We start from the raw sequence: 56277 nt of genomic DNA, 5'->3' as shown, positions 1-56277 counted from the left end.
GACGCCGTGGACACCATCCCGCGCGGACAACCCGACCATCGTGACCCGGACGTCGAACGCCTCGAGCCGCCTGGCCAGCTGGCGGCCGAGGTCGCCGGCGCCGATCACGAGGACTCGCTTGCCCTGCAGGGTTTCGGTGGTTCGACGCTGCCAACGGCCCGCGGCCTGGTCGGCCGCGAACTCTGGAAGCTCACGGTACATCGACAGCAGCACGGCGACGACCCACTCCGCGGCACTGCCTCCGTGGGCACCCCGGCAGGTGGAAAGCAGGATCCCATCGGGGACGGCGTCGATCCAGTTATCCGCGCCTGCCGAAAGCAGCTGGATCAGTTTGAGGTTGGGGAGGTCGGCGAACGAAGTCCCGCTGGCCCGGTTGACCGCCGGGATCAGCACCTCGGCCTTCGCCGCTTCGGGCGGCAGCGGCTCGCCTTGCTCGTAACGGATCGCCCGGACGCCGTCGAGCTCGGACAGCGCGGCGATACCGTCGTCGTCGGGAACCAGCACGGTGACCGTCATGATCACCACGGTAGCGGTCACCTCTTACTTGAGGTTCACCTCGACCCGCATAGGCTTCCCCCTCGTGCGTACCAGGTCCCGTCGGAACCCGTCCTGGCTGGTGGCCCTGGCCGTCGGCGGTAGCTTCCTGCTGGCCGGATGCGCCCAGTTCGACAACAGCGCCGCGGGACAGACCTTCGTGCCCGCGCCGCAGCTGACGCCGCAGGGCGGACCTCAACCGCAGCTCCCCGGAGACGACCCCGCCCCCCGCGCACCCTCCGGTGGCGGCCCGGCGGCGTCCTCGACGTCGATCCCGCCGCCGCAGGGCTGCAAGGACTTCGACCCGGCCGTCATCGCGACCTGCCTGGACACGGTGTCCGCGGTCGCCGCGTTGCCGGGCGACGGCAGCGCGCCCTCGGCGTTCGGCGGCGAGCGCAAGAGCGGGCGGATCATGCAGGCGACCGCGGGCAGGCCGTCGACGGAGTTCGCGACCGTCCCGGTCGTCGCGACCGGCGACGGCGGTCTCACCGGCCTCGCGCTCTCACCCGACTACACCGAGGATCAGCTGCTCTTCGTCTACGTCACCACCGACACCGACAACCGCGTCCTGCGCCTGGCGAAGGGCCAGCCGCCGAAGGCCGTGCTCACGGGCATCCCGAAGGGCGCCACGGGCAACCACGGCACGATCGCCACCGACGGCAAGAGCGCGCTGCTGGTCGCGACGGGCGACGCGGGCAACCCGAACGCCGCGGCGGATCCGAACTCCCTCGCCGGCAAGGTCCTGCGTATCAACACTTCGGGCCAGCCGGCCACCGGCAATCCGGTCGCCGGCTCGGCCGTGGTGGCCTCCGGGCTGCACGCGCCCGGCGGGATCTGTGAGTCGACCGACGGCGCCCGGCTCTGGGTCACCGACCGGCTGGCCGACAAGGACGCGATCTACCGCCTGCAGATCGGCAAGCCGCTCACCGCGCCCGCGTGGACGTGGGCGGACAAGCCCGGGGTCGCGGGCTGCGCGGACTTCACCGGCTACGTCGCCGTGACGACGTCGATCGCGGGAAACATGCAAGACCTCCCGATCGCCCCCGACGGCTCGGTGACCGGCAAGCCGACGGTGACCAACGACGGCAAGAACGGCCGGTCCTACGGCAGGCTCGCCGGGATGAGCCTGATCAACCCGCAGCTCGCCGTCGCCGGCACGGTGAACAAGGACGGCGGGAAGCCCGGCTCCAGCGACGACAGGCTCGTCCTCATCCCCCGCGACCAGTCCCAAGCCACCGGTTCCAAGGACTAGCCGCGGCCTTTCGCGCGATGGTGCGTTGATCTTGCCTCGACCTTGTTGATCTTGTGGTGAGTTGTTTCAGGATACGGGCGTGTCGGTGAACCCCTAGGAGCGCACGTATCCCTTCACTGACGCATAAGCCTCGTCGGCCCGCGCAATCAGCTCAGCGCAGGTATTGCGAGATTTTCAGCCCACGAAGCGGCCGATCGCGACGAAGGCCGCGAGCAGCAGGAGGATCGCGTTGGCGGGCAAAGGTTGCCGCTCGTTGCGGGTCAGGTGCACGCGGAGTGCGCCGACCTGCACGACGACCAGACCGACCGCCGCGATCGGGGCCAGGATGGAGGCGATGCCGGTCAGCCCGGGCAGGATCAGGCCGAGTGCGCCGAGGATCTCGACCGCGCCGATCGCTTTCACGGCCGCATCGGAGTTGTCCTTCATCCAGTCGAGTCGGCCCGATGTCACGAGCTGCTCGCGCGGCCGAACGACCTTGAGTCCGCCTGCGGCGAGATAAACGAAGGCGAGCAGGCCCTGCACGGTCCAAAGTGTGATGTTCACCGTATTCCCCAATCCTTACCATTTGTGCGTAGCCACATCATGTGTGAGCGTTGGGGCGGCGACAAAAGGCACAGTGATGTATGCATCCAGGAAGGAGGCTTCTGTATGACGCAAGTCACAGGGAATGCGATGCGGATACCCGAGGGCGGCGCGGTCCGGGAGGTATTGGATCGCATCGGCGACAAGTGGAGTCTGCTGGTAATCGGCACGCTGCGTGGCGGGCCGCTGCGGTTCGGCAAGCTGGAGGAGGCCGTGGCGGGCATCTCGCAGCGAATGCTCACCCTGACGCTCAAGCACCTGGTCGAGGACGGCCTGGCCGGCCGCAAGGCCTACGCGGAGGTGCCGCCGCGGGTGGAGTACGAGTTGACCGAGCTGGGGCGGACGCTGCTACCGCTGGTGATCTCCCTGGCCGAGTGGGCCATGGCGCACCACGAGGAGATCAACGCCAACCGCACGTCGCACATCTAGGACGAGGAATGTCAGTGCGGCCGGAGGCTGCCAGCTCCATAACGTCTTCGAGCGCGAGGCTGACGTCGGTCGCACTCCATGAAACACCCGGGCTAGAGCACGACCCGGCGGCCTTCGGCCGACGAGGTCAGGCCCGCTTCGGCGAGTTGGATACCGCGTGCGGCGGCGAAGAAGTCGTAGACGTGCGGGCGTCCGGCGACAACGTCACGGAGGTACTGCTCCCACTGCGCCTTGAAACCGTTGTCGAACTCGGCGTTGTCCGGGACCTCGGTCCATTGGTCGCGGAAGGATTCGGTGGCGGGCAGGTCCGGGTTCCAGACGGGTTTCGGCGTCGCGGACCGGTGCTGCACGCGGCATTTGCGGAGTCCCGCGACGGCGCTGCCCTCGGTCCCGTCGACCTGGAACTCGACGAGTTCGTCGCGGTTGACGCGCACGCACCACGAAGAGTTGATCTGCGCGATGATGCCTGATTCGAGTTCGAAGATGCCGTACGCCGAGTCGTCCGCGGTCGCCGGGTACGGCTCGCCCTGCTCGTCCCACCGCTCCGCCACGTGCGTGACAGCCTTGGCCGTGACGGCCTGCACCCGGCCGAAGAGGTTCTCCAGCACGTAGTTCCAGTGGCAGAACATGTCGAGCACGATCCCACCGCCGTCCTCGGCGCGGTAGTTCCAACTCGGGCGTTGGGCGGACTGCCAGTCGCCCTCGAACACCCAGTAGCCGAACTCCCCGCGCACGGACAGGATCCGCCCGAAGAACCCGCCGTCGATGAGCCTGCGCAGCTTCAGCAACCCGGGCAGGAACAGCTTGTCGTGCACGACCCCGTGGACAACCCCGGCGTCGTCCGCCAGCTTGCCCAGCGCGAGCGCGTCGCCCGCGGCTTCCGCGACGGGTTTCTCGGCGTAGATGTGCTTTCCGGCGGCGATCGCCGCCCGCACCGCCTTCTCACGGGCGGAGGTGATCTGGGCGTCGAAGTAGATCGACGTCGTGTCGTCGGACAGCGCGCCGTCGAGGTCGGTCGTCCACCGCGTCACCCCGTGCCGCTCGGCGATCTCCCTCAGCTTGTCGGCGCTGCGCCCGACGAGCAGCGGCTCGACCTGCACACGACGTCCGTCGGCGAGCTCGACGCCGCCCTGGTCGCGGATGGCGAGCACCGAACGGACCAGATGCTGGCGGTAGCCCATCCGGCCGGTGGCGCCGTTCAGGATGACACCCAGGGTGGGCACGCTCATCGTTACCGACCTCTTCTCACGCTTGGCGGAACCGCCCCGACGGTATCCAGAAAGCGCTTTCAGACGCAACCCGAAAACGTCTGTCACCGCGTACCGACACGACACGACCAACCCTCGGATCAGCAAGGGAGTACCCATTCGCCCGGTCCTTGCCGTTAGCGGCGGACGCGGGTGGAACGGGCGTCGAGAAAGGCGACGACGACGGAGACGCCGCCGCACGCGACGCCGATGTAGCGTCCGTAACCCGCGCGGATCACGATGCCGCCGGCGTCGAACAGGCCGCGCTGGTCGCTGTCGAACTGCAGCGCGATCACGAACCAGCTGATCACCATCAGCAGCAGGATCGCGGCCGCGGCGACCAGCCACAGCTGCGGCAGACCGCTCTCGCGAGCCTTGCGGACCTGCCCGAACAGCACCACCGCGATGCTGACGAGCAGCAGCAGAATCGGCGGGACCCACGCCACGAAACTCGACATGAACCCGCTGCGGACGACATCGTCAGCCGGCAACGCCTTCAGCCCCGCCTCGACGTCCGAAGCGCTCGCGCTCAGCGTCGACCACGGCAGAAACAGCGAAACCAGCGCGAGCAGCCCGGCACCGAGGCCGAGCCACTCGCGCCGGCTGACGCGTGCGAAGGAAAAATACTTCAGGACAGACGCTCGATGATCAGCTCGCGAACACGCTTGGCGTCGGCCTGCCCCTTGGTCGCCTTCATCACCGAACCCACGATCGCTCCGGCGGCCTGCACCTTGCCGCCGCGGATCTTCTCCGCGACGTCGGGGTTGGCGGCCAGCGCTTCGTCGATCGCGGCGAGCAGCGCCGAGTCGTCGGACACGACCTTGAGCCCGCGCTTCTCGACGACGTCGGCCGGCTCGCCTTCGCCCTCGAGAACGCCCTGCACGACCTGCTGAGCAAGCTTGTGCGTCAGCTCACCGGAGTTGACCAGCGCGATGACCTCGGCCACCTGCTTCGGCGTGATGGCCAGCTCAGCCAGCTCCACCTCGCGGGTGTTCGCCTCCTGGGACAGGAAGTTCACCCACCACGAGCGGGCTTCGTCCGGGGTCGCTCCATTGTCCACAGTGGACGACACCAGGTCGACCGCGCCGACGTTGAGCAGATCCCGCAGCTCCTCGTCGGAGAGGTTCCACTCGGTCTGGATGCGCTTGCGGCGCTCCGAAGGCATCTCGGGAAGCGTCTTGCGCAGCTCCTCGACCCACTCGCGCGAAGCCGCGATCGGGACCAGGTCTGGCTCCGGGAAGTACCGGTAGTCCTCGGCGGTCTCCTTGGTACGACCGGACGAAGTCGTGCCGTCGCCCTCCTGGAAGTGCCGCGTCTCCTGCTTGACCTTGCCACCGCCCGCGAGCACCGCGGCTTGCCTGGTCATCTCGTACCGGACGGCCCGCTCGACGCTGCGCAGCGAGTTGACGTTCTTGGTCTCGGTCCGCGTGCCGAGCTCGTCGGAACCCTTCGGCATCAACGAAATGTTCGCGTCGCACCGCAGCGAACCCTGGTCCATCCGGACATCGGAGACGTCCAGCGCGCTGAGCAGATCACGCAGCGCGCTGACGTACGCGCGGGCGACCTCGGGAGCGCGCTCGCCGTGCCCCGGGATGATCTTGGTGACGATCTCGATCAGCGGTACACCGGCCCGGTTGTAGTCGAGCAGCGAGTAGTCCGCACCGTGGATACGACCGGTGGCGCCGCCCTTGTGCAGCGACTTCCCGGTGTCCTCCTCCATGTGCGCGCGCTCGATCTCGATGCGCACGACCTCACCGTCGTCGAGGGTGACGTCGAGGTAGCCGTTGAAGGCGATCGGCTCGTCGTACTGCGAGGTCTGGAAGTTCTTCGGCTGGTCCGGGTAGAAGTAGTTCTTCCGCGCGAACCGGCACCACTCGGCTATCTCACAGTTGAGCGCGAGACCGATCCGGATCGCCGACTCGACGCCCTTGCCGTTGACGACCGGCAGCGAACCGGGCAGGCCGAGGCAGGTCGGGCAGACCTGGGTGTTCGGCTCGCCACCGAAGGTGGTCGGGCAGCCGCAGAACATCTTGGTGTTGGTGTTCAGCTCGACGTGTACCTCGAGCCCGAGGACCGGGTCGTAGCGCTCCACGACCTCGGCGTAGTCCATCAGTTCAGCCACGGCCGTCATTTCCCGCCTTCTTTCCGGAGGCTCCGGAGAGCCAGCAGGACACCGGTGGTCGCGGCGAGCGCGCTCGCACCCGCGTTGGCCAGCACCAGCTTGTCCTGTTTGTCCTTCGCCGCGCGGACGTTCGTGATGGCGCCGACGGCGCCGAGGATCGAAATCGCCACGCCCAGGAGTCCTTTGACCTTGATCATTTCGCCGCTCCCAGGTTGGGGACCTGGTGTACGAGCGACCCGCCGGCCGCGTCGTTCCGGGCGACTTCGTACGCCGCGCCGACCCGGTAGAGCCGGTCGTCGGCCAGTGCGGGGGCCATGATCTGCAGGCCGACCGGGAGACCGTCCTCATCGGACAGTCCGCTGGGGACACTCATGGCCGCGTTGCCCGCCAGGTTCGACGGGATGGTGCACAGGTCGGCGAGGTACATCGCCATCGGGTCGTCGACGCGCTCGCCGATCTTGAACGCCGTCGTCGGCGTGGTCGGCGAGACCAGCACGTCGACCTTTTCGAAGGCCGCGTCGAAGTCGCGCGTGATCAGCGTGCGCACCTTCTGCGCGGAGCCGTAGTACGCGTCGTAGTAGCCCGACGACAGCGCATACGTGCCCAGCATGATCCGGCGCTTGACCTCGGCACCGAAGCCCTTTTCGCGGGTGAGCGCCATGACCTCTTCGGCACTGTGCTGACCGTCGTCGGCGACACGCAACCCGTACCGCATGGCGTCGAAGCGGGCGAGGTTGGACGAGCACTCGCTCGGCGCGATCAGGTAGTACGCCGGCAGCGCGTAGACGAAGTTCGGGCAGGAGACCTCGATGACCTCGGCGCCCAGCGCGCGAAGCTGCTCGACGGCCTTCTCGAACGACCTCAGGACACCGCCCTGGTAGCCGTCGCCGTTGAACTCCTTGACGACCCCGACGCGGACGCCCTTCAGATCACCGCGGGCGCCTGCGGCGGCAGCGGCGACGACCGGGGGCACCGGCGCGTCGATCGAGGTCGAGTCGAGCGGGTCGTGCCCGGCGATGACCTCGTGCAGCAGCGCGGCGTCGGTGACCGTCCGGGCACACGGCCCGGCCTGGTCCAGCGACGACGAGAACGCGACGAGCCCGTAGCGGGACACACCGCCGTAGGTGGGCTTCACGCCGACGGTGCCGGTCACCGAGCCCGGCTGGCGGATCGAGCCGCCGGTGTCGGTACCGATGGCCAGCGGAGCCTCGAAGGCCGCCAGCGACGCCGAGGAGCCACCGCCGGAGCCGCCGGGGATGCGCGCGAGGTCCCACGGGTTGTGCGTCGGGCCGTACGCGGAGTTCTCGGTGGAGGAGCCCATCGCGAACTCGTCCATGTTGGTCTTGCCGAGGATGACGACACCCGCCTGGCGCAGCCGGCGGGTGACCGTGGCGTCGTACGGCGGGATCCAGCCCTCGAGGGTCTTCGACCCGACAGTCGTGGGGATGCCCTTGGTGGTCAGCACGTCTTTCAGCGCGAGCGGAACCCCGGCCAGCGCGGAGGCCGGCTGTGTGCCGTCGGCCACGTCGGCGTCGACCGTGCGGGCCGCGGCGAGCGCGCCCTCGGTGTCGACGTGGAGGAACGCGTGAACGTCGCCGTCGACCTCGGCGATCCGGTCCAGGTGCGCCTGCGCGACCTCGACCGCGGACACCTCACGCGACTGGATCTTCGCCGCCAGCTCACTGGCGGTCATCTTGATGAGCTCGGACACGGTCTACTCCTCCCCCAGGATCCGCGGCACCCGGAACCGGCCTTCTTCGGCGGACGGCGCCCCCGACAGCGCCTGCGCCTGGGTCAAACCCGGCGTCACGACGTCGTCACGGAACACGTTGGTCAGCGGAACGGAGTGCGAGGTCGGGGGCACGTCCGCCCCGGCGACCTCGCTCACCTTGGCCACCGCGTCCAGGATCTGGTCGAGCTGGCCGGCGAACATGTCCAGCTCATCGTCGGTTACGGCCAGCCTGGCCAGCTCGGCCAGGTGTGCGACCTCGTCGCGGGAAATGTTGGGCACGCGAATAACTCCGGAGGGTGGTGTGCTGGTCGGACGCTGTTCGAAGGTGCAAGTCTATGGCGAAGGCCCGCGTCGACTCGACTGGGTTATCGCAGGGGTGGCCCGCGCGATCTGCGTTCACCCGACTGATTCGCTACCGTAACGGTGATTCGGCCGGAATGACTTCGTAATCCCGCAGGACGGGCTACGGCTCCCATCATCGTTCCGGGTCTGTCAGAATCGGCGCCCGGCTAGCGCGTCCCACGGCAAGGCTGGGACGCCACAAGTGAGAGGGGCGGACGTTGTCCTTCCTGATCCGGGTGCAACTCCCGGACAGCCCTGGGACTCTCGGCGCGGTGGCCACCGCCCTCGGCACGGTCGGGGCGGACATCCTCAGCGTCGACGTCGTCGAGCGCGGAAACGGCATCGCGATCGACGACCTGGTGGTCGAACTCCCGTCCGGCAGGCTGCCGGACGCGCTGATCACCGCGGCGGAGAGCGTCGAAGGTGTCGAAGTCGACGCCGTACGCCCCTACGCCGGTGTGCTCGACACCCACCGCGAGCTCGAACTCGTCGAGGAGATCGCAGCTCAGCCCGCCTCCGGCCTCGCCATCCTGGCCGAAGGGGTCCCCCGCATCATCCGCGCGGGCTGGTCACTGGTGCTCCAGTACTCCGAGAACGGGGTGCACCGGCTCGCGTCCTCGAGCGCTGCGCCCGAGACCGAGATCACCGATATTCCGTGGCTCCCGCTGGAGCGCGCGACCGTCCTCGACGCCGAGGACTCGTGGGTCCCCGAAACCTGGCAGGAGCTCGGCACCGAACTCGCCGCGACCCCGCTGGGCAAGCCGGACCAAGCACTGCTGGTCGGCCGCCCCGGCGGCCCGATGTTCCGCGCGGCCGAAGTCGCCCGCCTCGCCCATTTCGCCGGCATCGTCTCCGTCGTCCTGGACAGCTGAGTTTCACCGCAACTCGCCGCCGAGGTGCGATGCTCAGCGTCTGCAAGGAGGGCACTTTCGTGGTTCTTCGGTCGTATGTGTGGGTGCTGGTTGCTGTGGACTGGCTGCGTTTTACCGCAGCAAGGGCCGGGTCGGTGTACGGCGAATGCCGGTGTCCGGAGCTGGGTGTGGGACTCGCCGGTCTGACTGTGGAACTCGCCCTCGCTGAACGTGGGACTCGCACAGCACATCGGCGAGTCCCACACTCCGGCCCGGCGAGTCCCACGTTCAGGGCGCCGAGTCCCACGCTCGGCTACCGACAGCCCTTGTGACCCACGTTGTGGCGCGGGATCAGAGTTCGAACGAGTAGGCGACCAGTTGGATGCCGGGGACGGGTTCCCAATCCCGCTCCGGGAGCCGAGTGAAGCCCAGCCGCTCGTACATCCGGTGTGCGGTCTTCATCAGCTCGAGGCTCGACATGACGACGCGCTGGGCAGCGATCCCGCCTGCCCGTTCGAGGACGGCCGCCGTCAGCGCGGCCCCGACGCCGCGGCCCCTGGCGTTCGGGGTGACGCTGAGCATCCGGAACTCGAGCTCGCCGTCGCGGGAGATCTCGGCGAGCTCCGTGCCGGGACGGACAACGGTGACCGAGCCCAGCACCTCGCCCGAGTAGTCCACGGCGACGACCAGCTCGGCCTGTTCGGCGCGGCGTGCGGCGTTACGGAGTTGATCGGCGTAGCCGTCTTCGACGTTGTCGCCGATGTATCCGTCGGCCGCGTAGGCCTCGACTGTCACCGCCCCGACCGCGTCGAACTCCTCGGGCAGGGCTGCCCTGATCTCGAAATCGCTCACTCGGCTTCCCCCGTCGATTCGGTCGCTTCAGCAGAAGCTACCTCCTCCGTCGGTAGCGCCACCCCCGCGGCTGCCTCGGGACCGCGTTCCAGCAACACGGTAAAGCCGTTCTCGTCGAGCACCGGGACCTTCAGCTGGACGGCTTTGTCGTACTTCGAGCCTGGCGCGTCCCCGACAACGACGAAGGCCGTCTTCTTCGACACCGAACCGGCGGCCTTGCCCCCGCGGGACATGATCGACTCCTTGGCCTCGTCCCGCGAATACGTCGCCAGCGAGCCGGTGACCACGATCGACAGCCCTTCGAGGAACCGCGGGATCGAGTCATCACGCGCCTCTTCCATCCGGACGCCGGCCGCGCGCCACTTCTCGACGACTTCGCGGTGCCACTCGACGTCGAACCATTCGAGGACGGCGTGGGCGATGGTCGGCCCGACCCCGTCGACCTCGGCGAGCTCCTCCTCGGAGGCGTTCTCGATGCGCTCCAGCGAGCCGAACTCCCTGGCGAGGGCCTGCGCCGCCGTCGGCCCGACATGCCGGATCGACAGGCCGACGATGACCTTCCACAGTGGACGGTCCTTCGCGGTTTCCAGATTGGTCACCAGCTTGCGCCCGTTCGCGGACAGCTCACCCGCCTTGGTACGGAACAGCTCGACCTGTTCGAGCTTCTCCTCGGTGAGATCAAAGATGTCGCCCTCGTCGACGACAGCACCCGATTCGAGCAGCGCGGCGGCGGCCTCGTAACCGAGGACCTCGATGTCGAACGCACCGCGGCCACCGAGGTGGAACAGCCGCTCGCGCAGCTGTGCGGGGCAGGACCGCGAATTCGGGCAACGGATGTCGATGTCGCCCTCCTTCTGGTACGCCAGCGTGGTGTGGCACTCCGGGCAGCGGGTCGGCATGACGAACTCGCGCTCGTTGCCGGTGCGCGCGTCGACCACCGGGCCGAGCACCTCGGGGATGACGTCGCCCGCCTTGCGGATGACCACGCGGTCCCCGATCAGGACGCCCTTGCGCTTGACCTCCTCCTGGTTGTGGAGGGTGGCCATGGCCACGGTGGACCCGGCGACGGTGACCGGCTCCATCACCGCGAACGGCGTCACGCGCCCGGTGCGGCCGACGTTGACCTGGATGTCGAGCAGGGTGGTGATCGCTTCTTCGGGCGCGTACTTGTACGCGATGGCCCAGCGTGGAGCGCGCGAGGTGGTGCCGAGGCGCCGCTGCAGCGAGACATCGTCGACCTTGATGACGATGCCGTCCATCTCGTGCTCGGCGTCGTGGCGGTGCTCGCCCCAGTACTCGATCCGCTCGGTGAGGCCCTGCGCCGAATCGAGCACCTTGCTGTGGGGGGACACCGGCAGCCCCCAGGCCGCCAGCGCGTCGTACGCCTCGGACTGACGGCTCGGCTCGAACCCCTCCCGTTTGCCGAGGCCGTGGCAGATCAGCCGCAGCCGGCGGGACTTGGTGATCTTCGGGTCCTTCTGCCGCAGCGAACCGGCCGCGGTGTTGCGCGGGTTGGCGTACGGCGGCTTGCCCTGCTCGACCATCTTCGCGTTGAGCTCGAGGAAGTCCTCCACCCGGAAGAACACCTCGCCGCGCACCTCGACCAGCTTCGGCACCGGGAACCGCTCGGTGCCGGTCAGTGTGTCCGGCACCTGCTCCAGGGTGCGTATGTTGAGCGTGACGTCCTCGCCGGTGCGGCCGTCGCCCCGGGTGAGGGCGCGGGTGAGCTTGCCGTCCTCGTAGAGCAGGTTGATGGCGAGACCGTCGATCTTCAGCTCGCACAGGTACCGCGTGGAGCCGATCTCCCGCTCGACGCGCTCCACCCAGGCGAGCAGCTCCTCGGTGTCGAACACGTTGTCCAGGCTGAGCATGCGCTCGAGGTGGTCGTACGCGGTGAAGATCGTGGAGAACGTGCCGCCGACGTTCTGCGTCGGAGAGTCGGGCGTGACGAGGCCGGGATGGGCATCCTCCATCGCCTGCAGCTCCCCCAGGAGCGCGTCGAACTGGCCGTCGGACACGATCGGCGAGTCCAGTACGTAGTACCGGAACTGGTGCCCGCGGACCTCTTCCGCGAGCACGCTGTAGCGCTCGCGGACCTCGGCGGGCACCTCGGCCGGTGCCGTCGCGACTTCGTTCGTTGGAAGGTCTGTGCTGCTCACAGTGAGCAGCTTAACCAGCCTCACCGACAGTTTCGGCAGGCTCTCCGCCGAGCCCCCGTACCAGGTCACGGAACTCCAGCAGGGTGATCGCGCCCGCCGGCTCGACCTCGGCCGTCTCGACCCGGCGGAGCCGTTCGGCGGCCAGCCGCTCACCCAGCGTGGCGTCCAGCGGCAGGAACGTCAGCGTCGACCGAGCGGCCGGCTCCAGCTCGGCGAACAGCGGATGGTGGACGGCGACGTCGACCAGCTCGCCGCTCTCATCGACCTTCGCGGACAGCCGGATCTCGGCCAACGAGATCCGGTGCGCGCCCAGGTTGACGGTGACCTCGGTGGGATCGGGCACCGGCGGCACCGAATCGTGGTACTCCCAGATCGCGTCGTCCTGCGGCCCCGCCTCGCGCCACGCGTCGGTATAAGGCCGCAGCTTCGGGTCCTCCTGGCCGGTGACAACCAGCGCGTAAATCGACCGCTGCCCACGCTCCAGCGAGAAGTGCAGGTCCGGGTGCAGTAGCGCGACGGCCTGGCACAGATCGTGTTCGAACCGCTGGGGCTCCCGGTCCCCCAACGACGCGCTGATCTGCGGGAGCAGCTCGTACCAGCGCTCCCAGAACGCTGCCGCGGCCGCCCTCGCGTCCGCTTGGACAGGTTGCTCCGGCCACGGGGTGCGCGGATCGGGGGCGTTGTCGGGGGTGGCGCGGCGGCGGAAGAAACGCATGGTCTGCTCGGATACCTCGGTTCTGAAACGACGGTTCGAAGCGGTCGATTTCCCGACACGCTACGCGCCGGGTCCGACACTTCGTGGCAACTTGGGTGCATGAAGGTTTTCGGTTCCGACGACTGGTCCTGGTTGAACCCGCCCGCGTCCTGGGAGGCCGGCGACGGGCTGTCCGTCACGACGTCGCCCCGCACGGACTTCTGGCGCACGACGCACTACGGCTTCATCCGGGACACCGGCCACGCGCTCGGCCGCACGCTGACCGGGGAATTCACCCTCACGACGACGTTCTCGGGCGCGTACACCGACCTCTACGACCAGGCCGGGGTGCTGCTGCGGATCGACGAACGTAACTGGGTCAAGACCGGGATCGAATACGTCGGCGGCGAGCAGCTGCTCAGCGTCGTCGTGACAAGGGACGTCTCGGACTGGTCGGTGGTCTCGCTGCCGGGTTCACCCGGGTCGGTGACGATCTCGGTGGATCGCACCGGCGACACCGTCACCGTTCGCTACGGCGTCGAGGGGGCGGAGCCGGTCACCATGGCGCGTCTCGCGTACTTCCCCGCCGAGCCCGACGTGTTCGCCGGAGTCATGTGCGCGTCCCCTGACGGCAACGGTTTCAAGGTCGACTTCGCGAACGTCGACATCACCCAGCGCTGAACCGCAACTCGACGGCGAGTTGCGGTACTTAGCGTGCGCAACTACCGCAACTCGACGGCGAGTTGCCGGCGCTACCAGGTTTCCGGGGGCTCGACGAACGCCCTGGCGAGGTCCCGGCTGAGCTTCAGCGCTTCCTTCGCCCACGTCTCGGTCGCGCCGGCGAGCCCGCAGGTCGGCGTGACCGCGGCTCTGGTGGCGAGGAACTCGCGGTCGAAGCCGAGCCTGTCGACGAGGTCGAGCGCCGGCTTGGCGACGTCGTGCAGCTGGGGGCTTTGCTCCGGGGCGAGCGACGGGACCAGGCCGAGCGCGAACACCGTGCCGTCGTCCCACGCCTCACCCAGCGCGTCGAGGAGCCGGGCGTCGGTGATGTCGGCCAACGTGAGGTCGAGCGAGAGCACATCCGCGCCGGCCGAGCGCAGCAGGGGAATCGGCGGTTCGGCGGCGCAGCAGTGCACGATCACCGGCTGCCCGGTGATGGCCTTCGCGCCCTCGATCACCGTCGCGAGCAGCGCGCGGGCCTCCGCGGCCGGCACCGAGCGGACCGTGCCGTAGCCCGACGGCGTCGACAGCGAGCCCGCCAGGACATCGGGCAGCGTCGGCTCGTCGAACTGGACCATCACGGGCGCGCCGACGCGGGAGGTCAGGTCGGCGACGTGCGCGGCGAGCCCGGAGAGCAGCGACTCGGCGAAGTCGCGCAACGCGCCTTTGTCCGTGAGGACGCGGTGTCCACGGGCCAGCTCGACCCCGGCGGCCAGCGTCCACGGCCCGGCGAGCTGCGTCTTGACGACCGGTAGCGCGAGCCCGGACCGCTGCGACGCCTCCTCGAACGCGTCGAGGTCCCACTGGAGGAAGTCGTGGGCGCGCCGATGGACGCGGCCGGGGTGCGCGGTGACGCGGTAACCGCTGGGGACGACGTCGACGGCTATGTCGACCAGCCGCGCCGCCGTCCGGCCCAGCATGTCGGCCCCGACGCCCCGCGCGGGCAACTCGGGCAGGTACGGGATCTCCGGCAGCTCGCCGAAAACGACGGCCGCCGCCTCGATCGGGCGCTCACCCGGCATCGAACCGATACCGGTGGCGACGCCGACGGGCCAAGCTTGGTCATTCACATCCGGCATCATCCTTGGTCGGCGCGGCCGGACGCGCGCGGCCCCACGCTGGACCGGACATTCGCCGCGTATCAGGGATCCGGGTCCACGGCACGCACGCGGCCACTACGCTTCCCCCGCATGACGAACCCTCCGCCCCCGCCAGGCTGGTACCCGGATCAGCAGGCACCCCAGCTGCTCCGGTGGTGGGACGGGCGCACGTGGACGTCGAGCACGCAGCCCGCGCAGCAGGCTCAGCCCCCGCAGCACGCACCCGCCGCCTATACCAGGCCGACCGGCGGGACGCTGTTCAGCGAACCCGTGCTGCTGGTGAACCAGCGCGCGAAAATGTTCGAGCTGACCAACGAGTACACCGTGAGCAATCAGGCAGGCCAGCGGATCGGCAGCATCATCGAGGTCGGCCAGGGCGGGATGCAGAAAGCGATCCGGTTGTTCACCAAGTACGACCAGTTCCTCACGCACAAGTTCGAGATCCGCGACGCCAGCAACAGCACGATGTTCAAGGTCATGCGGCCGGCGAAGGTGATCAAGTCGAAGTTCCTGGTGACCAGGGCCGACGACTCCCCGATCGGCGAGATCGTGCAGGCGAACGTCTTCGGCAAGATCCGGTTCGACTTCACGGTCAACGGACAGCCCGTCGGCGCGATCACCGCGGAAAACTGGCTGTCCTGGGACTTCGAGGTCACCGACCAGGCAGGCAACCAGATCGCGCGGGTGGACAAGAAGTTTCAGAGCCTGTTCGACAGGAGGTGGTCGACGGCGGACAACTACGCGGTGCACATCCCGCGTCCGCTGCAGGATCCGCTGGCCACGCTGGTCGTCGCCGCCGCGCTGACCATCGACACGGCGTTGAACCAGGACGCCCCGCCCGAAAACCGCTTTTGACAGTGCTGGTGGGGCCCCGGGTGCGGGGACCCCTCAGGGCCACCTTGGTGGCGTTGTGGCCCGCGCGCCAGCGACTCGGGGGACGTTTAGTACAAATCATTTGTATCGGGGGACGTTTCGTACACAACGGCACCGGACCAGCCAGCCCCAGCAGCCACGCTGAACCACGACGCGCCGATGCACGACCGCCGCTTTTGACAGGTGACGTGCGTCTCGCAGGCTCTCAGTAGACACTTGGTCAATAACGGGTCAAGGTGTTTACGGGGAACGATGACGAGGAGGTCTCGCACAGTGGAGCCGTTGAGCGAAGACACCGGGCGCGACTGGACCGAACCAGGGATCTACTCGGCCGCGCCGGGGGTGTACCGGATCCCGCTGCCGCTGCCGAACGACGCGTTGCGCGCGGTCAACGTGTACGCCATCACCGATGGCACCGAACTGGTGATGATCGACTCCGGATGGGCGCTGGACGCCGCCCGTGAGCAGCTCGCGACGGCGTTGAAGGGCATCGGCGCCCAGCTCGGGGACATCAGCCAGTTCCTCGTCACCCATGTCCACCGTGACCACTACACGCAGGCTGTCGCGCTGCGACGGGAGTTCGGCAGCAAAGTCGCGCTGGGTGCGCTCGAGGAGCCGTCGCTCAAAATCTCCGCAAACCCGGACGCTTTTGGCATGTTCGCGCAGATCGAACTGCTTCGCCGCAGTGGCGCCGACCTCGTCGTCGAGGCGCTGGGCAGGATGTTCGACGGGTTCGAGCGCACGGACATGGGCGACTGGGAAGACCCCGACGAGTGGTTGACGCCCGGGCGTCGGACTGTGCTTCCCGGTCGTGAGCTCGACGTCGTCCACACGCCCGGCCACACCACCGGGCACGTCGTGTTCGTCGACGGTGAAGCCGGCCTGCTGTTCTCCGGCGACCACGTCCTGCCACACATCACGCCGTCGATCGGCTTCCAGCCCGCGATAGCCGACCTGCCGCTCAACGACTACCTCGACTCGCTGCGCCTCGTCCGGGCCATGCCCGACACACGCCTGCTGCCCGCGCACGGCCCAGTGTCCGAAAGTGTGCACGAAAGGGTGGACGAACTGCTGGAACATCACCGGCAGCGGCTGGAAACCATGGGTGCGAAGATCCTCGGCGGCGCGACCACGGCGTACGAGACAGCGGCGAGCCTCGGCTGGACAAGGCGGCTACGCAAACTGTCCGAAATGGACGCGTTCAACCAGACGCTCGCCGTGCTCGAAACCGGCGCCCACCTGGACTTGCTGGTCTCGCAAGGAAAACTCGCCGCGGCGGAGGTTGACGGCGTACGGCGATACACCGCGCCCTAGCGCTGGAGCCGGTGCGGGTTTCGGGGCGACTCGGAGCGCCGGACGAACACGGCCCGCTTCTCTTCCCCTTTAAACATATAGCCGATAGGGGGACTTGCGGCAAGACCCCGGTGACGGCCCAGAATCATGGCTCACCTTCGAGTTGCCGTCACCGGGGAGTTTCATGCGTGTCTTGCTGTCCACGATCGGGTCACGTGGCGAAGTCCAGCCGGTGGTGGGGCTGGCGTTGGAGCTGCGGGCACTCGGCCAGGAGATCCGCGTGTGCGTGCCGCCGGACTTCCGCGAGTGGATCGAGGGCCTCGGGATCCCCGTCGTGCCCATCGGCCCCGAAGTGCGCCACACCGCGAAGGCAGGCCAGCAGGTCGTGCCGTCCAAGTTCACCCCGGAACAGCGGCTTCAACTGCTGGAAGCCACCATCGCCAACCAGTTCACCACCATCTCCGCGGCAGCCGAGGGCTGCGACGTCATCGTGGCTGGTGGAGCGATGATGATGGCCGTCCGCTCGATCGCCGAACAGCTCGGGATCCACTACGTCTACACGAGCTTCTGCCCGGTGACACTGCCGTCCCCGCACCACGCGCCGCTCCCGATGTTCGGACCGCTGCCGACGTCCCAGACGCCGGACAACCTCACGCTGTGGGCCGAGGACGCACAGCGCTGGAACGAGAGCTCCGGCGTCGCGCTCAACTCATACCTGGCGTCAGCAGGCCTGCCCGCGGTCGCCGACGTGCGGGACCACATGTTCACCGGCGCGCCCTGGCTGGCCGCCGACCCGACGTTGGGGCCGTGGCCGCGTCCCTCGGACTTGGACGTCGTGCAGACGGGCGCCTGGATTCTGCCGGACGAGAGTCCGCTTTCGCCCGAGCTGGAGGCGTTTCTCGATGCCGGCGAACCACCCGTCTACTTCGGCTTCGGCAGCATGAGCGCGGCGGAAGGCCTCGGCCGGGAGATGCTCAAATCGGCGCGCGAACTGGGCCGGCGGGCCGTCGTGGCGCGCGGCTGGGCCGGCCTGTCGCCGCTGGACGACGAACCCGACTGGCTCTCCGTCGGCGAGGTCAACCACCACGCGCTCTTCACCCGCGTCGCCGCCGCCGTCCACCACGGCGGGGCAGGCACCACCACCGCAGCCGGCCGGGCCGGCGCGCCCCAGGTCATCGTTCCGCAGAAGTACGACCAGCACTACTGGGCCGGCCGAGTCGACCAGCTCGGGATCGGCACCGCACACGCTCCCGGCGTCCCGACCGCCGACTCGCTGGCCACGGCGCTGGAGCGCGCGCTCCGACCCGAGGTGACATCCCGCGCCAACGACGTCGCCGCCAACGTCCGCACCGACGGCACCACCGTCGCCGCGCAGCGCCTGATGGCACTGGGCTCGTAGCGACGGCGCTGCCATAATCAAAGCCGTGACCGAGATCCGGCAGGCCATCCGCGAAGACGTCGAGCCGATCGTGCGGCTGCTCATCGACGACCAGCTCGGCGCGAGCCGGGATTCGGTCGACGACCTCGGCCCGTACCTCAAGGCGTTCGAAGACATCGACGCCGACCCGAACCAGCTCCTGATGGTCGCGGACCTCGATGGTGCCGTCGTGGGCACGTTCCAGCTCACGTTCATCCCCGGGCTGTCCCGCAAGGGCTCGCTACGCGGCCAGATCGAAGGCGTGCGGGTGCACTCCGGCCAGCGCGGCAGCGGCCTCGGCGGGACGCTGATGAAGTGGGCGATCGACGAGTCGCGCCGACGCGGCTGTGTGCTGGTGCAGCTGACCTCGGACATGTCCCGGGTCGACGCTCACCGCTTCTACGAGCGGCTCGGCTTCGTCGCCAGCCACCAGGGCTTCAAGCTCGCTCTGTAGCCGCCCTACGCCGTGGAGGCGATCTTCGCGCTGCCGAGGACGATGTCGCCATCGGCGTGCGGCCGATACAGCACGGCAACCTGGCCGGGGGCGACACCGCGGAGCGGCTCGCGCAGCTGGATGCGGACGGTTCCACCGATCGCCTCGGCGACGGCCTCTACCGTGCCGCCGTGGGCGCGCACCTGCACGACACACTCGGTGGGCCCGTCCAGCGGACGCTCGTTCGGCCAGATCGGCCGGTCGGCCTCGATCACCGCGACGCCGAGATCCTCCGCGGAACCGACCTTCACCGTGCCCGAAACCGGCTCCAGGGACAGCACGTACCGCGGCCGTCCGTCGGCGGCAGGCGCCTCGATGCCGAGTCCCTTGCGCTGCCCGACGGTGAACCCGTGCACGCCGGTGTGCTGCCCCAGCACCGCGCCGGTTTCGGCGTCGACGAGCGCGCCGGGGTGCTGGCCGAGCTTGCCCTCGAGGAACTTCTTCGTGTCGCCGTCCGGGATGAAGCAGATGTCGTAGCTGTCGGGCTTGTTCGCGACGGACAGTCCGCGCGCCTCGGCCTCCGCCCGGACCTCGGTCTTCCACGAGCCGCCGAGCGGGAAAATGGCGTGCCGCAACTGCTCCGGGGTCAGCGACGCGAGCACGTACGACTGGTCCTTGCCGTCGTCGGCGCTGCGCCGCAGCTCGGGCGCACCGTCCACAGTGGCCAGTCGCGCGTAGTGGCCGGTCGCGACGGCGTCGAACCCGAGCGCCATCGCCTTGTCCAGCAACGCTTCGAACTTGATCTTCTCGTTGCAGGTGACACACGGGTTGGGGGTGCGGCCGGCGGCGTACTCCCCGACGAAGGTCTCGATGACCTCTTCGGTGAACCGCTCGGCGAAGTCCCAGATGTAGAACGGAATGCCGAGGATGTCCGCGGCCCGCCGGGCGTCGTGGGAGTCCTCGATCGTGCAGCAGCCCCGCGAACCCGTGCGCAGCGTGCCGGGCTTGGCGGACAGTGCGAGGTGCACACCGACGACCTCGTGTCCGGCGTCCACCGCGCGCGCGGCGGCCACCGCCGAATCCACGCCCCCGCTCATCGCGGCCAGAACTCGCATTCCCCTACACCTCCACCTTTTCTTCGGCACTCTTGACTGTCTTCTGCTTACGCATCCCCGCCAACCCGGCCTGCCTGGCGCGGCCGACCACCCCGCCGATCTCCCCAGCGAGCGCGTCGACGTCGGCCTGCGTCGAGGTGTGGCCGAGGGAGAACCTCAGCGAGCCCCGCGCGGCGGCCGGATCGGCGCCCATCGCGAGGAGGACGTGGCTGGGCTGGGCGACGCCTGCCGTGCAGGCCGACCCCGTCGAGCATTCGATTCCCTTGGCGTCCAACAACATCAGCAGGCTGTCGCCCGCGCAGCCGGGGAACGTGAAGTGGGCGGTGCCGGGCAGCCTTTCGGCCTCGGCGGCGTTGAGCACCGCGTCGGGCACCTCGCGCCGGACAGCAGCGACAAGGTTGTCACGCAACGCGGACAGCCCCTCGGCGTGCTCGCGCTGCCTGCCGACGGTGACCTCGATGGCGGCGGCGAACGCGTGGATCGCCGGGACGTCCAGCGTGCCGGACCGGACATCGCGCTCCTGCCCGCCGCCGTGCATCAGCGGGGTGCACGCGGTGTCCCTGGCCAGCAGGAGCGCGCCGACGCCGTACGGACCGCCGACCTTGTGCCCGGTGAGCGTCAACGCGCTGACGCCGCTGGCCCCGAAGTCGACCGGAACCGCGCCGACGGCCTGGACGGCATCGGTGTGCATCGGGACGTCGTACTCGGCGCAGACGGCGGCCAGTTCGGCGATGGGGTTGATGGTGCCGACCTCGTTGTTCGCCCACATGACGGTGACCAATGCCACAGCATCGGGGTCGCTCTCGATGGCCGCACGCAGGGTTTCCGGCGAAACCCGGCCCTGGTCGTCGACGTCGAGCCAGGTCGGTTCGGCGCCCGCGTGCTCGGCCAGCCACTGGACGGCGTCGAGCACGGCGTGATGTTCGACGGCTCCGACCAGGATGCGGCGGCGCGCGGGCTCGGCGGAGTTTCGCGCCCAGAAGATGCCCTTGACCGCGAGATTGTCGCTTTCCGTGCCGCCGCCCGTGAACAGAACCTCGGACGGGCGAGCGCCCAGCGCGGCTGCTATGACTTCGCGTGCTTCTTCGACTACGCGCCGTGCGCGGCGTCCGGAGGAATGCAGGGCAGAGGCGTTGCCCACAGTGGACATCGCCTCGGTCATCGCCGCTATGGCTTCGGGCAACATGGGAGTCGTCGCCGCGTGGTCGAGATAGGTCATCGCTGCCCCAGGATAGTCCCTCCGGCTCACCCCTTGGCGGGCCACCGACCCGTCAGGAAGACGCCGAGCGCCGCGATGCCCAGCATAGCGACAGTGAGAGCCGCGACAGCGGGCGAAGGATGGCTCGCCGAAGCCAGCGCCGCGAGCAGGACTCCGCCGAGACCGACGGTCAGCGCCGAACCGACCCAATCGCCGAGCTGCATCGCGGACATGGTGAAGCCGCGCTGGTCCTCGGGCGAGAAACGCAGGAGCAGCACCGAAATCGCGGGCATCGCGAGGCCCATCCCGGACCCGCCGATCAGGCAGGCCGCGAACGCCGGCCAGCCGGGGAACCAGGGCTGCGAGACGAAAGCGAAGATCACCAGCCCGGCGGCGACCAGCACGAACCCGAGGCGCAGCGAAGCCTCGCGGGACCAGTCCAGCCGGCGGCCTTGCAGCGCCGAGGCGCCGGACCAGCCCAGCGCGGTGATCGTCAGCGGCAAACCGGCGAGCGCCGGGCTGTAGCCGTGGACCGTGCTCATCGTCAACGGCAGGTAGGCCTCCATGCCGGTGTAGGCGCCGCTGATGAGCGCACGCGACGCGACGACCGTCGGCAGGCCCGGGCGGGAGGTCAGCGTGCCCGCCGGCAGGAGTTTGCGGAGCGACAATCCCAGCGCGACCAGGCCGGCCGCGCCGTAGCCGAGCGCCGGCAGCGACGGATGCTGCGCGGCCCAGCTCAACGCGGCAACGCCGAGCGCGGCCGAGACCGCGGCCGGGACACCGGCTCGCTGCGTCCGCTCGCCCGGCCGGTGCTCCGGGAGCCGCCGGATGACGGGCACCAGCAGCGCGACGGCCAGGACCACCAGCGGCACGAGCCCGAGGAAGATCCATCGCCAGCCGACGGTCACGGTCAGTACCCCGGCCACCGAAGGCCCGATCACCGCGGGCAGGACCCAGGCGGCGGCGTTGGCTGCGTAGATCACCGGGCGTTCGCGGTCGGCGTAGGTCAGCGCGATGAGCAGCGAGACGGACACCAGGAGCAGGCCGGTGCCGAAGCCCTGGAGCACGCGGCCGAGCAGCAACATCGGCATCGCGTTTGCCGTCCCGGCGACCAGCAGGCCCGCCGTGAACAGTGCCGGGCCGGCGAGCAGCGCCGGCGCCGGGCCGCGGCGGTCGCCGATCCGGCCCGAGAGGACGGTCGCGACGACGCTGGCGATCAGCGACGCGGTGAACGGCCAGGAGTAGAGGCTCTGGCCGTGGAGATCGGCAACCATCGTGGGCATCGCGGTGGCCACGCCCATGGTTTCGAACGCGACGAGCGTCACCACCAGAAGCAGGCCGACCGTGGTGGTGCGGTGCTCCGGCGTCCACAGCACGCCGCGTCGGGGTTCGGTGATCGTCACCCTCGAACCCTGCAACCTCCAGCCCACTGGAAGTCAACCCGGCGGGCCATCCGGCATCGCAACTCGACGGCGAGTTGCGATCGTTGCAGGCATCAACTACCGCAACTCGACGGCGAGTTGCGGTCTCTCAGTGTGGGGCGAGAGGGGCGGCTGGGGCGGGTGGGAGTGGGAGTGGCGCCGGGGTGCGGCGGCGGGACTGGGAGGGGATGCGGACGGTGCCGAGTGCGGCGTGCACGGCGGACTCCGCGAGCTCGGCGAGTTCCCGGCGGTCGGCGGCGCGGCCCGGCGCGATCTCCGGGCAGACGTACACCTCGAGCACCAGGCCGCGCAGCGCGGCGACGCGACGCAGCGAGGCGATCAGCGACTCGGGGCCGATGAACGCCGGACGACTGGTCTCCCGGCCGTCGGCGAGCCGGTAGCGCAGCGCGATCGGCCGCACGGGCACGCCGCCGTCGATCGCGGCCTGGAACGTCGCGGTGGTGAACTTCCCGGACGCCAGCCCGCACCAGGTGGTGCCCTCGGGGGTGACGTTCACGAGCGCGCCGCCGCGCAGCGCTTCGGCGAGCTCCGCCATCGTCCCCGGCAGCGTCGAAAGCTTCTCGCGGTCGAGGAAAATGCTGCCGCCGCGCGCCACGAGCCCGCCGAGCACCGGCCAGCTCGCGATCTCGGACTTCGCCAGCGCGCGCATCGGCCGCACGGCGTTGACGGCGACGATGTCGAGCCACGAAATGTGGTTGTTGACGACGAGCGCGCCACGCCCGGCGTCCGGGAAATCCCGGTCGCCGTTGACCACGAGCCGAACCCCGAAAGCCCGCAGCAGCGCGGAAAAGATGAGCCTGACGAACCTGATCCGAGCACGTCCCCGCAGCAGGACGAACGCGGGCGAGACCGGAAGCGTGAGCAGGACGACCCCGACGGCGGAGAACATCCTGAACGCCTGACGCACACGGCCGACGGTCGGCTCTCCGGTCGTCAGGCAGGCGTCGCCGCAGGGTGCCTTCGGCATCCAGGCGTGGCTCACGAGCCTGTCCCGAGGAAGAACTTCAGGTAGCGCTCGTCGACGTTCTGCAGGTCGAGAAGGACGAAGAAGTCGGCGACGCCGAACTCGGGATCGTGCGCCGGCGGTCCGCAGACCTTGGCACCGAGCCGCACGTACCCCTTGATCAACGGCGGGAGCGTCGCGCGGGAAGGCCGCTCGATGCCGTCCGCCGACCACGGGTTCAGCGGGGTGACGAGCTGGGACTCGGGGGCGAAGTGCTTCCTGCGCAAGACATCCCACACGCCTGCGGCATGGCTGCCGCCGTCGGCGAGCGGCACGGAGGCGCAGCCGGCGAGGTAACGGTGTCCGGACAGCAGCATGTAGCGCGCGATCCCGGCCCACACCAGGCTGACGACGCCGCCGCCGCGGTGGTCGGGGTGGACGCACGACCGGCCGGTCTCCACCAGCGAGCCGCGCAGTCCCGCGAGGGCGGTCAGGTCGAATTCACCGTCGGAATAGAGGCGGCCGGATTCACGGGCGCGCTCGGGCGGGAGCATCCGGTAGGTGCCGACGATCTCGCCGCTGTTGTCGTCCCGGACGACCAGGTGGTCGCAGAACGCGTCGAACTCGTCGACGTCGAGTCCTGGCCGCGGCGAATGCAACGTCGCGCCCATCTCCTCGGCGAAGACCTGGTAGCGAAGTCTTTGTGCGGCAACGACTTCATCGTTGTCATGGGCTACGAGGAGGGAGTAGCGGGGCGCGTCGGCCGGGAGGGATACACCCGGCTGATCGGTGCTGACGAGGACCTGTGACGACGTCATGCCCTAGGTGTACTCGCCGTAAAGAAACGTACGCGTGGGCGATCCGATGACCGAATAGTGCACGTTAAGTAAATTGCGGGTTCTCAGGTTCCTCACAGGTACGTGAAGGCCACCTTCACAACGGATTACGCAATGAAGGTGGCCTTCACGTCCAGTCGCCCTCAGCCCTTGCGGGCAGTGACGGCTTCGGTCAGCTGCGGGGCCACGTTGAAGAGGTCGCCCACGACACCGAAGTCGGCGATCTCGAAGATCGGCGCCTCGGCGTCCTTGTTGATCGCGATGATCGTCTTGGACGTCTGCATGCCGGCGCGGTGTTGGATCGCCCCGGAGATGCCGAGCGCGATGTACAGCTGCGGCGAGACCGTCTTACCGGTCTGGCCGACCTGGAACTGCGCCGGGTAGTAACCCGAGTCCACCGCGGCACGCGAAGCGCCGACAGCGGCACCGAGCGAGTCGGCGAGCTTCTCGATGACGTCGAACTTCTCCGACGAGCCGACCCCGCGGCCACCGGAGACGACGATCGACGCCTCGGTCAACTCGGGACGGTCGCCGCCGATGATGGGCTCGACACCGGTGATCCGAGCGGACTTCGCCGGGTCGACGGCGGGCAGCTCGACGGCTTCTTCGGCAGCGGCGCCATCGGACGCCTCCGCCTCGACGCCGCCGGGACGCACCGAGATGATCGGCGTGCCCTTGGCGACCTTCGACTTCACCGAGAACGCGCCACCGAAGATGGACTGCTCCACGGTGCCGTCGGCGTTGATGCCAACGACGTCGATCAGCAGGCCGGAGTCGAGCCGGGCGGCGAGCCTGCCCGACACCTCCTTGCCCTCGGCGGTGGCGGCGACCAGCACGGCGGCCGGGGAAGCCTTCTCCACCAACGCGGCGAGCGCGTCGACCTTCGGGGTCACCAGGTACGCCGTGGCGTCCTCGGACTCAGCGACGTAGACCTTCGCCGCGCCATAGGACGCGAGCGACTCCTTCAGCTTGCCCGCGGTGCCGGGCGCGCCGACGACGACCGCGGACGGCTCGCCGAGCGCACGGGCCGCGGTGAGCAGCTCGAGGGTGACCTTCTTGACCGCACCGTCGACGTGGTCGACGAGAACGAGTACTTCAGACATTCTGCGTCTCCTGTCTCAGATGAGTTTCTGGCCGACGAGGTACTCAGCGACCTTTGTGCCGCCGTCGCCCTCGTCCTCGACGCGCTGACCGGCCGTGCGCGGCGGCTTCGGGGAAGCCTCGACGACGGTCGACCACGCGTTGGCGAGACCGACCTCGCCGGCGTCCAGGCCCAGGTCGGCGACGGTGTACGTCTCGACGGGCTTCTTCTTCGCGGCCATGATGCCCTTGAAGGACGGGTAACGCGGCTCGTTGATCTTCTCGGTGACGCTGATCAGCGCCGGGAGGGTCGCTTCGAGGTGCGTGAGGCCCTCGTCTGCGGTCTCGCGGTCGACCTTGACGGTCGTGCCCTCGACGGACAACTGACGAGCGTGGGTGAGCTGCGGGAAGCCCAGCAGCTCGGCGACGATCGCGGGGACGGCGCCACCGCGGCCGTCGGAGGCCTCGTTCCCGGCGATGACCAGGTCGACGCCCTCGACCTTGCGGATCGCGGCGGCGATGACCTTGGCCGTGGCCAGCAGGTCGGAGCCGTGCAGCGCCTCGTCGGTGACGTGGATCGCCTTGTCGGCGCCCATCGAGAGGGCCTTGCGGATGGCATCGGTGGCGCGCGACGGACCGACCGCGAGCACGGTCACTTCGCCTTCGCCAGCTTCTTTGATCTTCAGCGCCTCTTCGACCGCGCGCTCGTTGATCTCGTCTAGGACGGCGTCGGCGGATTCACGGTCCAGAGTGTGGTCCGTGCCGGAGAGCTTGCGCTCGGAATAGGTGTCGGGCACCTGCTTGACCAGGACAACGATATTCGTCATGGGTCTTCTTCGACCTCCCGCTACTGGAGCGCGTTCACGCCCGGACAGGGCTCTACTGGCCGGTAGATTATGGGCAAACGGCGGCCGTGGCTTGCTGAGGTGACCGCATTCACCTGGATGCACGTTTTATCGGGACGATCGTCCCGATACTTGCCGGGTTGGGCCATTCGAGGATTCCTTAGCCCGGTCGGCTTAACGGTGGGGCTACTGCTGGTAGGTGGTTAAGCGTTAACCTCCCCGACCATGCCCGCCCACGTCACGGTCATCACGGACTCGACCTCCTGTCTGCCCGACCGGTTAGCCGCCCAATGGGGCGTCAAGGTAGTGCAGCTCCAACTGCACATCGATGGTCACGTCGACGACGAACACCGGTTCGCCCGCGCCGATCTGATCCAGGCGATCAGGGACTTCCGGGCGGTCACCACCACCCCGCCCGACATCGGCGCGTTCTTCTGGGCCTACCAGGAGGCCGCCGCCTCCGGCGCCTCGGCGATCGTGAGCATCCACCTGTCCGGCCGGATGTCCCAGACCGCCGACGCGGCCCGCGAAGCGGCCACGCAGGTCTCCATCCCCGTCTACGTACTCGACAGCGCCACGCTGGGCATGAGCATGGGCTACGCCGCCATCTCGGCCGCCCGCGCGGCCGCGGCCGGGGCCGACATCCACCGGGTGCTCGACACCGCCCAGAACCGCTGCCGTACCGCCACCGAACTTCTCTACGTCGACACCCTCGAATACCTCCGGCGCAGCGGCCGCATCGGCTCCGCCCAGGCGATGCTCGGCACGGCGTTGTCGATCAAACCCCTGCTCATCGTCAAGAACGGCGAGGTGTCGCCGCACTCGAAGGTCCGCGGCACGAAGCGCGCGATGGCGAAGATGGTCGAAGTCGCCACGAAAGCGGCCGGGAACCTGACCGTCGACCTCGCCATCACCCGCTTCGGCGCGGAAGACGAACTGGTCGAAGTCGCCAAACAGATCGGCAAGCGGATCCCGAACGTGCGCGACAGCCACCTCGTCGACGCGAGCGCGATAATCGGCGCCCATGTCGGCCCTGGGGCGTTGAGCATCACAGTGTCGCCGGTGAGCTGAGCCCCGCGGCCCTCGGGATAGGGTCGCGGCGTGACGACGCGATCCAGGGCCGAAGCGCTGCACCTGACCGGGGAACGCACCGTGCCGGGCATCGCCGAGGAGAACTATTGGTTCAGGCGGCACGAAGCCGCCTACCTCGAACTGCTGCCGTACTGCGTGGACGCGACGGTCCTCGAAGCGGGCTGTGGCGAAGGTTACGGTGCCGCGTTCATCGCCGCCCGCGCGCGGCGGGTGGTCGCCCTCGACTACGACCGGCCCGCGATCGAGCACGTGGCGGTGCGGTATCCCGAAGTCGAGCCCGTCCGCGCGAACCTGGCGGTGCTGCCGCTGCGTTCGTCCACAGTGGACGTCGTGGCGAACTTCCAGGTCATCGAACACCTCTGGGACCAGGACGGCTTCCTCGCCGAATGCTTCCGTGTGCTGCGGCCCGGCGGACGGCTGCTGGTCACCACGCCGAACCGGATTACCTTCACGCCGGGGCGCGACACCCCGCTGAATCCTTACCACACCAGGGAACTCGCAGCGTCCGAATTGGACTCGCTGCTGCGCGCGGCAGGGTTCTCCGTCGAACGCCTGCACGGCCTGCACCACGGCCCGTCGCTACGCGCTCTCGACGCGGCGTACGGCGGGTCGATCATCGACGCGCAACTCGACGTCGTCATGGGCGAGCTCCCCGGCCAGGCGAAATGGCCCCCGGCGCTGCTCGCCGACGTCGAAGCGATCAGCGCGGCGGACTTCATCGTGCACGGCGAAGACGTCGACACGAGCCTCGACCTCGTCGCGGTGGCGGTGCGGCCGTGAGCGAAATCGAAGGCAGTTTCTGCCTGGTCGTGCACAGCCATCTGCCGTGGCTCGCGCACCACGGATCCTGGCCGGTGGGCGAGGAATGGCTCTACCAGGCCTGGGCACACACCTACTTCCCGATGGTCGACCTGCTGCGGCGGTTCGCCGACGAGGGCAAACGGGACGTGCTGACCCTCGGCGTCACGCCCGTCCTCGCCGCGCAGCTCGACGATCCGTACAGCCTGCGCGAGTTCCACAGCTGGCTCGGGAACTGGCAGCTGCGCGCCCAGCAGGCGTCGACGCTGTGGCGCGGCGACCCGCTGACGCGCGACCTGGCCGCCAGCGAGTACCAGGCCGCGACACGAGCCGTCGAAGAGTTGGAAACCCGCTGGCGGCACGGTTTCTCGCCGATCCTGCGGTCCCTTGTGGACGCCGGGACGATCGAGCTGCTCGGCGGTCCGCTGACACACCCGTTCCAGCCACTTCTTGATCCGCGGGTGCGGTCCTTCGCCCTGCGCGGCGGCCTGGACGACACGGCGTTGCGCATCGGACGACGCCCGGAAGGCATCTGGGCGCCCGAATGCGGGTACGCGCCGGGCATGGAAAACGACTACGCGGCGGCCGGTGTCCAGCGGTTCATGGTGGACGGACCGTCGTTGCGCGGCAACACTTCGGCTGCCCGTCCGGTCGGTTCGTCGGACGTCTACGCGTTCGGTCGCGACCTCGAAGTGACGTACCGTGTGTGGTCGCCGAAGGCCGGGTACCCGGGACACGCGGCATATCGGGACTTCCACACGTGGGATCACGAAGTCGGCCTCAAGCCTTCACGCGTGACGGGGAAGCAGGTCGAGCCACCCGACAAGGAGCCCTACGATCCCGCGCTCGCGGCCGACACACTTCGCTTGCACGTCAAGGACTTCGTCGAGACCGTCGTCGACAGGCTGCGGTCGCTGCGCGCCGAGCACGGCCGCCCGCCGATGGTCGTCGCGGCGTACGACACCGAACTTTTCGGACACTGGTGGCACGAGGGCCCGGCGTGGCTCGAAGGGGTGCTGAGGGCGTTGCCGGAGGCCGGGGTCAACGTCACGACGTTGCGCGGCGCCCTCGACGCCGGCCACGTCGGCGCGCCGATCGACCTGCCGGCGTCGTCGTGGGGCTCGGGCAAGGATTGGCGCGTCTGGGACGGCGAGCAGGTGGCCGACATGGTGACGGCGAACACAGAACTGCAGGGTCGGCTGCTGGCCATCGCCAGCAACGGCACGGCCCGCGACCCCGCCCGCGACCAAGCTGCCGCCGAGGCCATGCTCGCGCTGTCGAGCGACTGGGCGTTCATGGTCACCAAGGATTCCGCCGCTGGTTACGCCCGTGACCGCGCCCGCGTCCACACCGAACGGTTCGACGCGCTGGCGTCGCTCATCCGAGCCGGTTCGCACGAGCGAGCCGCGCAACTCGCCGTCGAGTTGCGGTCGCAGGACGGCCCCTTCGGCCACCTCGACGCGCGTAACCTGTGATCAAGACTTCCTCCGAAGGGCACAAGAACTTGAGCATCAACGACATCCCCGTGACGACCATCACCGACGAACCCACCACCCTCGGCGCACTCGGCGGCAAAGCGCTGCTCGTGGTGAACGTCGCGTCGAAGTGCGGCCTGACGCCGCAGTACACCGGCCTCGAGAAGCTGCAGGAACGCTACGCGGACAAGGGCTTCTCCGTCGTCGGCTTCCCGTGCAACCAGTTCGCCGGGCAGGAGCCGGGCACGGCCGAGGAGATCCAGACGTTCTGCTCGACGACGTACGGCGTGAGCTTCCCGCTGTTCGCCAAGATCGACGTCAACGGCGAAGCCCGGCACCCGCTCTACACCGAGCTGACGCAGACCCAGGACGCCGAGGGCGAGGCCGGCGACGTGAAGTGGAACTTCGAGAAGTTCCTGATCAGCACCCACGGCGAGGTCATCGGCCGGTTCCGTCCGCAGACCGAGCCCGAGGACGAGGCCATCGTCAAGGCCATCGAAGCCGCCCTCCCCGCCTGACACTGGTCCCGCCTCGTGAGTGTTCTGGCCGGTTCTAGACGGCCGGAACACTCACGAGCGTGCCGCACCAGCCGCCCCCGCGACGCCGAGTGAACTCGTGAGTAACCTCCTTCCATGCGCGTGCTGATGTTGTCGTGGGAGTACCCACCGGTCGTGGTCGGCGGCCTGGCCAGGCACGTGCACGCACTGGCCTGCCATCTCGCCCGGTCCGGGCACGAGGTGGTCGTCCTGTGCCGCCACCAGGCCGGGACCGACGCCGAGACCCATCCGACGACCGACCACACGGCCGAGGGCGTGCGGATCATCCGGGTCGCCGAGGATCCGATGCACCTGGTCTTCGAGCGCGACCTCATCGCCTGGACGCTCGCCATGGGCCACGCGATGGTCCGCGCCGCCACCGACCTGCTGCGCGACTGGCGGCCCGACGTCGTCCACGCGCACGACTGGCTGGTCACGCACCCCGCCGTCGCCGTCGCCGACGCCGCCGGCGTGCCTCTGATCGGCACGATCCACGCCACCGAGGCCGGCCGTCATTCCGGCTGGCTGACCCACCCGCTGAACCAGCAGGTCCACTCCGTCGAGTGGTGGCTGGCGAACCGGGCGGACGCGCTGATCACCTGCTCGCAGGCGATGCGCACGGAGGTCTCGCACCTGTTCGAGGTCGAACCCGCCGACATCACCGTGATCCACAACGGCATCGAGGAACGCAGCTGGCAGGTGCCGCGCCGCGAGGTCACCCGCGCCCGCGCGATATACAGCCCGTCCGGGGCGCCGCTGCTCCTTTACTTCGGCAGGCTCGAATGGGAGAAGGGTGTCCAGGACCTGCTGGCCGCGCTGCCGAGGATCCGACGTCGGCACCCGGGCACGCGGGTGGTTGTCGCGGGCAAGGGGCGGCACCACGTCGAGCTCGTCGAGCAGGCGCGCAAGCTGCGGATCCTGCGCGCGGTCGACTTCGCAGGGCACCTGACGGACCGTGAGCTGCGGGCAGCGCTCGCGGCGGCCGACGCCGTCGTCCTGCCAAGCCGGTATGAGCCGTTCGGCATCGTCGCACTCGAAGCCGCCGCCGCGAAGGCGCCGCTGGTGGCGTCGACAGCGGGTGGGCTCGGCGAGGTCGTCGTCGACGGCGAAACCGGGCTGGCCTTCGCGCCCGGCGACGTCACCGGGCTGGCGAACTCGGTCGACGCGGTGCTCAGCGACAAGCCTGCGGCCCTGCGCCGGGCGAAAGCCGCCCAAGCCCGCCTGTGCGTGGACTTCGACTGGGGCAAGATCGCCGACGCGACCGCCGAGGTCTACCGGAAGGCACGGACCCACGAGCCGATCACGCTCGGCAGGCCGAAGATCGCCACCGGCAACGCTTTCGAAGACTAGAGCTTGGGGAAAACACTCGCCGCGACTGTGCGGGCCAGACCGCACACGGAGTTCCCGTTGCCGCCTGTGTCGACCGCTTTGACGTCGGCGGTCTCGACCTTTCCGGCGGCCGCGGGCTGCTCGGTGTGGCCGATGCAGAACCCGCCGGCCACGGTGATGGACGCCTGACGACCGCCGATGGTCTCGTGCGCCGCGTTGGACGGCGTCGAGATGCCGAACGTCAGGTCAACCGTGCCCCGGATGCAGCTGTGGCCGGTGAGCGCCGGTTTCGCCGAGCCCGAGCCGAGCCCGTCGGTCGCGGTCAGCAACGGGCACGGCTCGAGCCCGCCGAAGGAATGCGGAGCGAAGTTCAGCCGCCGGACCTTGTCCTGTGTCGCCGCGGCAAGCACTCCGGCCACCGCGGCATCGGCCTTGTCGCAGCGGACCTGCGGCGCGGCCGCGGCCTGGTCGGCGACGCCGACGGTCAGCCTGACTCCGTCGGCGAAGGTCACGTCGCGGATGCAGGACTGTGCGTCGTTGTACTCGTCCGTCTGGACGCGGACACCGGCAGGCAGCGCGGACGCCTTGTAGTCGTACGGCTTCAGCGACGGGTCCGCGTCCGACGAGATCGGACCGATGACGACGACCAGACGCGCGGTTCCCTCGACCAGCTGCGCGCGGCAGTCCTCGTAAGAGGAAATCGGCGCCTGCTTTCCGGCGCCGGTCACGCCAGGAAGGTCGAGCAGACTGCAGTAGTCGATGGTGCGGTACTCGCCAAGCGCCGCTACGGACGTCAGTGGAGCGGCCGGCGGAGCCGAGCATCCGGCCAGGAGTGACGCGCCGCAGACAACGACGACCAGCCGGGTGATCCGCACCGCCGGATCATCTCAGAAAACCGGGAACGTGACGCCGTATTCGGACTCCGGACGCGTACCAAAGATGCGCCGGTCGGCCTCCGCGATCGCGACGTCGTTGATGCTGGCCTCGCGGCGTCGCATCAGGCCCTCGTCGCTGAACTCCCACAACTCGTTGCCGTAGCTGCGAAACCACTGACCGTCGACGTTGTGGGACTCGTACTGGAACCGCACGGCGATCCGGTTGCCGCGAAAGCCCCACAGCTCCTTGCGGAGCGCGTAGTCCAGCTCACGGTCCCACTTGCCACTGAGGAACTCGACGATCTGCGCCCGCCCGACGACGTGCTGATCGCGGTTGCGCCAGACGGAATCCTCGGTGTACGCCAGCGAGACCTTCTCGGGGTCGCGAGTGTTCCAGGCATTCTCGGCGGCCTGGACCTTCTGCGCGGCGGTCTTCTCGTCGAACGGCGGAAACGGCGGACGCGGTGTCATCAAGGACTCCCTCACTTGCGGAGAACCGGCGTTCTCCCGTGCCGCCAGCTTAGAGAACCACCGTTCTCAGCGCTAGGGGGTGGCGGCGATTCCCTCCGGGCCACGACATGGCGACCCTCGCAGTGCGTTCAACGCACCTACGGTGACCTTGAGGGGGGTCGGGGTGGTCCTGTCCAAAGCAACTAGGGCAGCGACGGCGTGAAGGCCTAGTTGAGTGCGCCTTACGCCCTGAAGGTGGCCTTCACGACACGTCACAACGCCACACCAGCCACATCAGCCCCGCCAGTGACAGCAACACGACGCGACAGGCCTCGGACCCCCTTGCGCGTGCACCCACTCGCACCGGTCCTTGCTGCAGTAGAGCCGAACCCGCCACCTCAACCGGCCAACCACCCGACATCCTCAAGTTCCAGGCATTGGCGTTCAACGCACTCAAAGTTCGCTTCGCCGCAGCCGCAGCCCTACCGCAGCAGTGCGGCAGCGGCGGAACGGCCGATCTGCCGCAGGGCGGCGGGCTCCATGCCGGTCTTGCTCAGGAATTCCACGCCCTGCTGGACGGCGAACAGCAGGCGGCCGAGGTCGCGAGGCACCGTACCCGCGGGCAAGTCACCTTCGGCAACAGCCAGCGCGACAATGTCGACAAGTAGATCTTCGACAGCCTGGTACGTCTTCCTGGCGCAGGCGAGCACCTCGTCGTCCAGCGCGGCCAGCTCAGTGGAGCTGTTCGCGAGGAGGCAGCCCCGCGTCGCCTCCTGCACATCACCCCCGGCCGGCTCAGGCACGTCGAAGGCTGCCCGCAGACGTTCGACCGCGGAACCCTCGCCGGCGAGCGCCTCTTGAATACCGACAACCCGCTCGCCCGCGTAGATGCCGAGGGCCTTGAGGAACAGCTGGTGCTTGTCGCCGAACGCCCCGTACAGGCTCCCTTTGCCCAGGCCGGTGGCCTTCATGAGGTCGTCGAGGGACGTCGCCGTGTAGCCCTTCGCCCAGAACTCGTCCCGGACAGCCTCAAGCACTTGGGCTTCGTCGAACTTCCGAGGTCGTGCCATGCGGCCATGCTAGACCAACTTGACCGATTGGTCCATAACTTGGGTAATGGACCGTATGGTCAACGTCGTCATCCCCGGCTTCGTCTCCGGCTGCTCGGCCTGGATCACCGGCAGCTCCCTCGTCGTCGGCGGCGGCGGCGACCAGATCGCTGCCTGAAGACACGCTGAGTACGTCAAACGCTGAGTACCTCAAACGAAACGGCCCGGCGGAAGCAACCGCCGGGCCTTTCGTTGTGTCGGACGACCTAATCCCGTCAGCCGTCCGACGTGACCGGTTTCCCTTTGTCAGGTAAGGGAACCGGTGTCCGTGAGATAGCGGGCATAGGCGCCCGTGGTCAGGAAGCTGGGCAGCTTTTCGCCGAGCGCGGTCTCCTCGAAAATCGCGCGGGCATCGTCGAGACGGTGGCCGGCACTGAGATCCGCACGCACCCGCTCAGCCTCCTCGTCGAGGTAGCCGTGCACCAGCTCGGCGGTCACCGCGGTGCCGTCGGCCAGCTTGGTGCCGTTGCGGATCCACTGCCACACCTGGCAACGCGCGATCTCCGCGGTGGCCGCGTCCTCCATCAGGTTGCTGATCGCGGCCGCGCCGGTACCGCGCAACCACGCGTCGACGTACCGCAGCGCGACGTTGATGTTGGCCCGCACGCCCGTTTCGGTGACCTCGCCACCGGCGCTGGCCACGTTGAGCAGGTCGTCCGCGCCGACCTCGACGTCGTCACGCAGCCGGCCGAGCTGGTTGGGCCAGCCGCCGAGCACTTCGTCGAAGACCTCGCGGCACACCGGCACCAGCCCGGGGTGCGCCACCCATGAACCGTCGAAGCCGTCGCCTGCCTCGCGTTCCTTGTCCTGGCGGACCTTGTCGAACGCGATCGTGTTGGCGTCCGGGTCCTTGCTCGGGATGAACGCGGCCATGCCGCCGATGGCGTGCGCGCCGCGCTTGTGGCAGGTACTCACCAGCAGCTCGCTGTAGGCCCGCATGAACGGGACCGTCATCGTGACCTGCGACCGGTCCGGCAGCACGAAGTCCGCACCCTGGTCGCCGAAGTTCTTGATCAGGCTGAAGATGTAGTCCCAGCGACCGGCGTTGAGCCCGGCCGCGTGCTCGCGCAGTTCGTACAGGATCTCGTCCATTTCGAACGCCGCGGTGATCGTCTCGATCAGCACGGTCGCCCGGATCGTGCCCTGCGGGATGCCGAGTTCGGCCTGCGCCAGCCGGAAGACGTCGTTCCACAGGCGCGCTTCGCGGTGGCTTTCCAGCTTGGGCAGGTAGAAGTACGGGCCGCTGCCGCGGGCGAGCAGCTGACGCGCGTTGTGGAAGAAGTACAGCCCGAAGTCGACCAGGCTCGCCGACACCGGGCGCCCGTCGATGCGGATGTGCTTCTCCACCAGGTGCCAGCCGCGAGGCCGCGCGACGATGGTCGCGGGGCTGTCGGCTATGGCGTAGCGCTTACCCGCGTCGGTGGTGAAGTCGATGTCGCGCCGGATGGCGTCGAAGAGGTTGAGCTGACCGTCGATCACGTTGTGCCAGGTCGGGGACGTCGCGTCCTCGAAGTCGGCGAGCCAGACCTTCGCGCCGGAGTTCAGCGCGTTGACCGCCATCTTGCGGTCGGTCGGGCCGGCGATCTCGACGCGGCGGTCTTCCAGGCCCGCGGCGGCACCGGCGACCATCCAGTCGTCCTCACGAATCCTGCGGGTCTCGGGGAGGAAGTCAAGCTTCTCCTCGCCGCTGGCGAGCCTCTCGCGGCGGAGCCTGCGGGCATCGAGCACCTCGCAGCGGCGTCCGGCGAACGCGTTGTCCAGCCGTGCGAGGAACGCCAACGCGGCCGGGGTGAGAATCTCGCCGAACCGCTCCTCGGCGGGCCCGGTGACCTCGATGCGATACGGGAACTTGTCAGCCATGATCGGAACCTTCCGAAGTGGGTCACCCCCAGAGCTCGTGAGCATTCTGGCCGCCTAGAACCCGCCTAGAACCAGCCGGAACGCTCACGAGCCCTAGAGGTGAGGCGGGCCTAGAACTGGGCTTCTTCGGTGCTGCCCTTCAGCGCGGTGGTCGAGCTCTCCGGGTTCAGCGCGGTCGCGACCTGGTCGAACCAGCCGGTGCCGACCTCACGCTGGTGCTTCGTGGCGGTGTAGCCCCGCGACTCGGCGGCGAACTCGCGCTCCTGCAGCTCGACGTACGCGGTCATGCCGTCGTTCGCGTAGCCCTGCGCCAGGTCGAACATCGAGTAGTTCAGCGCGTGGAAACCGGCGAGCGTGATGAACTGGAACTTGTAGCCCATGTGGCCGAGTTCGCGCTGGTATTTCGCGATCGTGGCGTCGTCCAGGTGCTTCTTCCAGTTGAACGACGGCGAGCAGTTGTACGCCAGCAGCTGGTCCGGGTTCTTCGCCTTGATGGCCTCGGCGAACTTCCGCGCGACCTCGAGGTCGGGCTCGGAGGTCTCCATCCACAGCAGGTCCGCGTAGTCGGAGTACGCCAGGCCACGCTCGATGCACGGCTCGATGCCGTTCCGCACGTGGTAAAAGCCCTCCGCGGTGCGCTCGCCGGTGACGAACTGCTTGTCGCGGTCGTCGACGTCGCTGGTGATCAGCGTCGCGGCCTGCGCGTCGGTGCGGGCGATGACCACGGTCGGGACGCCGGCGACGTCCGCGGCGAGACGGGCGGCGTTCAGCGTGCGCTCGTGCTGCTTGGTCGGGATCAGCACCTTGCCGCCGAGGTGGCCGCACTTCTTTTCCGAGGCGAGCTGGTCCTCCCAGTGCACGCCCGCGGCACCGGCGTTGATCATGCCCTTCATCAGCTCGAACGCGTTGAGCGGACCGCCGAAGCCTGCCTCGGCGTCGGCGACGATCGGGGCGAACCAGTCGGTGTCGGTATTGCCTTCAGCCCAGTTGATCTGGTCGGCGCGGCTCAGCGCGTTGTTGATGCGGCGGACGACCGCGGGCACCGAGTTGGCCGGGTAGAGACTCTGGTCCGGGTAGGTCTGGCCGGAAAGGTTCGCGTCGGCGGCGACCTGCCACCCGGACAGGTAGATGGCCTTGAGGCCGGCGCGCACCTGCTGCACGGCCTGGTTGCCGGTCAGCGCGCCGAGCGCGTGGATGTAGTCCTCGGTGTGCAGGAGGCTCCACAGCTTCTCCGCGCCACGGCGGGCGAGGGTGTTCTCTTCGACGACACTGCCGCGAAGCTTCACGACGTCGGCCGCGCTGTACGAGCGCTTGATGCCAGCCCACCGGGGGTCGGACTCCCACTGCTGGGCCAGCTCAGCTGCCGCCTGCGCCATTTGCTTGGCCTGCTCAGTCATCGTGAACGCTCCTTCTTGCCAACACTGCATCAACCTGGCGAATCATCTTGCGAACTTTGCGACGTCCGCTTGCTTGGTCGAACCATGACATGTCCAGGGAAAACAGATCCAGGTAGCCAACTTGCCAATTTCTGCGAAGGCTACGTATGTTAAGTGCGAAGGTTGCGAAGGACGACTTCGCGGCAGCGGGAAAAGGCGCGGACTTGATCGGTCTCTGAATCGGTCATGGCCGCAAACCTTGCGGACAGAGAGGCCGATGTGGACAAAACCTTCGCCGGCGCGAGACTGCGGCATCTGCGCGAAAGCCGGTCGATGAGCCAGGCCGACCTCGCTCGTGTGCTGGAGATCTCACCGAGCTACCTCAACCAGATCGAGCACAATTCACGCCCGCTGACCGTTCCCGTACTGCTTCGCATCACGGAGGCTTTCGGTGTCGACACGGAGTTCTTCGCCAACAACGACACGTCCCGCCTGGTCGCCGACGTCAAGGAAGCGCTGCTCGACGAGGCAATCGGCGTCGAGGCGTCGATGAGCGAGCTGAACGAGCTCGCGACCAACCTGCCGGCGATCGCGCAGGCGCTGGTCAAGCTGCACCGGAGCTATCGCAACTCGGTGGAGAACACCGCCGCGCTGACCATGGAAAACGGTACCGGCTTGCACGGCAGCGCCGCGGGCTCGCTGCCGCACGAGGAGGTTCGCGACTTCTTCTACGAGCGAGAGAACTACGTCGCCGAACTGGACGAACGCGCCGAGCGGATGGCCGCGGAGATCCCGCTGGAGCGGGGCACCGTCCTCAGCGCGTTGCAACGACGGCTGACCGAGCACTACGGCGTCACCGTCACCGCGGAGGGAATCGACGAAGCCGGCGGTGAGCTCCACCGGTACCAGCCCGCGTCCCGCACGCTGAGCCTTGCGCCGAGCCTGCGGATCGGGCAGCGGGCGTTTCGGATGGCTTCGCAGATCGCGCTGCTCGAATACGACGGCCTGATCACCGAACTGGCCGACTCGTGGGCGTTTTCCGGCCCCGCCGCACGTTCGCTCGCCCGGGTGGGGCTGGCGAACTACTTCGCGGGCGCGCTGATCCTTCCCTACGGCCCGTTCCACACCACGGCCGAGAACTTCCGCTACGACATCGAGCGGCTGTGCGACCATTTCGGGGTCGGCTTCGAGACGGTGTGCCACCGGCTTTCGACGTTGCAGCGGCCGAAACTGCGCGGGATCCCGTTCTCGTTCGTACGGGTCGACCGCGCGGGGAACATGTCGAAACGCCAGTCCGCGGCCGGTTTCCACTTCTCGCGGGTCGGCGGCGCGTGTCCACTGTGGAATATCTACGAGGCGTTCGCGTCTCCCGGCAAGATCCTCACCCAGATCGCGACCGTCCCGGACGGCAAGAGCTACTTCTGGGTCGCGCGGACGATCTCCCGCAATATCGGCGGGTACGGCAGCCCCGGCAAGACGTTCACAGTCGGGCTCGGCTGCGAACTCCGGCACGCAAAGCGGCTGGTCTACTCCACCGGCCTCGACCTCGACGACCGTGCCGCGGCGACCCCGATCGGGATGGGCTGCAAAGTCTGCGAACGCCCCGCCTGCACCCAGCGCGCGTTCCCGACGATCGGCAAGCAGCTGACCGTCGACGAGAACACCAGCACCTTCGTCCCCTACCCCGCCGTCCCGAAGCCGGGTTAAAGCGGTTCCACTGGAGGGGGCCGGCTGGCAGGCTGAGCGGATGAACGAATCAAGATTGGGGGTCGACTTCGGAAAAGTCATCAACGCCGGCAGGTCCGCGCCTGGCAAGGGCGACACCGTCTTCCTGTCCGGCGGTTACGACCAAGCCATGGCCACCCCAGCAAGCGCAGGCTGTTTCGACGCCCTCGCCCGTCTGACGGCACAGTTCGAAGGCCGCGTGTGGGTGGTCTCCAAATGCGGCGAACGCATCCAGCAGCGCACCGAACAGTGGCTCGATCACCACGACTTCTGGGCCCGCACCGGTATCGACAGCGACCAGCTCCGGTTCTGCCGACGGCGGCCGGACAAAGCGGTGCACTGCGCCGAGCTGGGAATCACCCACTTCGTCGACGACCGCGCCGACGTACTCGGCCATCTCCGCGACCTGGTCCCGCACCTCTACCTGTTCGGCCACCAGGGCACCCCGCCCCCGCCCTGGGTACGCCACACCCTCGACTGGGCCGACGTCGAACGCGAAATCGGCTTGGACACGCCCGCCTTGTCCAGCCGAGAAGGACGCACGAATGCGTAACCACCGAACATCACCAGCTGACGCCGTCCCCGGTCACGGCGCGCCACCGAAGCTGATCTCGTTAGCCTCGGCGTCGCGGTAGGTGACCTTTCGCACGCCGTTGCCGTACGTCTCCTGCTGAACGGGTTCGATGCCGCGCGCGGACATCGCGGCCATCCGCGCGTCGAGATCGTCGACGAACGCGGTGAGGACGGCATTCCCGGCTCGCTCGGGCCGCTGCACGATGTACAGGTACCGGTGTTCGGCGAGCTCCCACCCGGCATCGGCACCGCCCCACCCGGTCGTGGCAGGGCGCGGGAAGTAGATTCAGCATTCGTGCAAGGGATCGAAACCGTGAACGCAGCTATGGTCGAAGAAGCCGCACACCGCCTGGCCGGGGTGGTGACGCGGACGCCGCTCGAACCCAACGCGCGGTTGTCCTCGCAAGTAGACGCTCGTGTGTGGCTCAAACGCGAAGACCTGCAGACAGTGCGGTCCTACAAGGTCCGCGGCGCCTACAACTTCATCGTCCAGCTCGACGAAGGCACCCGCGACCGCGGCGTCGTGTGTGCCAGCGCGGGGAACCACGCGCAGGGCGTCGCGTACGCGTGTCGACGGCTCGGTGCCAACGGACGGGTGTTCGTGCCCGGTACGACGCCGCGTCAGAAGCGTCAGCGCATCGCCACGCTCGGCGGCGCACACATCGAGGTCATCGTGGTCGGCGAGACCTACGAGGACGCGTTCGCCGCGGCGAACGCGGAGGCCGAACGCACCGGCGCGACGCTGGTGCCGGCGTTCGACGACGTCCGCACGGTGGCCGGCCAGGGTACGGTCGCGCTGGAGGTCATCGACCAGCTCGGGTTCACCCCCGACCTCATGATCGTGCCGGTCGGCGGCGGCGGACTGATCGCCGGTGTCGCCAGCTGGGCAGCCGAACGCCATCCCGGGATGCGGATCGTGGGCGTGGAACCGGCGGGCGCGGCCAGCATGGCCGCCGCGCTCTCCGCCGGGCGCTCCGTGCCCGTCGACGACCTCGATTCGTTCGTCGACGGCGCGGCCGTCCGCCAGGCAGGCTTCGTCACCTATCCCCTGGTCCGCGACAGCGGCGCCGAGCTGACGTCGGTCACCGAAGGCGCGATCTGCACCGAGATGCTCACGATGTACCAGTCCGACGGCATCATCGCGGAACCCGCGGGCGCGCTGGCCACGGCCGCCTTGCGCGACGCGGTGAAGATCGAGCCAGGGCAGAGCGTCGTCTGCATCGTGTCCGGCGGGAACAACGACGTCAGCCGGTACGGCGAGATCCTGGAACGCTCCCTGGTCCACGAAGGGCTGAAGCACTATTTCCTCGTCGGCTTCCCACAGGAGCCCGGAGCGTTGCGTCGCTTCCTCGACGAGGTGCTCGGCCCGGACGACGACATCACGCGCTTCGAGTACATCAAGCGCAACAGCCGCGAGACCGGCCCGGCGCTGATCGGGATCGAGGTCGCGCGGGCTTCGGACCTCGGCGGCCTCCTGGAGCGGCTGGACCACAGCCCGCTGCAGGTCGAGCGGGTCGAACCGGGCAGTCCGCTGTTCCACTTTTTGTTGTAGGGACCGCCTGCTTTAGGTTGAAGGCATGTCAAGCAAGGTAACCGGCGTCCGCAGCCTGTACGAACTCAAAGAGCTCATCCATGGCGGTGTGCAGCCCGAATACCTGCTGTTCTTCGGCCACCGCCCACCGTACGGCGGAATCATCAACCAGACCTGCCTCAGCCAGTGGTGGCAGGCCGACTTCACCCTCGACGACGAGACGTACCGCTCGGCCGAGCATTTCATGATGGCGAGCAAGGCGATGCTGTTCGGTGACGACGAGACCGCGGAGAAGATCAGGCAGGACCCGAACCCCAAGAACGCCAAGATCCTCGGCCGCGAGGTCGCCGGGTTCGACAAGGACGAGTGGGAGGCGCACCGTTTCGACATCGTCGTCGACGGCAACCTCGCGAAGTTCTCGCAGCACCGCAAGCTGCTGAAGTACCTGCTCGGCACCGGTGACAGCGTCCTCGTCGAGGCGTCCCCGCACGACACGGTGTGGGGCATCGGCCTCGACCGCGACAACAAGGACGCCATCCGCCCCGACTACTGGCGCGGTCTCAACCTCCTGGGCTTCGCCCTGATGGAAGTCCGCGAGCAGCTCCGCGCCCACCCCGCCTGACCCACACATACGACACAAGAGCCACTTTTGCGCAAAGTGCCCTCGTGTGTCGTGTCCGGTGGGTGGCCGAGTGAACCGTTTCGTCGCAACTCGCCGTCGAGTTGCGGTACTTAGCGTCCGCAACCATCGCAACTCGCCGTCGAGTTGCGATGGTTGCGGAACCCGGTGTGGGACTCGGCTCCGTCAACGTGGCAGCGCTACTGGTCACCGAGGGTTTTCTGCAGGGCCTTGTTCGCCTTGCGGGCCATGTCGGCGATGGCTTCACGACGTGCGGCGTCGGCGGCGTAGTCGTCCTCGCGGTTGCGGACGACGCGCGCCGGCGTGCCGACGGCGATCGAGTAGTCCGGGATCTCGCCCCGGACCACCGAGTGCGCGCCGAGCACGCAACCGCGCCCGATCCGGGTGCCCTTGAGCACCGACACCTTGGTGCCGAGCCAGGTGTCCGGGCCGATCCGGACGGGCGCCTTGACGATGCCCTGGTCCTTGATCGGCACCGTGATGTCCGCGATGACATGGTCGAAGTCGCAGATGTACACCCAGTCGGCCACCAGCGTCGCGGCGCCGAGCTCGATATCGAGGTAGGCGTTGATCACGTTCTGCCTGCCGAAGACGGCCTTGTCCCCGATCCGCAGTGAGCCCTCGTGGCAGCGGATCGCGTTGCCGTCACCGATGTGCACCCAGCGGCCGATCTCCAGCCGTCCATAACCGGGACGGCAGTGGATCTCGACGTTCTTGCCGAGGAACAGCATCCCGCGCAGGATGATGTGCGGATTGGCGACCCGGAACTTCAGCAGCCGGTAGTACCGCACGAGGTACCACGGCGTGTACGCCCGGTTGCGCAGGATCCAGCGCAGCGAGTCGCCGGTCAGGAACTTGGCCTGCCTCGGGTCCCGCCGGGCTTGGCGCCAGGCACCCAGCCTGGACAAAACCGGCGCACCCCACATCGACGTCATGCCGCTGACCGTAACCTGTCGAGGGGACCGAACGGCACACAAGGGGACATCTATGGACACGAAGCTGATCATCGACACCGACCCGGGCATCGACGACGCCTTCGCGATCGCGCTGGCGGCGCTGAGCGCCGAGGTCGACCTGATCGGCGTGACCACGGTGTTCGGCAACGTCCCGCTCGCCTCGACCACGGTCAACGCGCGGCGGCTGTTGCAGCTGTGCGGGAGGCCGGACGTCCCGGTCGCGGCCGGCGCGGAACGTCCGCTCGTGCACCCGCAGCCGTTCACCGCCGCGTACGTCCACGGCTCCGACGGGCTGTCCGGCAAGTCCGGCACCCTGCCCGAGCCGACCCGTGAGCTCGAGCCCGTCGACGCGGTGTCGTTGCTGGTCCAGCTGCTGGAAGCGGCCGACGAGCCGGTCACCATCGCGCCGATCGGCCCGCTGACGAACATCGCGCTGCTGCTCGCCGCGCACCCGCACGTGCGCTCCAAGATCGGCCGCATCGTGATCATGGGCGGCGGCGTGACGTTCGGGAACACCACCCCGGTCGCCGAGTTCAACATCTGGAGCGACCCGGAAGCCGCCCGGCGGGTGCTCGTCGAGGAAACCGTCCCGTGTGTGCTCGTGCCGGTGGATCTGACCCACCGGTGCGCCGTGGACGCCGACTGGATCGCCAAACTCTCCGCGACCGGCCCGATCGGCGCCACGCTCGTCGGCCTGACCGGCAGCTACCAGAAGCACTATCCGAAGGCACTCGGCCGCCAGGCGATGGTGCTGCACGACACGGTCGCCGTCGCGGAGGCGATGAGCCAGGGCATCCTGCGCACCGAGACCTTCCCGATCGACGTCGACTGCGGCCTCGGCCCGAGCCGCGGGCAGACGCTGGTCGACCGGCGTCCGGCCACGGCCCACGAAGAGTCGCCGGAGGTCCGGTCGCCGGGCACGGTCGAGGTCGCGGTGGACACCGACCTGGACGGCCTGCGCGGGTTCGTGCTCGACGGCCTGTCCGGGAGCCGTCGATGACCGAACCAGCCGAACCAGCGCCCGCAGACGAGACAACACCCCGCCCGAGCAGGCGGAAGCTCGTCGTGACGCTGGCAGCCGTGGTCGTGGTGGCCGCCGCGCTGGTCGCGGCGATCCAGCTCGCGCCGGACACCCAGCCGAAGCCCGTCGCCGCGACCACGCCCGCGCCGACCCCGTCCGTAGCTCCGGTGGTCGTCACCGAGCCGACGAAGGTGCCGGCGAACACCGGCCAGGAGTTCGACGACTTCGCCCGCACCATGGGACAGCGCCTCGACATCCCCGAGCGGGCGATGATCGCGTACGCCAAGGCCACCAACCAGCTCACCAAGAACCAGCCGGGCTGCCACCTGTCGTGGGTCACGCTCGCCGCCGTCGGCAAGACGACGACCGACCACGGCCGCGCGGCCGGCGCCACGTTCGGCACCGATGGTGCCGCGTCGAAGGCGATCGGCGAAGTCGAGCTCCGGGACTTCTCCGGCAACAACGTGTCGACGCTGAACGCCGGCGGGCCGATGCAGCTTTCCTCGGCGCTGTGGACGAAATGGCAGCAAAGCGCGTCCGGCGCGAAGCCCAATCCACAGAACATCGACGACGCCGCGCTCACCACCGGACGCGCGCTCTGCGCCGACGGCCGCGACCTCTCGAACGGCGGCGCCTGGTGGACGGCGGTGTCCACGCTGCAGCCCGCACCGCTCTACCTGCACCGGACGCTGGCCACCCTCAACGTCTACGGCACGGCGGGCAACGCGAAAACGCCCCCAAAGCCGGCCGTGCTGGCGGCGGTGAACTTCGCGATCAGCAAGATCGGGCTGCCCTATGTCTGGGGCGGCAACGGCACCGGCGGCAACGACCCCGGGTTCGACTGCTCGGGCCTGACCACCGCCGCCTACGCGAGCGCGGGGATCACGCTGAGCCGGACGGCCGACTCGCAGTTCCGCAGCGTGCCGCACGTGACCGAACCCGCGCTCGGCGATCTCATCTTCTACGGCGTCCCGGCGACGAAGATCCACCACGTCGGGCTGTACATCGGCAACCAGCAGATGATCGACGCCCCGACCGAAGGACAGGCCGTCCAGGTGCACACCTACCGCAAACCCGGTGACGACTTCGCCGGCGCGGGCGACCCGGTCACCTAGCTGTAGCTTCCGCGGAATGCCCTGTCATGACTGCGATGGCGCGAGAAAAGGCAGTAGCAGGTCCAGCAGTTCCTTGGGCCGGTCGAGCGGGATGATATGGCCGCAATCCGGAATGAGGTGTCCAGTGAGGTCACTGGCCACGGGGCGCAGCTGTCGTTCCAGGGTCGCGCCGACCGGATGGGCGCCGATCGCCAGGGTGGGCATGGCAAGTCCGCCGTGCGCCACGGCGTCGCTGATCTGGCGGGCGCTGGTGGGCAGGGCGCGGTAGTAGGAAAAAGCGCAGCGCAGCGCGTCGGATCCGGTGTAGGCATCGATGAATGCGTTGCGGATCTCCAGTGGCACACCGCGGCTGCGGGTGCCCGCGTGCAGGAACCAGTCGATGTACTGCGCCTCGTGGCCGATCAGGACCGTTTCGGCGAGACCGGGGACAGCGTGGAATCCGAACCACCAGGGTGGGCCGGCGGCTAGGAAGTTCTCAGCGCCGGGCAGCGACCCCAGCAGTGATTCCATGACCACGAGTCGTCGTACCCGGTCCGGTCGTCGTAGCGCGAGCAGGGTGGCGGCGGAGACGCCGGCGTCGATGGCGACCACGGCTGCGGTGGGTTCGCCCAGGGCGTCGAGGATCCCGTCGATGTCGGCGGCCAGGGTGCCCGCGTCGTAGCCGTCGACGGCACGGGTGCTGGCCCCGAATCCGCGCAGGTCCGGGGCGATCACCCGGTGGCGCGTGGCCAGCGGGCCGATGACCTCATGCCAGAGCTGCCAGGTGTGCGGAAAACCGTGCAGCAGCACGACCGGCGGGCCCGTGCCGGCCGTCGCCACATTGGCGTGGATGCCGTTGGTCGCGATCCGCCTCAGCGTGATGGGAGAAGTGGGTATACCGGGCAAGGAGTCCTCCAAGTGGTCACCAGTGGTTACCAGTGGTTACCATGAAACGATAGGTAACCCCGATGGTGCTGCCAAGACGGCACCTTGCTGACAGGTGGTGAGGTCCAGGTGACCACTCGGACGGAGCGTGCGACCGGCGCCGCGCGTGGTGATCTGTTCTCGCCGGCGTGCCCGACCCGCCAGCTGCTGGACCGCATCGGCACGAAATGGACGTCGATGGCCATCAAGGTGCTCGCCGACGCCGCCCCGCAAGAGGTGCGGTTCGCCGAGTTGCGGCGGCGGATGCCCGGTGTCTCGCAGAAAATGCTGTCGGTGACCCTGCACAGCCTGGTCCGTGATGGTCTGGTCACGCGCAGAGTGGAGCCGACCGTGCCGCCACGGGTGCACTACCGGCTCACCGAACTGGGCTTGTCGCTGGAGATCCCGCTCGAGGCGGTTCGGGCCTGGGCAGAGCAGCACATGGCCGAGATCGACCGAATCAACGCGATCAACGACGCCCAGCCGACCGCTGACAACGGGTGACGCCGGCTGGGAAATGATTGGACGGGTGGTGCTCGGGCTTGTACCTTGCAGTCGACCGCGACACCGCCTGAGGAGGTGAGACCCATGAACGCTGTATCGATGTGGGTGCTCCCCCAACGCGTCACGGTCGGGCGATTGATGTAGGCGTCGCCGGGAGCGCCTCGACAACACGGCACTCCCGAAAGGCAACACCTGTGCACTCTCCTCAATTCACCGCCGAGCCGTCGCCGAACGATCGCGCGCCCCTCATGTTCGACGTGATCATTGCCGGGTGCGGGCCGACCGGCGCGATGCTGGCCGCCGAACTGCGGCTGCACGATGTTCGGGTACTCGTTCTGGAAAAGGAAACCGAGCCCAAGTCGTTCGTCCGCATAGTCGGTCTGCATATTCGCAGTCTCGAGTTGCTGGCAATGCGCGGACTGCTGGATCGATTTCTCGAACACGGAAGACAGCGTCCGGCCGGCGGATTCTTCGCCGCCATTCCCAAACCCGCGCCCCAGGGCCTGGATTCCGCGCACGCCTATCTGCTGGGCATTCCGCAGCCGGTCATCGAACGCCTGCTCGAAGAGCATGCGATCGAACTGGGTGCGCAGGTCCGGCACGGTTGCGCGGTCGCCGGTTTCGAGCAGGACGACGAGGGTGTGACCGTCGAGCTGGCCGAAACCGGGGAACAGCTGCGTTCGCGCTACCTCGTCGGCTGTGACGGCGGGCGCAGTACGGTGCGCAAACTGCTCGGCGTCGGCTTCCCCGGGGAGCCCTCGCGGACCGAGACGCTGATGGGCGAGATGGAAGTGGGTGTGCCGCAGGAGGAGATCGCCGCCCAGGTGACCGAACTCCGCGAAACCCATCAGGGATTCTGGCTCAGGCCCTTCGGCGACGGGGTCTATAGCGTCGTAGTCCCCGCCGCGGGAGTCAGGGACCGCGCGGAACCACCCACCCTCGAGGATTTCAAACAACAGTTGCGCGCTATCGCCGGAACCGATTTCGGCGTGCACTCCCCGCGCTGGTTGTCCCGCTTCGGGGACGCCACCCGGCTAGCCGAACGTTATCTGCTCGGGCGGGTGCTACTGGCCGGCGATGCGGCACACATCCATCCACCCACCGGAGGACAGGGTCTCAACCTGGGCGTTCAGGACGCGGTCAACCTCGGCTGGAAACTGGCCGCACAGATCCGCGGCTGGGCGCCGGAAACACTGCTGGACACCTACCAGGCCGAACGTCATCCGGTCGCCGCGGACGTGCTGGACAACACGCGCGCCCAGATGGAACTGGGGTCCACCGAACCAGGCCCGCGGGCCGTGCGCAGGCTGCTCACCGAACTGATGGACTTCGACGAGGTGAACCGCTATCTGATCGAGAAGATCACCGCGATCGGTATCCGCTACGACTTCGGCGACGGCCCCGACCTGCTCGGCCGCCGCCTGCGTGACATCGAAGTGAAACAGGGCCACCTCTACGGTCTGCTGCATCGCGGCCGCGGACTGCTGCTGGACCGCACCGAACGCCTGACCGTGGGCGGTTGGTCGGACCGAGTCGATTACCTCGCGGATCCCACCGCGGTACTGGATGTTCCGTCCGTCCTGCTACGCCCCGACGGCCACGTCGCCTGGATCGGCGACGATCAGCAGGACCTGGACGACCACCTCTCCCGCTGGTTCGGCAAGCCCGCCACCTAATTTCGCCTTGCGGTCAGTCGAGGACCGCGGTGGCCTCGACCTCGACCATGACGTCGGGCTCGGCCAGCGCGGCGACGCCGATCCCGGTGAGCGGCGGCATCGGCGTGACGCCCAACTTCGCCGACGCCCGGGCGACCCCCTCCGCGAAGCAGGGGCATCTTGGCGGGGGTCCAGTCGACGAGGTAGACGGTCAGTTTCACCACGTTGTCGAACGAGCCGCCGACCTCGGCCAGCGCGGTGCCGATGTTGAGGTAGCACCGCTCGGCCTGGGCTGCGAAGTCGCCTTCGCCGACTTTGCCGCCGTCGGCGTCGCGGGCGATCTGGCCGGCGATGAAGACCAGCTTCGATCCGGTGGCGACCGCAACCTGCCGGTAGATGTCGACTTTCGGCAGTACCCGAAGCGCTTCCTGGCGATCGTCACCGACGCCATCGAAACCGCCGCCGCCGACCGTCCCACCCGCGTCCGGATCTCCCCGATCGACGTCGCCAAGACCCTGCTGAGCGACGTCCGCCGGCATCAAGCACGAAGTGGGCACTCGCGACGAGTTCCGAGCGCGGATGACCACCGCGATCGACCTCTACCACGCGCGCTGACCACACCTGTCACGGCCACTTCCGGCAGCTTCTCGCGCAGCGCCGAAGAACCGAGCCGGTCGCGCAAAACTACGACATCGCGTTTTCCGGAACGGGCGGCCGCGCGGACAGCCTCGCGAAGCAGCGCGATGCCGCTCTCCCGGTCGGGGTGTTCGCCCCACAGGTCCGCGCCGGTGAGCCGCATCGCGCCGTAGCCGATGCGTCCGGCCGGCAAGTCGCCGCCGATAGTGACCGTAGTCCGTTCGGGCATCGCGTTCGCTCTTTCCGGTGAGGTAAGGGAACCGTTGCCCCGGCGCTCATGCCTCTACGGTCGCGCACCCGGGAAGGCCCAGCCATGGAAGAAGTTGCCTAGGCAGACCAGTACCAGGCGAACCACCGCCCACTGGTCCACACTGGAACCATGCCGCGCCGCGATAACCCGTCAACCGGCCGTGTCGACGGCACCGGGTTGGGCGATTTCCTGCGCGCCCGCCGTGCCGCCGTCGAGCCGCACCAGGCCGGCCTGCCCGACGACGGCCGACTCCGCAGGGTCCCGGGCCTGCGTCGCGAGGAACTGGCCCAACTCGCGCACGTCAGCGTCGACTACATCGTGCGGCTTGAGCAGGGCCGCTCCAGCCGGGCCTCCAGCACTGTCCTCGACGCGCTCGCCGACGCGCTGCACCTCGCCCCGGACGAGCGCGCCTACCTGTTCACCGTGGCGGAGGTGGCGCCGCCCGCCCGCGTACGGGCGCCGGGCCCGCCGAAGGTCGCCACGCAACTGAAGCAACTGATCGCCGGGATGCACGACATCCCGGCCATGGTCCTGCATCGCGGGATGGACGTGCTCGCCTGGAACCGGCCGGCAGTGGCCCTGTTGACCGACTTCGGAGCGCTTGCGCCGGCGCACCGAAACCTGATCCGGCTGACCTTCCTCGACCCTGACTTCCGGGCCCTGTACACGGATTGGCCGCGGGCCGCCCGGGAATGCGTCGCGGTCCTGCGCATGGAAGCCGGCCGCCACCCCGACGACCCCGGCCTGACCGCGCTGGTCGGTGAACTCAGCGTCCGCGACCCCGATTTCCGTACCTGGTGGGCAGGCCACCAGGTACGCGGACCTCGGCAACTGCGCAAGACCTACCGCCATCCGATGGCAGGCGAGCTCACGCTGGACGTCCAGCAGTTCTCCGTGGACACCCACCCCGACCAGCTTCTGGTGGCCTATTCCGCGGCACCCGACACCCCGTCCGCCGAGGCGCTGCGATTCGTGCTCCAGTGGGCCGAACGGCCCGCGAACCAGCCGGACTAGCAGGAGTTCCGACGCACGAGGACGGTCACCAGGTGACGGGGAGTTCGTTGACGCCCTGGATCGTCGTGCCCGGCCGCAACGTCAGCTCCTCCACCGGAACGGCGAGGCGCAGGGTGGGAATCCGGTCGAACAGCGCGGTGATGATCACTTCGAGCTCCAGGCGTGCCAGGTTCTGGCCGAGGCACTGGTGCACGCCGTAGCCGAACGCGATGTGGTGCCGGGCCGAGCGACGCACGTCGAACGTGTCCGGGTCCTCGAAGACCGAGCCGTCGCGGTTGGCGATCGAGTTGGGCACGATGACACCCTCGCCGGCTCGGATGACCTGGCCACCGATCTCGATGTCGGCCGTCGCGATGCGGCTGCCGGCCAGGTCGGCGATGGCCAGGTAGCGCAGCAGCTCCTCCACCGCACCCGGGACGAGACTGGGGTCGGCGCGCAAGGCCGCCAGCTGGTCCGGGTGCGCCAGCAGGGTGATCACGCCCAGCGAGGTCATCGACGCCGTCGTCTCGTGGCCGGCGACGAGCAGCAGGAGCGCGGACGCGATGAGCTCCTCGCGGTCGATCTCGCCGTTCGCCAGTTGATCGGCCACCAGACTGTTGAGCAGGCCAGGCCGAGGCTCGGCCTGCAGCTGGGTGATCAACCCGTCCAGGTACTCGTTGAGGTCGATGCGCGCGGCCCTGAGCCCCTCGGCGTCCGTCGACTGCACGAGCCGCCTGCTGGCGTCCTGGAAGAACTCGTGATCGGTGTAGGGCACGCCGAGCATCTGGCAGATCACCATCGAGGGCACGGCCAGCGCGAACTGACTGACCAGGTCGGCGGTCGGGCCGGCCGCGAGCATGTCGTCTATGAAGCCGTGGACGATCCGCTCGATGTCGCCGCGCATCCCCTTGATGTGCTTCACGGTGAAGTCGCTGATGACCATCCGCCGCTTCGGGCCGTGCTCCGGCGGATCCATGCTGATGAACGCCTGGGGCTGCCCACGAAACCCCTTGACGCGCGGTGAAACCGCCGGGAAGTCCTCGTGGTTGCGGTCGGACGACAGGCGGGGATCACCGAGCAGCTTGCGCGCCGCCCCGTGCTTGGTCACCACCCACGCCTCGCGTCCGTCGAAGAGGTTCACCTTGCGCAGCGCGCTCTCCTCGTCGCGCAGCCGGGCGTACCCCTCGGGCAGCTGGTACGGACAGGTGCGATCGTCCGGGAAAACCGGGGCGTCCTCAGTCTGCGATGTCACAACAGTCTCGGTCATCGATCCCCCTTGAGTCTCCAGTCAGCGAATAACTGACTGTTAAGGAACTGTCAGTACTCTAACTCGTAGACTAAGGTGCCCGATAGGGAACGCAATGATCTCTCAGTAAACTCTCAGGAGTCAGGCTGTCACTGAACGTCGAAGAAACCGTCAAATCGGCCGTCGACCACCGCAAAGGACCTCGCCGCCGCGGTGAGGAGCTGGAGCACGCCATTTTGACGGCGACACTCGAGGAACTCACCGAAACGGGCTACGCCTCGCTGACCATGGATCGGGTCGCCGCCCGAGCACGCACCAGCAAGGCCGCGCTCTATCGCCGCTGGTCCGGCCGAGCCGAACTGGTAATCGACGCCTGCAGCATGCACGGCGTCTCCGATTTGGACCCGCCCGACACCGGCGACCTCCGGGCGGACGTGCTCACCCTGCTGCGGCAGGTCTCGGCAAAAATGACCAGCCCGCTCGGCGGCATACTCCGCGGCCTGCTCGCCGAGATGACCCGCGACGAGGAGTTCGCACGGCTGATCCGGGAACGGCTCCACTCCGCCGGCCCCACCGCGATCAGCGTCATCCTGGCGCGGGCCGTCGAACGCGGCCAGGTGGAACCCCGGATACTCACTTCCCGGCGCGCCACGGTCGCGACCGACCTGCTGCGCAACCAGTTCCTGCTGTACGGCGCGCCCGTCGACGACGAGGTCATCATCGACATAGTCGACGAGGTCTTCCTGCCGCTGGTCCTGAACCAGCGGGAAGACACTAGTTCGGTAAGCGGGTGAAACCGCCGAGGTGCTGCGGGAAGATCGTGACCGGCACACCGGAACCTGCTGCTGCTTTGAGCATGTCGAGGATCGCTTCGGTGGGCTGGCCGTAGATACGGATATTGGTCGTTCCCTCCAGCGTTTCCTTGTACGACAGCTCGGTTAGGTCCGCCAGCACCCGCATGTGGTGCTCGAACGAGTCGGTGTCCGGGTGGATCTGGACGTACTCGACCTCGGTTCCGTCCTCGTTCTGATACTCGTGGAAGCCGATCGTGCGCGGCTCGTTGTCATGGATGAACTGCACCCAGCCGGGCACGCGGCGCTGCTCGCCCTCGATCTTGCCCTCGCGGACTTTGTTGGTGGCCACGAAGATGAACGGTCCTGACATTGGTGAACTCCTCAGTTTCCGTACTGTGCTTGAAATGACGGTGTTGCTCAGATGTCTCGCTGAAGCGGTTCCGTGCCGGGCGCGGGAACCAGGGCACTCCAGAGCGCGCTCGGGCGCCCCACAGCCGCTTCGCGGAACTCCTCCCAGTACTTCTGCGGGCCGAGAATCCGCTTCGCGGTCGGGATCGCGACCGAATCGGGGCCCGAGTAGTACCGGACCTGGTCGGCCACGGGGTTGAGCACGGCCTGGTAGATCACGTCCGCGGTGACCTGCGGCGAAGACCCGGTCATCGGCGTGACACCGAAGAACGATCCGATGCCTGCCTGGTAGTCCTCGGGCACGTCGGCCGCCGCGTCGATCTTCGCGAAAATCCTGGTGGCGTGCTGGCCGGGCATGATCGCGCGAACAACGACGCCGAACTCGGCCATCTCCATGCTCAGGCCCTCACTCAGCGTAGCGACAGCCGCCTTCGAGGCCGCATACACCGCGTTGTACGGGTAACCCTGCTCAGCGGTGAGGGACGAGATGTTCACGATCGCCCCCGAGCGCTGCAGCCGGAAGTGCGGGAGGAACGCCTTGGTGATCGCGACCAGACCGAAGACGTTGGTCTGGAACTGCCGATGCACCTGGTCCATCGTCGTGGCCTCGAGCGGGCCCATCTGGTACGAGCCGGCGTTGTTGACCAGCGCGTCGACGCGGCCGAAGGCCTCCAGCGCCTGCTTGGCGAATCCAGCAGCCGCCGCTTCGTCGTCGACGTCGAGCAGCAGGGTCTTGACCTGCGGATCCCCGTCGTGGATCTTCAGGTCGGCTTCCTTGCGCACGGTGGCGACGACGTTCCACCCCTGGGCGGAGAACTTGTCGACGGTGGCCCTGCCCAGCCCGGTCGCGGTGCCGGTAATGACAATAACCTTACTCACAGTGATACCTCACATTTACGCGTCCAGTGGACTCTTACATGAACGACTATAGCGGTCCACTGGACCTATATCAAGAGTCCGGTGGACCACTACAGTGGGATGCAGCACAGCCGTCATCCGAAAGAGGGACATGCCGTGGAGTCCGAACCAGCGGGCGCCGACTTCCAGCGCGCCCGCAAGCCCGAGCAGCGCGAGGTACGCAGGCGGGCCATCCTCGACGCGGCACAGGAACTGCTGAGCGAGTTCCCGGCGGCGGACATCAGCCTGCGTGAAATCGCTCGACGGCTCGGCGGCTCGAAGTCCGGGATCGTGCGGTATTACGAGACGCGCGAGGCGCTGTTCCTGGAGCTGCTGCAGCGCGCTATGCAGGAATGGCTGGACGAGGTCGAGCACCGCCTGCCCGCAGACAGCGATCCCGTCACGCCCCGCGAAGTCGCTGAGGTCTGGGCCACTTCACTCGCCGAGCGGCCAATGTTGGCCGAGCTGTGGAGCATGCTGCCCGCGGTGCTGGAGCGCAACGTGTCGGCGGAGTCGATCCGCAGTTTCAAGCTCGTCAACCGTCAAAACCTGCTCCGGCTCGCAGGCTTGGTCGCGGCACGGTTGCCCGGACTGAGCGACCCGGCCGCCGTGGAACTCGCCAACGCGTCAGTCTCCTTCCTCGTCGGGCTCTGGCCCTTCGCCAACCCCACCCCCACAATCCGTGAAGCCATTGAAGATCCGCGCCTGGCGGCCTCGCGGATCGACTTCGTGCGGTCGTTCAGCCGCACACTGGAAGTGCTCATCGCCGGACTGATCCAGCTCACCTAAATCCGTTGGTGTGAGCGGGGAAACCCGAGTTGGATACCGCCCATGGCCGAAACCCGCGGTACCTGCGATGAGCGGTTCGAAGCAGTACATGACGCCCTGGCGGCGTCCCTGGACGATCAGGACGTCGGCGCCTCCGTCGCGGTCTACCTGGATGACGAGGCGGTCGTCGATATTTGGGGTGGCTACGCCGATGCGGAACGCACACGGCCATGGGAACGCGACACGATCACCTGCGTCTGGTCCACCACGAAGACGATGACAGCGCTGTGCGCGTTGATCCTCGCCGATCGCGGCGAGATCGACCTGGACGCGCCGGTGGCGACCTACTGGCCCGAATTCGCCGCCGCGGGCAAGGAAAGGGTGCTGCTGAGGCATGTACTCGGCCATACCTCAGGCTTGTCGACGTGGCATGAGCCGGTACCGACAGAGCAGCTCTACGACTGGTCGGCGATGACGACGTTGCTGGCCGAACAGGCTCCGAGCTCGGAACCCGGTATGGCGGGCGCCTATCACGCGGCCACCCAGGGATATCTGCTCGGCGAAGTCGTACGCCGAGCCACCGGCCGCAGCCTCGGGACCTTCTTCGCCGAGGAGGTTGCCGGGCCGCTGGGGGCCGACTTCCACATCGGGTTGTCCGCCGAGCACGACCACCGGGTCGCCCCGATGATCCCGCCCGACACCAGGGCACCCGAGATAGTCGCCCTGGGTCCGGGAAATCCGCCGATCCCGCCGGAGATCGCCAATGCCGAGGCGTGGCGGCGGGCGGAAATCCCGTCCGCGAACGGGTTCGGCAACGCACGATCGGTGGCGGCGGTGCAGTCGGTACTTGCCTGCGGCGGTCGGGCGCGAGGCGTGCAACTGTTGTCGGAGGCCGGTTGTGAACGCGTTCTGGAGGAACAGTTCTTTGGCGAGGACGAGATTCTCGGTGCGCGGATCCGTTACGGCATGGGCTACAGCGTGCGGGGCAGGACCTGTTCATGGGGCGGCCGGGGCGGTTCGATCGTGATCGTCGACTTGGACACGCACCTGACCGTGGCGTACGTGATGAACCGGATGCTCGAGCAAGGACCACTGGGCGACGACCGCGGCTTGGCTGTCGTGATGGCCGCCTACGACGGACTGATGTGATGGGGTTTTGCGGGCGGGTTCTCTTTGACCGCAGCAACGACTGGGGCCGGCGGGAGGTTCGCGGAGCGGATCTGAGAGCCGCTCCGTCGCGCGTTCAATGGTCGTAAGGACAACAACGTAGCCACGGTTACGTTAGGCAACCGCGCTCGTGGGCCTGTTGCAGCTGTGAGTGACACGGTTTGCAGGCAGCCGGCTGCGAAAGTCACTTCTCGCACCGTAATTCGCTACGAAAGTGGATTTCGCGGCCACTCGATGATTACGTTACGCGATAATTCATATCACCTGAACGTGTTTCGATTGTACGTTCGATCTAAGGTAGAATAAAGGAGTGCCCAGCGTAACGACCACCCTCCCCGATCCCGCCGATATCCGGCGCGCCAATCCGGCGACACTGGTCGAGTACGCCCGGGTCATCACCCGGGAAATGAACCGGTACACCGCGCTGCTGGGGCTCGTGGTCACCAAAACCGAGACCGACGGCATCAAGGCCACCCATCAGTACAACTCGGCGGTGCAGTGGTTGATGCATACGACGGGGTTGTCCGAGCCTGCCGCGCGTCAGATCGTGGTCCGTGCCCGCGGCACCAACTCCTTGTACGCCATCGACGGGACAGAGGTCCCCGGTGTCGCACCCCTGACCGGGCTCGCCGCACTGGCCGGTGCTCTCACTCCCGCGCATGTCGACGTCATCGTGAAAACGATGACGGCCATCCCGGCGACCGTGTCGGACGAAGACCGGACGGCCGCGGAGAAAATCCTGGTTAACCTTGCCGTCAACGCGTCCCCTGTCGAGGTGAAGAAAGCCGGCGACCGGATCCTCGACACCCTCGACCCGGATGGGCCGGAGCCGAAGGATCCGCCGGAGAGACCGGAGCGGGAGCTGTCGTTCCAGGAACACCGCGACGGGTCCGCGACCCTCAAAGGCAAGCTCGACAACCTCGCCTACGCCCAACTCCGCGCCGCCCTCGACCCCCTCGCGAAACCGCACTCGACGAAAGAGGAAGGCCGCGACACCCGCAGCCAATGGGAACGCCACGCCGACGCGCTGGTTGACCTGGTCCGCCTCGCCATGACGGTGGACGAGATCCCGACCCACGGTGGTGACCGTGTCCATGTGGGGGTCACCGTGGACTACGAAACACTCAAGTCCGGCATCGGAACGGCGATGCTCGACTACGGTGGCGTCATCACGGCAGCGGAGGCACGCATGCTCGCCTGTGACTGCAAGGTGATCCCCGCTGTTCTCGGGACCGAGAGTGAACAGATGGATCTAGGTCGGTCCAAGCGCATCATCACCACCGGACAACGACGACGACTCGTCATGCGAGACCGCGGATGCGCGTTTCCCGGTTGCAACAAACACGCTAAACACACTGAGGGTCACCACATTATTTTTTGGATCCTAGGTGGGCCAACCGACCTGAACAACTTGACCCTCCTTTGTGAACGGCACCACCGATTAATACATTGTGGTGGTTGGGAAGTACGAATGGGCGGTGACGGGAGACCGGACTTCATCCCG

57 protein-coding genes and 1 pseudogene (1 of these 58 only partly in view) are annotated in these 56277 nt (G+C 68.2%); 26 read left to right on the top strand and 32 right to left on the bottom strand.

Features of this window, described 5'->3' with window-relative positions; genetic code table 11:
• Window positions 1–516 carry the 5' portion of an NAD(P)-dependent oxidoreductase gene (locus JWQ81_RS35365; RefSeq protein ID WP_297548438.1) on the bottom strand. Its footprint begins 393 nt before the window's first position, so 516 of the gene's 909 nt are visible here — the first part of the coding sequence; its start codon is at window positions 514–516; its stop codon lies off the left edge, out of view.
• A gap of 64 nt (window positions 517–580) precedes the next feature.
• On the opposite strand from JWQ81_RS35365, the gene JWQ81_RS35360 reads away from it, so the two are divergent.
• On the top strand, window positions 581–1786 hold the full coding sequence (locus tag JWQ81_RS35360) for a PQQ-dependent sugar dehydrogenase (RefSeq protein ID WP_297548436.1): 1206 nt from the start codon (window positions 581–583) through the stop codon (window positions 1784–1786).
• Between the two features lie 174 nt (window positions 1787–1960).
• Here JWQ81_RS35360 and JWQ81_RS35355 read toward each other — a convergent pair whose 3' ends face one another.
• Window positions 1961–2329, bottom strand: a complete 369-nt coding sequence (locus tag JWQ81_RS35355) for a DoxX family protein (RefSeq protein ID WP_297548434.1) — start codon at window positions 2327–2329, stop codon at window positions 1961–1963.
• A 105-nt stretch (window positions 2330–2434) separates the two neighbouring features.
• Here JWQ81_RS35355 and JWQ81_RS35350 point away from each other — a divergent pair, with 105 nt between their 5' ends.
• Complete coding sequence (locus tag JWQ81_RS35350; protein ID WP_297548432.1) at window positions 2435–2797, top strand: helix-turn-helix domain-containing protein; 363 nt, start codon at window positions 2435–2437, stop codon at window positions 2795–2797.
• 92 nt (window positions 2798–2889) lie between these two features.
• Here JWQ81_RS35350 and JWQ81_RS35345 read toward each other — a convergent pair whose 3' ends face one another.
• The 6 genes from JWQ81_RS35345 to gatC all read right to left on the bottom strand — a co-directional run bounded on the left by JWQ81_RS35345 (window position 2890) and on the right by gatC (window position 8177).
• A complete protein-coding gene (locus tag JWQ81_RS35345) occupies window positions 2890–4026 on the bottom strand; it encodes a Gfo/Idh/MocA family oxidoreductase (protein WP_297548430.1) in 1137 nt (378 codons plus the stop codon).
• Between the two features lie 155 nt (window positions 4027–4181).
• Window positions 4182–4535 carry a hypothetical protein gene (locus JWQ81_RS35340; RefSeq protein WP_366942367.1) on the bottom strand — a complete coding sequence of 118 codons (354 nt, stop codon included), beginning with the start codon at window positions 4533–4535 and terminating at the stop codon, window positions 4182–4184.
• Window positions 4536–4672: 137 nt separating this feature from the next.
• The gene (gene gatB / locus JWQ81_RS35335) at window positions 4673–6175 is read right to left on the bottom strand and encodes an Asp-tRNA(Asn)/Glu-tRNA(Gln) amidotransferase subunit GatB (protein WP_297548428.1); all 1503 of its coding nucleotides are present in this window, start codon (window positions 6173–6175) and stop codon (window positions 4673–4675) included.
• Window positions 6172–6363 carry a hypothetical protein gene (locus JWQ81_RS35330; protein ID WP_297548426.1) on the bottom strand — a complete coding sequence of 64 codons (192 nt, stop codon included), beginning with the start codon at window positions 6361–6363 and terminating at the stop codon, window positions 6172–6174. Before JWQ81_RS35330 ends, gatB begins: the two co-directional genes overlap by 4 nt.
• Window positions 6360–7877 (bottom strand): Asp-tRNA(Asn)/Glu-tRNA(Gln) amidotransferase subunit GatA, encoded by a 1518-nt coding sequence (gene gatA, locus JWQ81_RS35325; protein ID WP_297548424.1) that lies wholly within the window; start codon window positions 7875–7877, stop codon window positions 6360–6362. The genes JWQ81_RS35330 and gatA overlap by 4 nt, the downstream gene beginning before the upstream one ends.
• Before the next feature lie 3 nt (window positions 7878–7880).
• Window positions 7881–8177 carry an Asp-tRNA(Asn)/Glu-tRNA(Gln) amidotransferase subunit GatC gene (gene gatC, locus JWQ81_RS35320; RefSeq protein WP_297548422.1) on the bottom strand — a complete coding sequence of 99 codons (297 nt, stop codon included), beginning with the start codon at window positions 8175–8177 and terminating at the stop codon, window positions 7881–7883.
• A 281-nt stretch (window positions 8178–8458) separates the two neighbouring features.
• Here gatC and JWQ81_RS35315 point away from each other — a divergent pair, with 281 nt between their 5' ends.
• The gene (locus JWQ81_RS35315) at window positions 8459–9112 is read left to right on the top strand and encodes an amino acid-binding protein (protein WP_297548420.1); all 654 of its coding nucleotides are present in this window, start codon (window positions 8459–8461) and stop codon (window positions 9110–9112) included.
• A 330-nt stretch (window positions 9113–9442) separates the two neighbouring features.
• On the opposite strand, the gene JWQ81_RS35310 is transcribed toward JWQ81_RS35315, so the two are convergent.
• From JWQ81_RS35310 to JWQ81_RS35300, 3 genes are read right to left on the bottom strand one after another with little or no spacing between them, the layout of a single operon-like run.
• A complete protein-coding gene (locus JWQ81_RS35310; protein WP_297548418.1) occupies window positions 9443–9943 on the bottom strand; it encodes a GNAT family N-acetyltransferase in 501 nt (166 codons plus the stop codon).
• Window positions 9940–12102, bottom strand: a complete 2163-nt coding sequence (ligA, locus tag JWQ81_RS35305) for an NAD-dependent DNA ligase LigA (protein WP_297548416.1) — start codon at window positions 12100–12102, stop codon at window positions 9940–9942. Before ligA ends, JWQ81_RS35310 begins: the two co-directional genes overlap by 4 nt.
• A gap of 10 nt (window positions 12103–12112) precedes the next feature.
• On the bottom strand, window positions 12113–12817 hold the full coding sequence (locus tag JWQ81_RS35300) for a hypothetical protein (RefSeq protein ID WP_297548414.1): 705 nt from the start codon (window positions 12815–12817) through the stop codon (window positions 12113–12115).
• A gap of 99 nt (window positions 12818–12916) precedes the next feature.
• Here JWQ81_RS35300 and JWQ81_RS35295 point away from each other — a divergent pair, with 99 nt between their 5' ends.
• Window positions 12917–13477: a DUF1349 domain-containing protein gene (locus JWQ81_RS35295; protein WP_297548412.1), complete on the top strand. Its 561-nt coding sequence runs from the start codon at window positions 12917–12919 to the stop codon at window positions 13475–13477.
• Between the two features lie 71 nt (window positions 13478–13548).
• Here JWQ81_RS35295 and JWQ81_RS35290 read toward each other — a convergent pair whose 3' ends face one another.
• Window positions 13549–14586, bottom strand: coding sequence for a methionine synthase (locus tag JWQ81_RS35290; RefSeq protein ID WP_297548410.1), 1038 nt, complete (start codon window positions 14584–14586; stop codon window positions 13549–13551).
• Window positions 14587–14706: 120 nt separating this feature from the next.
• Between JWQ81_RS35290 and JWQ81_RS35285 the strand changes: the two genes are divergently transcribed.
• The 4 genes from JWQ81_RS35285 to JWQ81_RS35270 all read left to right on the top strand — a co-directional run bounded on the left by JWQ81_RS35285 (window position 14707) and on the right by JWQ81_RS35270 (window position 18653).
• Window positions 14707–15471 carry a phospholipid scramblase-related protein gene (locus tag JWQ81_RS35285; protein ID WP_297548409.1) on the top strand — a complete coding sequence of 255 codons (765 nt, stop codon included), beginning with the start codon at window positions 14707–14709 and terminating at the stop codon, window positions 15469–15471.
• 291 nt (window positions 15472–15762) lie between these two features.
• The gene (locus JWQ81_RS35280) at window positions 15763–16803 is read left to right on the top strand and encodes an MBL fold metallo-hydrolase (protein ID WP_297548531.1); all 1041 of its coding nucleotides are present in this window, start codon (window positions 15763–15765) and stop codon (window positions 16801–16803) included.
• 163 nt (window positions 16804–16966) lie between these two features.
• Window positions 16967–18181 carry a glycosyltransferase gene (locus JWQ81_RS35275; protein WP_297548407.1) on the top strand — a complete coding sequence of 405 codons (1215 nt, stop codon included), beginning with the start codon at window positions 16967–16969 and terminating at the stop codon, window positions 18179–18181.
• Between the two features lie 25 nt (window positions 18182–18206).
• Entirely contained in the window at window positions 18207–18653 is a 447-nt protein-coding gene (locus JWQ81_RS35270; RefSeq protein WP_297548405.1) for a GNAT family N-acetyltransferase, read from the top strand.
• Window positions 18654–18658: 5 nt separating this feature from the next.
• Here the strand turns inward: JWQ81_RS35270 and mnmA are convergent, their stop codons facing one another.
• From mnmA to JWQ81_RS35235, 7 genes are all read right to left on the bottom strand, one after another.
• Window positions 18659–19747, bottom strand: a complete 1089-nt coding sequence (mnmA, locus tag JWQ81_RS35265) for a tRNA 2-thiouridine(34) synthase MnmA (RefSeq protein WP_297548403.1) — start codon at window positions 19745–19747, stop codon at window positions 18659–18661.
• 4 nt (window positions 19748–19751) lie between these two features.
• On the bottom strand, window positions 19752–20966 hold the full coding sequence (locus tag JWQ81_RS35260) for a cysteine desulfurase family protein (RefSeq protein ID WP_297548401.1): 1215 nt from the start codon (window positions 20964–20966) through the stop codon (window positions 19752–19754).
• A 26-nt stretch (window positions 20967–20992) separates the two neighbouring features.
• Complete coding sequence (locus JWQ81_RS35255) at window positions 20993–22348, bottom strand: MFS transporter (protein ID WP_297548399.1); 1356 nt, start codon at window positions 22346–22348, stop codon at window positions 20993–20995.
• 127 nt (window positions 22349–22475) lie between these two features.
• Window positions 22476–23369, bottom strand: coding sequence for a 1-acyl-sn-glycerol-3-phosphate acyltransferase (locus JWQ81_RS35250; protein ID WP_297548397.1), 894 nt, complete (start codon window positions 23367–23369; stop codon window positions 22476–22478).
• Window positions 23366–24148 carry a GNAT family N-acyltransferase gene (locus tag JWQ81_RS35245; protein WP_297548395.1) on the bottom strand — a complete coding sequence of 261 codons (783 nt, stop codon included), beginning with the start codon at window positions 24146–24148 and terminating at the stop codon, window positions 23366–23368. Before JWQ81_RS35245 ends, JWQ81_RS35250 begins: the two co-directional genes overlap by 4 nt.
• Window positions 24149–24309: 161 nt before the next feature.
• The gene (locus JWQ81_RS35240; RefSeq protein ID WP_297548393.1) at window positions 24310–25269 is read right to left on the bottom strand and encodes an electron transfer flavoprotein subunit alpha/FixB family protein; all 960 of its coding nucleotides are present in this window, start codon (window positions 25267–25269) and stop codon (window positions 24310–24312) included.
• A 15-nt stretch (window positions 25270–25284) separates the two neighbouring features.
• A complete protein-coding gene (locus JWQ81_RS35235; protein WP_297548391.1) occupies window positions 25285–26073 on the bottom strand; it encodes an electron transfer flavoprotein subunit beta/FixA family protein in 789 nt (262 codons plus the stop codon).
• Window positions 26074–26316: 243 nt separating this feature from the next.
• Here JWQ81_RS35235 and JWQ81_RS35230 point away from each other — a divergent pair, with 243 nt between their 5' ends.
• The 5 genes from JWQ81_RS35230 to JWQ81_RS35210 all read left to right on the top strand — a co-directional run bounded on the left by JWQ81_RS35230 (window position 26317) and on the right by JWQ81_RS35210 (window position 31342).
• Window positions 26317–27162 (top strand): DegV family protein, encoded by an 846-nt coding sequence (locus tag JWQ81_RS35230; protein WP_297548389.1) that lies wholly within the window; start codon window positions 26317–26319, stop codon window positions 27160–27162.
• 30 nt (window positions 27163–27192) lie between these two features.
• On the top strand, window positions 27193–27963 hold the full coding sequence (locus tag JWQ81_RS35225; protein ID WP_297548387.1) for a class I SAM-dependent methyltransferase: 771 nt from the start codon (window positions 27193–27195) through the stop codon (window positions 27961–27963).
• Entirely contained in the window at window positions 27960–29456 is a 1497-nt protein-coding gene (locus JWQ81_RS35220; RefSeq protein ID WP_297548385.1) for a glycoside hydrolase family 57 protein, read from the top strand. Before JWQ81_RS35225 ends, JWQ81_RS35220 begins: the two co-directional genes overlap by 4 nt.
• A gap of 29 nt (window positions 29457–29485) precedes the next feature.
• Complete coding sequence (locus tag JWQ81_RS35215; protein ID WP_297548383.1) at window positions 29486–29974, top strand: glutathione peroxidase; 489 nt, start codon at window positions 29486–29488, stop codon at window positions 29972–29974.
• A gap of 114 nt (window positions 29975–30088) precedes the next feature.
• Window positions 30089–31342: a glycosyltransferase family 4 protein gene (locus tag JWQ81_RS35210; RefSeq protein ID WP_297548381.1), complete on the top strand. Its 1254-nt coding sequence runs from the start codon at window positions 30089–30091 to the stop codon at window positions 31340–31342.
• Here JWQ81_RS35210 and JWQ81_RS35205 read toward each other — a convergent pair.
• The 5 genes from JWQ81_RS35205 to aceA all read right to left on the bottom strand — a co-directional run bounded on the left by JWQ81_RS35205 (window position 31339) and on the right by aceA (window position 37012).
• Window positions 31339–32196, bottom strand: coding sequence for a hypothetical protein (locus JWQ81_RS35205; protein ID WP_297548380.1), 858 nt, complete (start codon window positions 32194–32196; stop codon window positions 31339–31341). The genes JWQ81_RS35210 and JWQ81_RS35205 overlap by 4 nt on opposite strands.
• Before the next feature lie 12 nt (window positions 32197–32208).
• Entirely contained in the window at window positions 32209–32667 is a 459-nt protein-coding gene (locus JWQ81_RS35200) for a nuclear transport factor 2 family protein (protein WP_297548378.1), read from the bottom strand.
• Window positions 32668–33128: 461 nt separating this feature from the next.
• Entirely contained in the window at window positions 33129–33716 is a 588-nt protein-coding gene (locus JWQ81_RS35195; protein ID WP_297548377.1) for a TetR/AcrR family transcriptional regulator, read from the bottom strand.
• 285 nt (window positions 33717–34001) lie between these two features.
• Window positions 34002–35615, bottom strand: coding sequence for a malate synthase A (gene aceB, locus JWQ81_RS35190; RefSeq protein ID WP_297548375.1), 1614 nt, complete (start codon window positions 35613–35615; stop codon window positions 34002–34004).
• A gap of 110 nt (window positions 35616–35725) precedes the next feature.
• The gene (aceA, locus tag JWQ81_RS35185; RefSeq protein ID WP_297548373.1) at window positions 35726–37012 is read right to left on the bottom strand and encodes an isocitrate lyase; all 1287 of its coding nucleotides are present in this window, start codon (window positions 37010–37012) and stop codon (window positions 35726–35728) included.
• Window positions 37013–37270: 258 nt separating this feature from the next.
• On the opposite strand from aceA, the gene JWQ81_RS35180 reads away from it, so the two are divergent.
• Window positions 37271–38698, top strand: coding sequence for a short-chain fatty acyl-CoA regulator family protein (locus JWQ81_RS35180; protein ID WP_297548529.1), 1428 nt, complete (start codon window positions 37271–37273; stop codon window positions 38696–38698).
• A gap of 40 nt (window positions 38699–38738) precedes the next feature.
• On the top strand, window positions 38739–39269 hold the full coding sequence (locus JWQ81_RS35175) for a hypothetical protein (RefSeq protein ID WP_297548371.1): 531 nt from the start codon (window positions 38739–38741) through the stop codon (window positions 39267–39269).
• 33 nt (window positions 39270–39302) lie between these two features.
• Here the strand turns inward: JWQ81_RS35175 and JWQ81_RS35170 are convergent, their stop codons facing one another.
• Entirely contained in the window at window positions 39303–39491 is a 189-nt protein-coding gene (locus JWQ81_RS35170) for a hypothetical protein (RefSeq protein ID WP_297548369.1), read from the bottom strand.
• Between the two features lie 93 nt (window positions 39492–39584).
• Here JWQ81_RS35170 and ilvA point away from each other — a divergent pair, with 93 nt between their 5' ends.
• Both ilvA and JWQ81_RS35160 read left to right on the top strand, forming a co-directional pair.
• Window positions 39585–40841: a threonine ammonia-lyase IlvA gene (ilvA, locus tag JWQ81_RS35165; RefSeq protein WP_297548367.1), complete on the top strand. Its 1257-nt coding sequence runs from the start codon at window positions 39585–39587 to the stop codon at window positions 40839–40841.
• A gap of 25 nt (window positions 40842–40866) precedes the next feature.
• Entirely contained in the window at window positions 40867–41442 is a 576-nt protein-coding gene (locus JWQ81_RS35160; protein ID WP_297548365.1) for an NADAR family protein, read from the top strand.
• Window positions 41443–41639: 197 nt separating this feature from the next.
• Here the strand turns inward: JWQ81_RS35160 and JWQ81_RS35155 are convergent, their stop codons facing one another.
• Window positions 41640–42395, bottom strand: a complete 756-nt coding sequence (locus JWQ81_RS35155; RefSeq protein ID WP_297548363.1) for an acyltransferase — start codon at window positions 42393–42395, stop codon at window positions 41640–41642.
• A gap of 52 nt (window positions 42396–42447) precedes the next feature.
• On the opposite strand from JWQ81_RS35155, the gene JWQ81_RS35150 reads away from it, so the two are divergent.
• Entirely contained in the window at window positions 42448–43416 is a 969-nt protein-coding gene (locus tag JWQ81_RS35150) for a nucleoside hydrolase (RefSeq protein WP_297548361.1), read from the top strand.
• Window positions 43413–44552, top strand: a complete 1140-nt coding sequence (locus JWQ81_RS35145; protein WP_297548359.1) for a C40 family peptidase — start codon at window positions 43413–43415, stop codon at window positions 44550–44552. The genes JWQ81_RS35150 and JWQ81_RS35145 overlap by 4 nt, the downstream gene beginning before the upstream one ends.
• A gap of 24 nt (window positions 44553–44576) precedes the next feature.
• Here the strand turns inward: JWQ81_RS35145 and JWQ81_RS35140 are convergent, their stop codons facing one another.
• Window positions 44577–45428 carry an alpha/beta hydrolase gene (locus JWQ81_RS35140; protein ID WP_297548527.1) on the bottom strand — a complete coding sequence of 284 codons (852 nt, stop codon included), beginning with the start codon at window positions 45426–45428 and terminating at the stop codon, window positions 44577–44579.
• Window positions 45429–45545: 117 nt separating this feature from the next.
• On the opposite strand from JWQ81_RS35140, the gene JWQ81_RS35135 reads away from it, so the two are divergent.
• The gene (locus tag JWQ81_RS35135) at window positions 45546–45959 is read left to right on the top strand and encodes a helix-turn-helix domain-containing protein (protein ID WP_297548357.1); all 414 of its coding nucleotides are present in this window, start codon (window positions 45546–45548) and stop codon (window positions 45957–45959) included.
• Between the two features lie 248 nt (window positions 45960–46207).
• Window positions 46208–47635: a rifampin monooxygenase gene (gene rox / locus JWQ81_RS35130; RefSeq protein WP_297548525.1), complete on the top strand. Its 1428-nt coding sequence runs from the start codon at window positions 46208–46210 to the stop codon at window positions 47633–47635.
• A gap of 13 nt (window positions 47636–47648) precedes the next feature.
• Here the strand turns inward: rox and JWQ81_RS35125 are convergent.
• Both JWQ81_RS35125 and JWQ81_RS35120 read right to left on the bottom strand, forming a co-directional pair.
• A pseudogene (locus tag JWQ81_RS35125) lies at window positions 47649–48027 on the bottom strand (RidA family protein).
• 125 nt (window positions 48028–48152) lie between these two features.
• Window positions 48153–48479 (bottom strand): hypothetical protein, encoded by a 327-nt coding sequence (locus tag JWQ81_RS35120; RefSeq protein ID WP_297548355.1) that lies wholly within the window; start codon window positions 48477–48479, stop codon window positions 48153–48155.
• 150 nt (window positions 48480–48629) lie between these two features.
• Here JWQ81_RS35120 and JWQ81_RS35115 point away from each other — a divergent pair, with 150 nt between their 5' ends.
• The gene (locus JWQ81_RS35115) at window positions 48630–49514 is read left to right on the top strand and encodes a helix-turn-helix transcriptional regulator (RefSeq protein ID WP_297548353.1); all 885 of its coding nucleotides are present in this window, start codon (window positions 48630–48632) and stop codon (window positions 49512–49514) included.
• Window positions 49515–49539: 25 nt separating this feature from the next.
• Here the strand turns inward: JWQ81_RS35115 and JWQ81_RS35110 are convergent, their stop codons facing one another.
• Complete coding sequence (locus JWQ81_RS35110; RefSeq protein ID WP_297548351.1) at window positions 49540–50760, bottom strand: cytochrome P450; 1221 nt, start codon at window positions 50758–50760, stop codon at window positions 49540–49542.
• Between the two features lie 215 nt (window positions 50761–50975).
• Here JWQ81_RS35110 and JWQ81_RS35105 point away from each other — a divergent pair, with 215 nt between their 5' ends.
• Entirely contained in the window at window positions 50976–51533 is a 558-nt protein-coding gene (locus JWQ81_RS35105) for a TetR/AcrR family transcriptional regulator (protein ID WP_297548349.1), read from the top strand.
• Here the strand turns inward: JWQ81_RS35105 and JWQ81_RS35100 are convergent.
• Window positions 51514–51903, bottom strand: coding sequence for a hypothetical protein (locus tag JWQ81_RS35100; protein WP_297548346.1), 390 nt, complete (start codon window positions 51901–51903; stop codon window positions 51514–51516). The genes JWQ81_RS35105 and JWQ81_RS35100 overlap by 20 nt on opposite strands.
• A gap of 47 nt (window positions 51904–51950) precedes the next feature.
• On the bottom strand, window positions 51951–52820 hold the full coding sequence (locus JWQ81_RS35095) for an SDR family NAD(P)-dependent oxidoreductase (protein ID WP_297548344.1): 870 nt from the start codon (window positions 52818–52820) through the stop codon (window positions 51951–51953).
• Window positions 52821–52955: 135 nt separating this feature from the next.
• On the opposite strand from JWQ81_RS35095, the gene JWQ81_RS35090 reads away from it, so the two are divergent.
• The 3 genes from JWQ81_RS35090 to JWQ81_RS35080 form a co-directional block, all read left to right on the top strand.
• Window positions 52956–53627: a TetR family transcriptional regulator gene (locus JWQ81_RS35090; protein WP_297548342.1), complete on the top strand. Its 672-nt coding sequence runs from the start codon at window positions 52956–52958 to the stop codon at window positions 53625–53627.
• Window positions 53628–53669: 42 nt separating this feature from the next.
• The gene (locus JWQ81_RS35085; protein WP_297548340.1) at window positions 53670–54755 is read left to right on the top strand and encodes a serine hydrolase; all 1086 of its coding nucleotides are present in this window, start codon (window positions 53670–53672) and stop codon (window positions 54753–54755) included.
• A 328-nt stretch (window positions 54756–55083) separates the two neighbouring features.
• Window positions 55084–56277 (top strand): HNH endonuclease signature motif containing protein (locus JWQ81_RS35080; protein WP_297548338.1); only part of this gene is annotated, 1194 nt, incomplete at its 3' end.

Source organism: Amycolatopsis sp., assembly GCF_025464955.1.
Taxonomy (GTDB): Bacteria; Actinomycetota; Actinomycetes; order Mycobacteriales; family Pseudonocardiaceae; genus Amycolatopsis.
Note: the sequence above shows the minus strand (reverse complement) of the source record. Positions and strands in the feature narration are given on the sequence as shown.

Excerpts from the sequence above, each read along its gene's own strand:
- JWQ81_RS35350 (WP_297548432.1), top strand. The coding sequence starts at position 2,435 with ATGACGCAAGTCACAGGGAATGCGATGCGGATACCCGAGGGCGGCGCG.
- JWQ81_RS35345 (WP_297548430.1), bottom strand. The coding sequence starts at position 4,026 with ATGAGCGTGCCCACCCTGGGTGTCATCCTGAACGGCGCCACCGGCCGG.
- gatB (WP_297548428.1), bottom strand. The coding sequence starts at position 6,175 with ATGACGGCCGTGGCTGAACTGATGGACTACGCCGAGGTCGTGGAGCGC.
- JWQ81_RS35330 (WP_297548426.1), bottom strand. The coding sequence starts at position 6,363 with ATGATCAAGGTCAAAGGACTCCTGGGCGTGGCGATTTCGATCCTCGGC.
- JWQ81_RS35300 (WP_297548414.1), bottom strand. The coding sequence starts at position 12,817 with ATGCGTTTCTTCCGCCGCCGCGCCACCCCCGACAACGCCCCCGATCCG.
- JWQ81_RS35295 (WP_297548412.1), top strand. The coding sequence starts at position 12,917 with ATGAAGGTTTTCGGTTCCGACGACTGGTCCTGGTTGAACCCGCCCGCG.
- JWQ81_RS35285 (WP_297548409.1), top strand. The coding sequence starts at position 14,707 with ATGACGAACCCTCCGCCCCCGCCAGGCTGGTACCCGGATCAGCAGGCA.
- JWQ81_RS35275 (WP_297548407.1), top strand. The coding sequence starts at position 16,967 with ATGCGTGTCTTGCTGTCCACGATCGGGTCACGTGGCGAAGTCCAGCCG.
- mnmA (WP_297548403.1), bottom strand. The coding sequence starts at position 19,747 with ATGCGAGTTCTGGCCGCGATGAGCGGGGGCGTGGATTCGGCGGTGGCC.
- JWQ81_RS35260 (WP_297548401.1), bottom strand. The coding sequence starts at position 20,966 with ATGACCTATCTCGACCACGCGGCGACGACTCCCATGTTGCCCGAAGCC.
- JWQ81_RS35245 (WP_297548395.1), bottom strand. The coding sequence starts at position 24,148 with ATGACGTCGTCACAGGTCCTCGTCAGCACCGATCAGCCGGGTGTATCC.
- JWQ81_RS35240 (WP_297548393.1), bottom strand. The coding sequence starts at position 25,269 with ATGTCTGAAGTACTCGTTCTCGTCGACCACGTCGACGGTGCGGTCAAG.
- JWQ81_RS35235 (WP_297548391.1), bottom strand. The coding sequence starts at position 26,073 with ATGACGAATATCGTTGTCCTGGTCAAGCAGGTGCCCGACACCTATTCC.
- JWQ81_RS35230 (WP_297548389.1), top strand. The coding sequence starts at position 26,317 with ATGCCCGCCCACGTCACGGTCATCACGGACTCGACCTCCTGTCTGCCC.
- JWQ81_RS35210 (WP_297548381.1), top strand. The coding sequence starts at position 30,089 with ATGCGCGTGCTGATGTTGTCGTGGGAGTACCCACCGGTCGTGGTCGGC.
- JWQ81_RS35200 (WP_297548378.1), bottom strand. The coding sequence starts at position 32,667 with ATGACACCGCGTCCGCCGTTTCCGCCGTTCGACGAGAAGACCGCCGCG.
- JWQ81_RS35195 (WP_297548377.1), bottom strand. The coding sequence starts at position 33,716 with ATGGCACGACCTCGGAAGTTCGACGAAGCCCAAGTGCTTGAGGCTGTC.
- aceB (WP_297548375.1), bottom strand. The coding sequence starts at position 35,615 with ATGGCTGACAAGTTCCCGTATCGCATCGAGGTCACCGGGCCCGCCGAG.
- aceA (WP_297548373.1), bottom strand. The coding sequence starts at position 37,012 with ATGACTGAGCAGGCCAAGCAAATGGCGCAGGCGGCAGCTGAGCTGGCC.
- JWQ81_RS35175 (WP_297548371.1), top strand. The coding sequence starts at position 38,739 with ATGAACGAATCAAGATTGGGGGTCGACTTCGGAAAAGTCATCAACGCC.
- JWQ81_RS35160 (WP_297548365.1), top strand. The coding sequence starts at position 40,867 with ATGTCAAGCAAGGTAACCGGCGTCCGCAGCCTGTACGAACTCAAAGAG.
- JWQ81_RS35155 (WP_297548363.1), bottom strand. The coding sequence starts at position 42,395 with ATGACGTCGATGTGGGGTGCGCCGGTTTTGTCCAGGCTGGGTGCCTGG.
- JWQ81_RS35150 (WP_297548361.1), top strand. The coding sequence starts at position 42,448 with ATGGACACGAAGCTGATCATCGACACCGACCCGGGCATCGACGACGCC.
- JWQ81_RS35145 (WP_297548359.1), top strand. The coding sequence starts at position 43,413 with ATGACCGAACCAGCCGAACCAGCGCCCGCAGACGAGACAACACCCCGC.
- rox (WP_297548525.1), top strand. The coding sequence starts at position 46,208 with ATGTTCGACGTGATCATTGCCGGGTGCGGGCCGACCGGCGCGATGCTG.
- JWQ81_RS35120 (WP_297548355.1), bottom strand. The coding sequence starts at position 48,479 with ATGCCCGAACGGACTACGGTCACTATCGGCGGCGACTTGCCGGCCGGA.
- JWQ81_RS35115 (WP_297548353.1), top strand. The coding sequence starts at position 48,630 with ATGCCGCGCCGCGATAACCCGTCAACCGGCCGTGTCGACGGCACCGGG.
- JWQ81_RS35110 (WP_297548351.1), bottom strand. The coding sequence starts at position 50,760 with ATGACCGAGACTGTTGTGACATCGCAGACTGAGGACGCCCCGGTTTTC.
- JWQ81_RS35100 (WP_297548346.1), bottom strand. The coding sequence starts at position 51,903 with ATGTCAGGACCGTTCATCTTCGTGGCCACCAACAAAGTCCGCGAGGGC.
- JWQ81_RS35085 (WP_297548340.1), top strand. The coding sequence starts at position 53,670 with ATGGCCGAAACCCGCGGTACCTGCGATGAGCGGTTCGAAGCAGTACAT.